The organism is Oscillatoria nigro-viridis PCC 7112 (genome assembly GCF_000317475.1).
Taxonomy (GTDB): Bacteria; Cyanobacteriota; Cyanobacteriia; order Cyanobacteriales; family Microcoleaceae; genus Microcoleus; species Microcoleus nigroviridis.
This window is the reverse complement of sequence record NC_019729.1, coordinates 7,376,984-7,434,654: the sequence shown is the minus strand read 5'-3', so window position 1 is coordinate 7,434,654 and position 57,671 is coordinate 7,376,984. Positions and strand designations below refer to the sequence as shown.

At 46.4% G+C, this 57,671-nt stretch carries 46 protein-coding genes, 2 tRNA genes and 1 pseudogene (1 of these 49 cut by a window edge); 15 read left to right on the top strand and 34 right to left on the bottom strand.

Annotation, left to right across the window (positions count from 1 at the left end; genetic code table 11):
• The 4 genes from OSC7112_RS30835 to OSC7112_RS30820 form a co-directional block, all read right to left on the bottom strand.
• Window positions 1-27, bottom strand: partial view of a hypothetical protein gene (locus tag OSC7112_RS30835; protein WP_015179594.1) — the start only. The gene continues 1,002 nt to the left of window position 1, outside the view; only the first 27 of its 1,029 coding nucleotides appear in the window; it begins with the start codon at window positions 25-27; its stop codon lies off the left edge, out of view.
• 241 nt (window positions 28-268) lie between these two features.
• Window positions 269-2,677 carry an EF-hand domain-containing protein gene (locus tag OSC7112_RS30830; RefSeq protein ID WP_015179593.1) on the bottom strand — a complete coding sequence of 803 codons (2,409 nt, stop codon included), beginning with the start codon at window positions 2,675-2,677 and terminating at the stop codon, window positions 269-271.
• Window positions 2,678-2,830: 153 nt separating this feature from the next.
• On the bottom strand, window positions 2,831-3,481 hold the full coding sequence (locus OSC7112_RS30825; protein ID WP_015179592.1) for an RNA ligase family protein: 651 nt from the start codon (window positions 3,479-3,481) through the stop codon (window positions 2,831-2,833).
• 233 nt (window positions 3,482-3,714) lie between these two features.
• Window positions 3,715-4,959: an HhoA/HhoB/HtrA family serine endopeptidase gene (locus OSC7112_RS30820; protein ID WP_015179591.1), complete on the bottom strand. Its 1,245-nt coding sequence runs from the start codon at window positions 4,957-4,959 to the stop codon at window positions 3,715-3,717.
• Between the two features lie 277 nt (window positions 4,960-5,236).
• Between OSC7112_RS30820 and OSC7112_RS30815 the strand changes: the two genes are divergently transcribed.
• On the top strand, window positions 5,237-5,590 hold the full coding sequence (locus OSC7112_RS30815; RefSeq protein WP_015179590.1) for a metal-sensing transcriptional repressor: 354 nt from the start codon (window positions 5,237-5,239) through the stop codon (window positions 5,588-5,590).
• Window positions 5,591-5,886: 296 nt separating this feature from the next.
• Here OSC7112_RS30815 and OSC7112_RS30810 read toward each other — a convergent pair whose 3' ends face one another.
• The gene (locus OSC7112_RS30810; protein WP_015179589.1) at window positions 5,887-6,324 is read right to left on the bottom strand and encodes a helix-turn-helix domain-containing protein; all 438 of its coding nucleotides are present in this window, start codon (window positions 6,322-6,324) and stop codon (window positions 5,887-5,889) included.
• A 914-nt stretch (window positions 6,325-7,238) separates the two neighbouring features.
• Between OSC7112_RS30810 and OSC7112_RS42000 the strand changes: the two genes are divergently transcribed.
• The 3 genes from OSC7112_RS42000 to OSC7112_RS30800 all read left to right on the top strand — a co-directional run bounded on the left by OSC7112_RS42000 (window position 7,239) and on the right by OSC7112_RS30800 (window position 9,091).
• A complete protein-coding gene (locus OSC7112_RS42000) occupies window positions 7,239-7,373 on the top strand; it encodes a hypothetical protein (RefSeq protein ID WP_015179588.1) in 135 nt (44 codons plus the stop codon).
• 36 nt (window positions 7,374-7,409) lie between these two features.
• Window positions 7,410-8,054 carry a pentapeptide repeat-containing protein gene (locus OSC7112_RS30805; protein ID WP_015179587.1) on the top strand — a complete coding sequence of 215 codons (645 nt, stop codon included), beginning with the start codon at window positions 7,410-7,412 and terminating at the stop codon, window positions 8,052-8,054.
• 260 nt (window positions 8,055-8,314) lie between these two features.
• Window positions 8,315-9,091, top strand: a complete 777-nt coding sequence (locus OSC7112_RS30800; RefSeq protein WP_015179586.1) for a pentapeptide repeat-containing protein — start codon at window positions 8,315-8,317, stop codon at window positions 9,089-9,091.
• Window positions 9,092-9,098: 7 nt separating this feature from the next.
• Here OSC7112_RS30800 and OSC7112_RS30795 read toward each other — a convergent pair whose 3' ends face one another.
• The 10 genes and pseudogenes from OSC7112_RS30795 to speB form a co-directional block, all read right to left on the bottom strand.
• On the bottom strand, window positions 9,099-12,104 hold the full coding sequence (locus OSC7112_RS30795) for a GAF domain-containing protein (RefSeq protein WP_015179585.1): 3,006 nt from the start codon (window positions 12,102-12,104) through the stop codon (window positions 9,099-9,101).
• Window positions 12,105-12,473: 369 nt separating this feature from the next.
• The gene (ybiA, locus tag OSC7112_RS30790; protein ID WP_015179584.1) at window positions 12,474-12,926 is read right to left on the bottom strand and encodes a riboflavin biosynthesis intermediates N-glycosidase; all 453 of its coding nucleotides are present in this window, start codon (window positions 12,924-12,926) and stop codon (window positions 12,474-12,476) included.
• A 998-nt stretch (window positions 12,927-13,924) separates the two neighbouring features.
• A pseudogene (locus tag OSC7112_RS42605) lies at window positions 13,925-14,005 on the bottom strand (NAD(P)-binding protein); the annotation flags it as partial.
• Window positions 14,006-14,191: 186 nt separating this feature from the next.
• Window positions 14,192-14,740, bottom strand: a complete 549-nt coding sequence (gene frr / locus OSC7112_RS30780) for a ribosome recycling factor (RefSeq protein ID WP_015179583.1) — start codon at window positions 14,738-14,740, stop codon at window positions 14,192-14,194.
• Window positions 14,727-15,455 (bottom strand): UMP kinase, encoded by a 729-nt coding sequence (gene pyrH / locus OSC7112_RS30775; RefSeq protein ID WP_071884014.1) that lies wholly within the window; start codon window positions 15,453-15,455, stop codon window positions 14,727-14,729. Before pyrH ends, frr begins: the two co-directional genes overlap by 14 nt.
• A gap of 275 nt (window positions 15,456-15,730) precedes the next feature.
• Complete coding sequence (gene msrB / locus OSC7112_RS30770) at window positions 15,731-16,129, bottom strand: peptide-methionine (R)-S-oxide reductase MsrB (RefSeq protein ID WP_015179581.1); 399 nt, start codon at window positions 16,127-16,129, stop codon at window positions 15,731-15,733.
• 90 nt (window positions 16,130-16,219) lie between these two features.
• Entirely contained in the window at window positions 16,220-18,037 is a 1,818-nt protein-coding gene (gene modB / locus OSC7112_RS30765) for a molybdate ABC transporter permease subunit (protein WP_015179580.1), read from the bottom strand.
• A gap of 308 nt (window positions 18,038-18,345) precedes the next feature.
• Window positions 18,346-19,146, bottom strand: a complete 801-nt coding sequence (gene modA / locus OSC7112_RS30760) for a molybdate ABC transporter substrate-binding protein (protein WP_015179579.1) — start codon at window positions 19,144-19,146, stop codon at window positions 18,346-18,348.
• Window positions 19,147-19,376: 230 nt separating this feature from the next.
• Complete coding sequence (locus OSC7112_RS30755; RefSeq protein WP_015179578.1) at window positions 19,377-19,934, bottom strand: thioredoxin family protein; 558 nt, start codon at window positions 19,932-19,934, stop codon at window positions 19,377-19,379.
• A gap of 133 nt (window positions 19,935-20,067) precedes the next feature.
• Window positions 20,068-20,997: an agmatinase gene (gene speB / locus OSC7112_RS30750; RefSeq protein ID WP_015179577.1), complete on the bottom strand. Its 930-nt coding sequence runs from the start codon at window positions 20,995-20,997 to the stop codon at window positions 20,068-20,070.
• Window positions 20,998-21,246: 249 nt separating this feature from the next.
• Here speB and OSC7112_RS30745 point away from each other — a divergent pair, with 249 nt between their 5' ends.
• Window positions 21,247-22,161: an alpha/beta fold hydrolase gene (locus tag OSC7112_RS30745; RefSeq protein ID WP_015179576.1), complete on the top strand. Its 915-nt coding sequence runs from the start codon at window positions 21,247-21,249 to the stop codon at window positions 22,159-22,161.
• Between the two features lie 173 nt (window positions 22,162-22,334).
• On the opposite strand, the gene OSC7112_RS30740 is transcribed toward OSC7112_RS30745, so the two are convergent.
• Window positions 22,335-23,318 (bottom strand): M10 family metallopeptidase C-terminal domain-containing protein, encoded by a 984-nt coding sequence (locus tag OSC7112_RS30740; RefSeq protein ID WP_015179575.1) that lies wholly within the window; start codon window positions 23,316-23,318, stop codon window positions 22,335-22,337.
• 158 nt (window positions 23,319-23,476) lie between these two features.
• On the bottom strand, window positions 23,477-23,875 hold the full coding sequence (locus OSC7112_RS40390; protein WP_071884047.1) for a hypothetical protein: 399 nt from the start codon (window positions 23,873-23,875) through the stop codon (window positions 23,477-23,479).
• Window position 23,876: 1 nt separating this feature from the next.
• Here OSC7112_RS40390 and OSC7112_RS40385 point away from each other — a divergent pair, with 1 nt between their 5' ends.
• The 3 genes from OSC7112_RS40385 (at window position 23,877) to OSC7112_RS30725 (ending at window position 26,500) form a co-directional block, all read left to right on the top strand.
• Complete coding sequence (locus OSC7112_RS40385) at window positions 23,877-24,197, top strand: hypothetical protein (RefSeq protein WP_190274300.1); 321 nt, start codon at window positions 23,877-23,879, stop codon at window positions 24,195-24,197.
• An 84-nt stretch (window positions 24,198-24,281) separates the two neighbouring features.
• Complete coding sequence (locus OSC7112_RS30730) at window positions 24,282-24,965, top strand: response regulator transcription factor (RefSeq protein WP_041622818.1); 684 nt, start codon at window positions 24,282-24,284, stop codon at window positions 24,963-24,965.
• The gene (locus OSC7112_RS30725) at window positions 24,962-26,500 is read left to right on the top strand and encodes an ATP-binding protein (protein WP_015179572.1); all 1,539 of its coding nucleotides are present in this window, start codon (window positions 24,962-24,964) and stop codon (window positions 26,498-26,500) included. The genes OSC7112_RS30730 and OSC7112_RS30725 overlap by 4 nt, the downstream gene beginning before the upstream one ends.
• 192 nt (window positions 26,501-26,692) lie before the next feature.
• Here the strand turns inward: OSC7112_RS30725 and OSC7112_RS30720 are convergent, their stop codons facing one another.
• From OSC7112_RS30720 to OSC7112_RS30710, 3 genes are all read right to left on the bottom strand, one after another.
• Window positions 26,693-27,121 carry a YidH family protein gene (locus OSC7112_RS30720; RefSeq protein WP_015179571.1) on the bottom strand — a complete coding sequence of 143 codons (429 nt, stop codon included), beginning with the start codon at window positions 27,119-27,121 and terminating at the stop codon, window positions 26,693-26,695.
• A 221-nt stretch (window positions 27,122-27,342) separates the two neighbouring features.
• Window positions 27,343-28,758 (bottom strand): LCP family protein, encoded by a 1,416-nt coding sequence (locus tag OSC7112_RS30715; RefSeq protein WP_015179570.1) that lies wholly within the window; start codon window positions 28,756-28,758, stop codon window positions 27,343-27,345.
• Window positions 28,759-28,862: 104 nt separating this feature from the next.
• Window positions 28,863-29,237 carry a hypothetical protein gene (locus tag OSC7112_RS30710; protein ID WP_015179569.1) on the bottom strand — a complete coding sequence of 125 codons (375 nt, stop codon included), beginning with the start codon at window positions 29,235-29,237 and terminating at the stop codon, window positions 28,863-28,865.
• 245 nt (window positions 29,238-29,482) lie between these two features.
• Here OSC7112_RS30710 and rpe point away from each other — a divergent pair, with 245 nt between their 5' ends.
• On the top strand, window positions 29,483-30,184 hold the full coding sequence (gene rpe, locus OSC7112_RS30705) for a ribulose-phosphate 3-epimerase (protein WP_015179568.1): 702 nt from the start codon (window positions 29,483-29,485) through the stop codon (window positions 30,182-30,184).
• A gap of 399 nt (window positions 30,185-30,583) precedes the next feature.
• On the opposite strand, the gene OSC7112_RS30700 is transcribed toward rpe, so the two are convergent.
• The 7 genes from OSC7112_RS30700 to OSC7112_RS30670 all read right to left on the bottom strand — a co-directional run bounded on the left by OSC7112_RS30700 (window position 30,584) and on the right by OSC7112_RS30670 (window position 41,911).
• A complete protein-coding gene (locus tag OSC7112_RS30700) occupies window positions 30,584-31,747 on the bottom strand; it encodes a leucine-rich repeat domain-containing protein (RefSeq protein ID WP_015179567.1) in 1,164 nt (387 codons plus the stop codon).
• Window positions 31,748-31,750: 3 nt separating this feature from the next.
• Complete coding sequence (locus tag OSC7112_RS30695; RefSeq protein WP_015179566.1) at window positions 31,751-33,163, bottom strand: SDR family NAD(P)-dependent oxidoreductase; 1,413 nt, start codon at window positions 33,161-33,163, stop codon at window positions 31,751-31,753.
• A 68-nt stretch (window positions 33,164-33,231) separates the two neighbouring features.
• A tRNA-Ala gene (locus tag OSC7112_RS30690) sits at window positions 33,232-33,303 on the bottom strand.
• A gap of 8 nt (window positions 33,304-33,311) precedes the next feature.
• Window positions 33,312-33,386: transfer RNA gene (locus OSC7112_RS30685), tRNA-Ala, on the bottom strand.
• Between the two features lie 107 nt (window positions 33,387-33,493).
• Window positions 33,494-35,854, bottom strand: coding sequence for a VIT domain-containing protein (locus OSC7112_RS30680; RefSeq protein ID WP_015179565.1), 2,361 nt, complete (start codon window positions 35,852-35,854; stop codon window positions 33,494-33,496).
• Between the two features lie 432 nt (window positions 35,855-36,286).
• Window positions 36,287-40,813 carry a DUF4347 domain-containing protein gene (locus OSC7112_RS30675; protein ID WP_015179564.1) on the bottom strand — a complete coding sequence of 1,509 codons (4,527 nt, stop codon included), beginning with the start codon at window positions 40,811-40,813 and terminating at the stop codon, window positions 36,287-36,289.
• A gap of 315 nt (window positions 40,814-41,128) precedes the next feature.
• Window positions 41,129-41,911, bottom strand: coding sequence for a DsbA family protein (locus OSC7112_RS30670; RefSeq protein WP_015179563.1), 783 nt, complete (start codon window positions 41,909-41,911; stop codon window positions 41,129-41,131).
• 292 nt (window positions 41,912-42,203) lie between these two features.
• Between OSC7112_RS30670 and OSC7112_RS40380 the strand changes: the two genes are divergently transcribed.
• Window positions 42,204-42,344, top strand: coding sequence for a hypothetical protein (locus OSC7112_RS40380; RefSeq protein WP_190274299.1), 141 nt, complete (start codon window positions 42,204-42,206; stop codon window positions 42,342-42,344).
• 1,117 nt (window positions 42,345-43,461) lie between these two features.
• Here OSC7112_RS40380 and OSC7112_RS30660 read toward each other — a convergent pair.
• A complete protein-coding gene (locus tag OSC7112_RS30660) occupies window positions 43,462-44,898 on the bottom strand; it encodes a helix-turn-helix domain-containing protein (RefSeq protein WP_015179562.1) in 1,437 nt (478 codons plus the stop codon).
• A gap of 219 nt (window positions 44,899-45,117) precedes the next feature.
• Here OSC7112_RS30660 and OSC7112_RS30655 point away from each other — a divergent pair, with 219 nt between their 5' ends.
• The 4 genes from OSC7112_RS30655 to OSC7112_RS30640 all read left to right on the top strand — a co-directional run bounded on the left by OSC7112_RS30655 (window position 45,118) and on the right by OSC7112_RS30640 (window position 47,468).
• Window positions 45,118-45,621: a DUF2273 domain-containing protein gene (locus OSC7112_RS30655; RefSeq protein ID WP_015179561.1), complete on the top strand. Its 504-nt coding sequence runs from the start codon at window positions 45,118-45,120 to the stop codon at window positions 45,619-45,621.
• 33 nt (window positions 45,622-45,654) lie between these two features.
• Window positions 45,655-46,227, top strand: a complete 573-nt coding sequence (locus OSC7112_RS30650) for a hypothetical protein (protein ID WP_015179560.1) — start codon at window positions 45,655-45,657, stop codon at window positions 46,225-46,227.
• Window positions 46,228-46,783: 556 nt separating this feature from the next.
• Window positions 46,784-47,125, top strand: a complete 342-nt coding sequence (locus OSC7112_RS30645) for a type II toxin-antitoxin system RelE/ParE family toxin (protein ID WP_015179559.1) — start codon at window positions 46,784-46,786, stop codon at window positions 47,123-47,125.
• 22 nt (window positions 47,126-47,147) lie between these two features.
• The gene (locus OSC7112_RS30640; RefSeq protein ID WP_015179558.1) at window positions 47,148-47,468 is read left to right on the top strand and encodes a helix-turn-helix transcriptional regulator; all 321 of its coding nucleotides are present in this window, start codon (window positions 47,148-47,150) and stop codon (window positions 47,466-47,468) included.
• Window positions 47,469-47,857: 389 nt separating this feature from the next.
• Here the strand turns inward: OSC7112_RS30640 and lpdA are convergent, their stop codons facing one another.
• Window positions 47,858-49,294: a dihydrolipoyl dehydrogenase gene (gene lpdA, locus OSC7112_RS30630; RefSeq protein WP_015179557.1), complete on the bottom strand. Its 1,437-nt coding sequence runs from the start codon at window positions 49,292-49,294 to the stop codon at window positions 47,858-47,860.
• A gap of 444 nt (window positions 49,295-49,738) precedes the next feature.
• Here lpdA and OSC7112_RS30625 point away from each other — a divergent pair, with 444 nt between their 5' ends.
• Complete coding sequence (locus OSC7112_RS30625) at window positions 49,739-50,017, top strand: hypothetical protein (RefSeq protein ID WP_015179556.1); 279 nt, start codon at window positions 49,739-49,741, stop codon at window positions 50,015-50,017.
• Between the two features lie 400 nt (window positions 50,018-50,417).
• Here the strand turns inward: OSC7112_RS30625 and OSC7112_RS30620 are convergent, their stop codons facing one another.
• The 5 genes from OSC7112_RS30620 to OSC7112_RS30600 all read right to left on the bottom strand — a co-directional run bounded on the left by OSC7112_RS30620 (window position 50,418) and on the right by OSC7112_RS30600 (window position 57,645).
• On the bottom strand, window positions 50,418-52,703 hold the full coding sequence (locus tag OSC7112_RS30620) for a GumC family protein (protein ID WP_015179555.1): 2,286 nt from the start codon (window positions 52,701-52,703) through the stop codon (window positions 50,418-50,420).
• 202 nt (window positions 52,704-52,905) lie between these two features.
• Window positions 52,906-54,471, bottom strand: a complete 1,566-nt coding sequence (locus tag OSC7112_RS30615; RefSeq protein WP_015179554.1) for a polysaccharide biosynthesis/export family protein — start codon at window positions 54,469-54,471, stop codon at window positions 52,906-52,908.
• A gap of 129 nt (window positions 54,472-54,600) precedes the next feature.
• A complete protein-coding gene (locus tag OSC7112_RS30610) occupies window positions 54,601-55,311 on the bottom strand; it encodes a cyanoexosortase B system-associated protein (protein WP_223300722.1) in 711 nt (236 codons plus the stop codon).
• A gap of 8 nt (window positions 55,312-55,319) precedes the next feature.
• Entirely contained in the window at window positions 55,320-56,195 is an 876-nt protein-coding gene (gene crtB / locus OSC7112_RS30605; RefSeq protein WP_015179552.1) for a cyanoexosortase B, read from the bottom strand.
• Between the two features lie 289 nt (window positions 56,196-56,484).
• Window positions 56,485-57,645, bottom strand: coding sequence for a DegT/DnrJ/EryC1/StrS family aminotransferase (locus tag OSC7112_RS30600; RefSeq protein ID WP_015179551.1), 1,161 nt, complete (start codon window positions 57,643-57,645; stop codon window positions 56,485-56,487).
• Window positions 57,646-57,671 lie beyond the last annotated feature (26 nt).

Below are 57,671 nucleotides of genomic sequence, written 5' to 3'. Positions count from 1 at the left end.
TTTCTTACGTCGTTTTGCCTCTCCCATAAATTTAACCCTGATCTAATTAAAGTTTGAACTTGTCTGACTACTTTAGCACACCACATATTTTATTTCCTGTCAACTCATCAAAAAACACCACTGCCCCAAATCCACAGAGGGCATCGCCCCGCACCCTCACGGAACTCCAAATCTACTGGGAAATCCTAGACAGGGAAAAATACCCCATCCTCATTTTCTACCAATCGGTAAAAAGTTAAGCTTAAAAACTTAACTTTTTACCTGATATTCAAGCAACCTCTACGAACACACCGCTGCGAGCAAACTCCTCTTCTTCAGGACTAAAGACTGGAGCTCGATCGACAAGATCGGGGTCAAAGTAGTAAGTCTCTTGTAGGAATTGTCCCGTGACGATCGCCTCCTCCAACTCCTTGATGTAATCTTGGGCAACTAAGCAAGCCTCCTTGATGCCTTCCTCATCGCGCTTATCCAACAGCTTTTGCAAAGTTGCTCTCACCCCTGTCAGTCGTGCCGCAGGCTTGAGCATACCGTAGAGGCGGTACATCCGATCGGTCGCAATGCTAATGTGTTTGAGGGCCTTGGCTCGTGCTAGCTCAGAGTCAATGCTGGGCCAATAACGGGTGGTATAAAATGCTTTCTCATCCTTGTGATACCACTCTTCCGATCGCGCAATTGATGAGGAGACAGTATTGTGCAGCTTCCAGAAGAATAAGCGCAGGGAATCGCCATCTACTACGGTGGACAGCTTTGCCTCCATTGATACCTCAAAGTTATTCAGACGCGGGTCGCGTCCAAGCACAAGGTACTCTACAGGGTACATTTCCACCTCTTTATTCTGCACGACGTAGGCGTTGAGGTGGTGGCGGCAGTAGGGGCAGGGATACATAGTGGCAAACAGCTTGAAGAAGTCCTTGAAAATTGCCACCAAAGTTTTTTGCTGTTGGGGGGTTTTGGTAGAGACGATTTCAGCCGTAGTGTGGAAGAAACGCCACACCGCAGGGCCAATATAGTAAGGGAAACTGACGCGCATTTGTGAATTCTTTATTTCACTGCGATCGATATACACGTCGATGAACGATACGTATTGCGAAAGTTCGCCAGACTCGCGCCCAAACTCCAAGCGTTCGCGGCGTTTCTGTACCCCATTCAGGTAGTTGTGCGTCAAGCGCCATGCCTGTTTGAGCATTAGCTTCTGTTTTGGAGCGCATTTGGGAAAGCTTTCTACAACATCCGCCCCATAGCGCCCAAATTCCCCTGACGTTTTAGTCGCTTCGTACCACTGGTTTAAAGCTGCTTCGTCAGGAACCGTGTTGAAGGGGATTTCTGCTGCTGTGCTGACGCTGAAGGCAGCCAACAGCTTCGGCATAAAGTCTTCATACCAATAGGCGACTGGCATCATCGCACCATCGATTTCCTCTGAGGCATCCGAGAGGATGACGCGGTTCCACTTCTTCAGGTACTCTTTTGGATCTCCCTCAGATTTGGCTGGTGGCGGTGCCATTTCCTCACTCAGTTCCATTTTTCTCAATCGGTTGAGTTCGTTGATGGCAAGCACACCCTCGGCGATGTCACGCAAGTTGAGACTTTTTTTCTTGATGGTGATGGCAAACTCGACTCCCGCCGCAAACTTTTCCTTGGCAGTTGCAGACTTACCTCGCGCTTCCAACATGGCTTTTTGTTCTGCCAACATTTCTGGAGTTTTTTCTATAGTCTTCCAGTTTTTGATGCGATCTTGTAGTCTGGCATATTCATCTTCGATCGATTTAACTACTGCATCAAGTACAGGGTTGCACGCCGACTCTACTACACCCAATCCTTTATAAAGCCCGATCGCACATCTGACAAATTGCACAAAATCAGCGATTCTGTAGGGCAAGTTTCTCACGCGCAGGTGAGTCTCGTGGTTTGCGGAAAAACTCTCGCGGAAGCTGCGGTAGGCTGCTCCCTGGATCAGACGAAACAAACCAATCTGCATCTGCAAGCGGGAGGTACCGCGCTTGCTCTCAGCTTGTGGGTGTTGCGCGAGTAGTTCTTTTAGGCGCGCTATTTCTGGATTGCTATCGGTGGGTGCTTCTTCTAGATTAGGTTCAATAGTGGCAGAATCTGCCTCATCGATCGCAGTTGCTGTAGTTGCGATCGCAGCCGCTGTACTATCTGAAATCTCGGTTGTCTGTGTACTGACAATCGGAACCGGCGAGTCTTGATATCCTGTTGCGATCTCTGACTCATCGGGTACCAGTTTGCAGAATTCCTCAAAGTCAATTGAGGCATCGCCGTCATGATCTACCTCTTTGATGATCTCATCGAGCTCTTGCTCTGTCAGCCCAAACTGGCTCATCACGCCGTGCAGCTCGTCTCTGGTGATTTGACCGCTACCGTTTTCATCAAATACACTAAATGCCATTTTGAGACGACTCTGGCGATCGCCCTGCTGGGACACCATCAGCATTTTGAATTCATCAAAATCGATACTGCCAGACAAGTCTACGTCCACTTCTTTGATCATGTCGCGCAGCTCGGTTTCGTTAGGACTCTGGCCGAGCGATCGCATCACTTGACCGAGTTCTTCTGATGAAATACCACCGCTCCCGTCCGCGTCAAATACTTGGAATGCTTCCCATAACTTTGCCACCTCTTCTTCAGTCATGGATTTTTTTTCAATCTGCACAGATGTCATAACTAAATCTTCCCTGATTTTTTTATTGGCTGTCTATTGATTATGACCAATATACTTGAATTCCTGATGACTTACGCAACGGTATTGTCAAATCCAACGGGGTTGCCGATATCTCCCACTTTGGCTTGTGACAGTCGATCTATCAGTTTGATATTACTCCCAGTAATTTTCCCAATCATCCTGAAAAGCTTGCTGCAATCTCTGCATATACGCATCAGTCTTAATCTTCACCATCCACAGATTATTAGCATTGCTGCCTCCCTTGCACACAACACCTTCATCCACACCGTATTTCCCCTTGCGAACATCGTCCATAAACTTGCCCGTCAGTTTGCCGCGATAAATCACTCGCGCAATATTTAATTTACCAAAATCCTGAATAAACCGATCGGGAACAACCATACCGCGATCGGTTTCCACATCAAAAAGCACCAATTGTTTGCGATCGTCCTTTTGGTGCATTCCCGCAAACGAGTTAGCACCAAAAAACTCTGCAAACACAGTAATTTCAGGGCATTGATACTGTTCGTTCTCTCGAAATATAGACTCTAACGGACTAGCAAAGTCTCTTTTAAATATTTCAGGTGCTGCTTCTAAACCTGGATGTGCACCATTAAATTCTGCAATTCCCATCTCATCCAAATCAAATCTACTGCGGCGCGTACCAAAAGCATACCAACCGAGTTCAACTTCCCAAACCCAATGCAAATTAGTGCCATCGTACTTCTCAAAAGCTATACATTGTTCGTCAGGGCAATTTTTACTATCTGGAATTTTGGGATAGGCAAGTTGAACTCGTGTCATATCGATCGCCAATAATAAAACTCGTTTGTAGTGAGGATTTCAGTCGCTATTAAGCTGTGCATTTAAATTTCATGGGAAAAGAATTTTTCACTCTTGTGAGGTGGGCAGGAGAACCTGCCCTCAACATACAGTTTAAATGCACAACAACTTGCCTAAAAATATTAAGATTTGACTAAAATCCTCACTACAAACTTGATGTGGTTTTTAACAGTTTCCCCCCTTCCCCTTCACTTCTAAAAATCTTCCAATTGAGCAGTTTGAACTGCTACTTCTTTGATCTGGGCACCGCGCCGCACTTTCAGTTTCAGAATTTGACCGATTTTGCTGTTGTCCACCAAACTTTGCAACTGTTCGGCCTGAGTCACTGCCTCACCGTCAATTTGAACGATGACATCTCCTTTGCGAATCCCTGCTTTCTCAGCAGGGGTATTTGGCACAACTCGCATCACTAACACTCCCTGAACTTCCGGCACAATCAAAGGAGCATTGGGGTCAGCATTATTCTCTCTGGCCATTTCAGGAGTCAAAGCAATCATCTGAATCCCTAAAAACGGATGGCTGACTTGTTCTCCCTTGGCTAACTGCGCGTAGATGGCCTTGGCTTTGTCGATCGGAATCGCAAACCCAATACCCATTGCATCAGCTCGAATCGCCGTGTTGATGCCAATCACTTCTCCTCTGCTGTTTAACAGGGGGCCGCCGGAATTGCCGGGATTGATGGCGGCGTCGGTTTGAATGAAATCGAGCCGCTTGTCGGGAATGCCGACGGCTGCTGAAGAGCGTTTGAGGGTGCTGATAATGCCCAAGGTGACGGTGTTGTCAAATCCGAGGGGGTTGCCCACGGCGATCGCCCAATCTCCTACTTTCACCGCGTCGGAATCTCCTAGGGTTGCCACGGGCAAGTTAACTTCCTTAGTATTAATTTTGACAACTGCCAAATCAGTTACTTCGTCAGTACCTTGCACTTTTCCTGGAAATGTCCTGCCGTCGTTTAAGGTGACAGTCACTCGATCGGCTTTGTCAACTACGTGAGCGTTGGTTAAAACAATCCCGCTTTTGTCAATGATGAAGCCGGAACCTTGACCGCGCAAGCGTTCTTGTCTGGGGGTCAGGCTGCGTAAATCTTCTCCCAAAAATCTGCGGAAGAAGGGGTCTTCCATTAAGGGGTCGAGGTTGCGACTGACAGTGCGCTCGGTATCAATGCGGACAACTGCCGGCCCGACTCGATCGACTGCCGCCGTCACAAAACTGCCCGTATCCCCCGGAAGTTCCGGACTCCGCAGCGCTAACAGTTGCGGATTCGGGGGAGTGGCTGGGGAACTCTGAAACTTTAAGTTGGGCGGATTGGTACCCTCAGCGGCGGCAGCGGGTGCAGCATTGATTGTTAAAGCACTCAGGGCGATCGTCATTGCTAAAATTAGGGCGAACCAACGAGCACCGATTCGAGGTGCGGGGCGAAAAAACTTAAATAGTCGCATAGCGTCAATCTTTGTTAGTCTGGGTTACTCTGGTAAAGGTGTGCGATCGTGCGGACTCAATAATCTGCCACTATGAAGATCCTAAATATATTTTGACAGTTACAATACATGAGTCACGAGCCCGCACCAACTCACCCTATTCTGAATTCTAACTTTAAAAAATTCCCTAGTAATACCAGTTTCAACAAAAGAATGCAACTCTAGGCCCGTGGGCCCAACCATTACGAAATCACTCATTGCCAATCTAAAATCTAAAATCTAAAATGGTATAACCCCAATGATTCTATCTGATACTTCTACTGACAAATCCTTGCCCTCAAATTCCCAGCACCCTCACGACGATCGATCTGCACACCCTCACCATCACGATGAAGAATCGATGCGGCGGCTGGTAAATCGCTTGTCTCGGATTGAGGGACACGTCCGCGGCATTAAAACAATGGTGCAAGAAAACCGTCCCTGTCCCGAAGTTCTGGTGCAAGTTGCTGCGGTTCGAGGCGCACTCGATCGCGTGGCGAGAATCATTCTTGACGAACACTTAACTGAGTGCATTGCCCGAGCAGCTAAAGAAGGTAATATCGATACGGAAATCGAAGAGTTGAAAGCGGCTTTGGATCGGTTTTTGCCTTAGCCGCTGCCAATTTTTACATCCCTATAACAAAACCTGCAAATTAGACAAAACTTGCAAGTTATGATTTCTGACCAATTTTTTAAGCATCTTTCAAAAACGCGGGAAAAGCATCTAATCTTCTCCCCTTAACCCTATTGCCACAACATATAATTTATATGCTCTGCTGTTTACGATAGCGCGTTTTGTTAAAAAAGAATTAGTCTGATTTGTCGTGACGATGCAAGTCTTCAAAATCTTCACAGATTGACTGCAAACAATTAGATGAGCGGTGATTCATCCGACGTAGTACGAACAGTCTAGACTTTCGTCAGCTTGGCTTTGAGGTGGTATCTGACTGTTGCGTAAACGGCTTTATAGGAAGCCTCAATGCTATATTCCTGCTGCAACCACTCTTGAATTTCTCCATAGCTTTTAAAGCCTTTCTGGGGGTCGCTAAGGCGCATTGCCAAACTAGCGCGGGCCAGAGGAGGAATGGCCGGCTTGCGGCCGCCGCTGTGCTTTGTTTCGAGGAGTCCTTCGAGTCCGTCAGATCGGTATTTTCTCAGCCACCGCTGCACTGTAATTCGATTGACCCCGATGGTCATTGCCAATTCTTTAACTGTCTTAACATGACAAATTTTGAACAGGTAAAGTGCTTGAATTTTTTGAAATCCGCTTGCTGTTTTTTGTTCATTTAACAGGTTTTTTAGTTCTTCACTTGTCTCTGTGATGCTAAGTTTGCATACTCCAGCCATATCAATTACCTCACAATTCGCGTTCTACAATACCTTTGTTTGACAATGGAGCAAAAGCTGCTCCTCTCCTAAATCCTGACCTTTTGTTTGCCCTGAAGCAATACAACAGCTTTCGTACTCATTAAACTTTTTCTTTCCTGGAGGCAGTCAGACGCTCAGAAACCGGATTATTTTAACTAGGAGCAAGGTTGCCACGATTTTTTTGTAAAAAACCCTGGTTCTGGGTCAGTTTTGTATTTGATGGAAAAACGTCATTGCTAATACTAATAGCCGTCAACCGATCGACTGTAACATTAGCGGTAATAGGTGACTCTTAATGAATACTATTTATTTTTTTATTGTTAAAATCTATCATGGTTTTCCTGGTATTTATTGGTATTTTTTGCGAACGTATGGGCGATTTTTAGTCATTAGGTACTAGCTAACAGGGGAATGTCTGCACACCAGCGATCGCATTTTTATACAGACATTCCCCTACTCCCAGAAGTGCATTTCTGGCTTTCGCTGTGTGAGAAATCTTGATACATCAACACTCTCATCAGCCGGAGTGGGTAGCGCCGAGTGACGTTGCAACCGACTTTCACAGCAAGCGGGCAAGTCTCTGTGAAACTACTGGCTTTATCGCCAATTGAGTAAAACACGACGAGGATGGCATTGTCAATTTCTCAGCATTACAGTATAAGTATCGGCTATTTTTGCCCGCCTGCTGTGATCGAAAGGGGGGCTTCTATGTGATCCTACTAACACAATTATGTGATTTGAATCACACAGTTGCTCAGTAAACTCAACTAGCACAAAAAGTTATGGGTTCGATCGGACTTTCCAGGTAGAATCTTTGGGATTTGGTTAGGAAGTGCGATCGAACTTGTTGTTAAAATTTTTAAAGATTAATTCTTAACCACAGGGAAAAGAGAATGCAGCTTTGTCCTTCACCCTCAGCAAACCATCTAATTTATACTCAAACCTTGCAGATTGAGGGAAGTTTCACCCTGGGTGTGAATATTTCAGAATCTAAAATTGCAGAACATCCGGTGCAACCAGCTTGCTGACAGTATTCTTCATTTAAAAGGTGTAGAGAAGCCACAATGAACGTTGACGAACTGCTCAAGCTATACGCAATAGGAGAAAGAAATTTTAGCGGGGTCTACCTGCACGAGGTCTACCTCTACGAAGCAGAATTGATTGGAGCCAATCTGTATGAAGCCGACCTGATTGGAGCTCATCTCAGCAAAGCCAAACTCAACAGAGTCAACTTTGGCAAAGCCAATTTGTGCAAGATTAATTTGAGCAAAGCAGACTTAGGTGGAGCCGACCTGACAGAAGCACTTTTAGTTGAAGCTAACCTGAATCGAGCTGAGTTGATGGGAGCAAATCTCAGCAAAGCAGACTTGAGCAAAGCTTCCCTGATCCAAGCAACTTTAATAGGAGCCAACCTATCTCGATCCACACTCAGCCGTGCAGACTTGCACGGAGTAAATCTTTACGGAGTAAACTTGCGTAGGGCGGTGCTCACAGAATGCGATTTAATTGGCGCAAACTTGAGCAAAGTAGACCTTAGCGGGGCCGACTTAATGGGGGCGAGTCTAATTAGGGCAGACTTGACTGAAGCGATTTTAAGTGCGTCAGACTTAAGCGGAGCAAACCTGTTGGGAGCAAACCTTACAAAAGTCAACCTGAGCGGAGTATATCTTAAGGGTACAACGATGCCCGACGGCACGATTCACGACTAATTTATTTGTTAATTTTTATGGTTGCCGAGAACAGCGGCTAAAGGGTAATGAGCTTTTCATTACCCTAATTTATTGGTAGCGAAATCTTTATTTGAAACTCAGGTAAGACCGAGAACTTCTATGTAGGGTGCTGGTGGCGCACAGAACTCCTACAGACGGCAAGTCAAAAGATTTGTTGGGTGAACTTGTGTTATGGTGATTTTCAATTGCTTCGATAAAAGCTATTTTAGATTTAATATTTTGGATTTGGGACAGTTAAAGTGAAACTCAGAATCCTCGCTGCTACAACGCTGCTGAGCGCGATCGCCCCGATCGCTCCTGCACCCGCCGAGAACATCCAACACACGCAACAATTACTAGCCACCCGACAGTGCCCCAACTGCGACCTCAGCAGTGCTGGCTTGGTTTTAGCAAACTTAACAGGAGCCAATCTCAAAGGTGCGGACTTGAGGTTGGCTAACCTCAGCCGAGCCAACCTCACGGGGGCTGACCTCAGCGGTGCGAACCTCAGCGGCACCAGCCTGTTTGGCGTCAACCTGACGGGGGCGAACCTCAGCGGCGCGAACCTCAGCGGTGCTGACTTAAGAAGCGCCTATCTCAGCGACGCCAATTTGCTCAACGCCAATTTAACTAACGCGCAACTGCTCGGAGTTAGAGGAATGCCAACCAATATCGGTACCGCTGAAGACTTCTACCGGTTGGGAGTGCTGGAAGCTCAAGCAGGAAACTACAGAAACGCCATTGATTATTACGATCGAGCCCTGAAGCTGAAATCGGATTTAGCCGCCGTTTATTTTGCCCGCAGTATGTCTCGCGCTGACTTAGGAGACTTCGGCGGCGCGGCTCAAGACGCTGCAATAGCAAACAAACTCTTTGCAGCTCAAGGAAATTCCCAAGGTCAGGAATTGTCAAAGCAGTTAGCCGAAGCCATTGTTGCACGCCAAAAGCCTACGGAACCCCGCACGGGCGGCGGTGGCAACTTTATGAGTCTTCTGGGTTCGATCGGTTCTGTGCTGGTGAAGCTAATCTTGCCTTGACGGTTGCCTAATTCAGCGGAATCTCGATCCAGAACTCTGTACCATGACCTGGTACAGAAACACACTTAAGTACGCCTTGGTGTTTCTCAACTACAATTTGGTAACTGATAGACAATCCTAAACCCGTCCCCCGACCTACGGGTTTAGTAGTAAAAAACGGATTAAATATGTGAGAGATTAACTCTTTGGGGATGCCGTGACCGTTGTCGGCAATGCAAATTCCTACCTTTTTTTCATCGATTAATTGGGTGCGAATCCGAATGCAAGGAGATGGGAAATCAGGAATCAAACACTCGGTGGTGGCATTTATATCTCCTGACTCGACAGCCAGCATTTGGGAGCTTAAATGCGTCGCCGCTGCACTTGCCGCTTTCAAGGGAAGATTCATAACTCGCTCTTTTTGTCCAATTTCTAGGGCGTCAAGGGCATTACCGATCAGATTCATAAATACCTGATTGAGCGAGCTGGCATAGCATTCTACTAAGGGCAAATTGCCGTATTCTTTAATGATTTCTACGGTCTTGCGATCGCAATTGGCTTTGATCCGGTGCTGCAAAATTAACAGGGTACTGTCTATGCCCTCGTGAATGTCAACGGCTTTTTTCTCGGCTCGATCGCTCCTGGAAAAATTACGCAAAGATACAACTAACTGGCGGATGCGCTCAACTCCGACTGTCATGGAACCCAAAATTTTTGGCAAATCTTCGGCAAGAAATTCGATGTCGATTGCTTCGGAGCACTCGCTAATTTCTGGGTTGGGATTGGGGTAGTGCTGGCGGTAGAGTTCCAGCAAGCAGAGTAAATCTTTGGTGTATTCGCTGGCGTGGGACAGATTGCCGTAGATAAAGTTAACGGGGTTATTAATTTCGTGGGCGACTCCCGCGAGAAGTTGTCCGAGACTGGACATTTTTTCGGTTTGAATCAGTTGGGCTTGGGTATTGTGCAGTTCTGTGAGGGTTTTAGCTAGCTGTTCGGCTTTTAATCGATCGGCAGTTGCTGCATTGAGACTTTCTTGATAAAGTTCTGCTTGGTGAATGGCGATCGCAGCTTGAGCAGCTAAATGTTGCAGCAATTCCTGTTCTGCCGTTTGCCAAACTCTCGGCCCGGAACACTCATGGGCAATCAGCAACCCCCACAATTGGGAATCTTTGCCTTTCATCGGCACAATTAAACTTCCTCTCACCTGCAACTCTTCCAAAAATTGGCGGTGACAGGGTGTTAAATCCTCAGTATTAATATCATTAATTGCTCGCACCCGTCCGGCTCGATAAAAGCAGTCTGAGACTTCGGGAAAGCATCCTTGCGGAGATGCGATACCTAAAATTGACCGCCACTGACCGCAAACAGCTTCGACAACTACCTCGCCCTGTTTGTCTGCTGTAAATTGGTAGATTACCGTGCGATCGGTATCCAACAAAACTCTGACTTCTCGCACAATAGTTTGCAGTATGATTTTTAAATCTAAGGTGCTGCGAATCTGGTCTCTAACTCGCGTCAATACTTTGGCAAAGTCCAAGGATTTTTGCAATTGGGCAGTGCGTTCTTGAACTTGGCGCTCCAAGTTGGCATTCAGGGTCTGCACTTCTTTATAAAGAACGTACTGCCCAATTGCCGAACAAAATTGACTGCCTATAGCTAAAGCTTGCTCAATTTCCTCGTACTTCCACTCGGGCGACTGACCTTTTTTTATTTCTCGCCAGAGTTCAAAGGATTGTCTGGGAAGGGTTTGTGCAGCGCTGCTGTCAAAGCGCCCCGCCCACATTTTTTCGGTATCAATTGCATTGCGAAAAATTGTCAAACAGCCGACAACTTGTTGTTTGTAGTGGAGGGGAATTACCAGCAAACCCCTAATTTTAGTTGATTGGAAAGCGGGAACTAAAACTCTAAATAGCGGTTCTTTGTATAAGTCTGTAATTATCAAAACTGGGAACTGAGAATTAGTAAAAATTGGGAATTTGGGAAGTTCTTCGGTATTTTTGAATCCTTTGGTTAGCCATTCCTGCCAGAGGGGATGAGCTTCGATCGCCTTAACTTTTTCCCAGTTGGGAAGTGTCGGTTGTTCTCCTGTGGTGAACAGTTCAAAGGTAGCATCACTGTGGGCCGGGGCAATTGGCAATCCTCCTTCAATCTTGGGAGTGGATAACTTTTCACCGTTGATTTTCGGCTGGTTGAGATAGAGTCTGCCGCCGCTGCCGCCCAAAGCGGTGACGGTGGCTTCTAAACCCTGTTGCAGTTGAATGTTTACGTGACCGTACAACAGGGCTGCTATGCGGCTCACGGTAGCTTCGCGGGCGGCTTGAGAGCGGGTTTGCTGGAGGAGGAGGGCGTGGGCGATAGCGCTAGACAATTGATCTGATACGAGCTGAACTACTTCTAAATCTGCTGGTGAAATATTGAGGGGCGCGGAGTGGTGAGACACTAAAAGTCCCCACAGTTCGATGTGAATTTTTCGATCGTTTCCGGGCTCGTATCGAGTCAGACACGTGGCCGCCTCGCAGATATCTGTTTTGCTGTTTGGCGACGCACTCCTGCGGTGCAAAATCGGCACGACTAAGGAAGATTGCACTCCCATTGCCATCAGGTAAGCGGTGTGGCAAGGATCGAGCGATCTGTAGTGCATCTCTTCATTGACTAACGGTTGACCGGTGTCTGCAGCATCGAGGGGACTCAGGACGATCGTCCCTGAGTTAACATCTATTATTGTCCGCTGGCGCAAACTGACATACATCTCCCTGGCGCTCGCGGGAATGTCGTCTGCTGGAAAGTGCAGTCCTTTTAAGGAAGGGAGACAGTTGTTATTAATTGACTCAGCAACAACTTCTCCACTTCCGTCGGTACTAAACCTGTAAATCATAATGCGATCTGTTTTCAAAAAAGACCGCACTTCTGCTACCGTACTGGTTAAAATATCTTCTAATTCTAGAGATTGGCGAATGCGTTCTGTTATCCGCCGTATCAAAACTTCTCTGTCTAGTTTATAATGTAATTCTTGCGTATTTTCTCTGAGTTGCATAAATCTCCTTTTGTACTCATAAATGATAATAAGAAGTGTCGATCTGCTGTTAGATCGTTCAAACTCAAATGCCTCACCCTGAGTTTTTGACCCAACCGATCTGTACAATTAATTCGTCGCGCATTTGTCAGAGACGACGGTGTATCGTCTCGGGTGGGCTGGGGCAGGTAAAATCTGCGATCGCGCCAGTTTCATCCTTGCCTTCAACAGGCAGAGCGACTTAAGCAAATAATAATTATTATTTTAATGCTCTTATAAATTTCTCGCAATCTTAAACTCTCACTATGAGAATTCTTGATTGTTAGGATAACTTGACATTTGTTGTAGAACTTCATAGAATCATAATTAACGCAAGAATTTGAGTTTCTATCAGCGCCCCGGGTGCTGACTAATTTCTTGGCGCACGCTCATCAGAATTTTACCCAAATGATTTTGACCGGTTCGGTCGCAGCCACACCCCCAGTAGTAATCCGTTGGCGAATCCTCCACAATCACTCGATCCCCTGTGGCGAGGAGAATCGCTTGAATGTCTGTATGAGTGAGAAACTTAGTTAAAACTGCTTCGCGCATAATCGGAATTTTCACGGCTTCCCAATCAGCGCGAATCCGGTGGTTGGGATCGCGACCTAATTTAGCGGCTTCTTGAGGAGTTGCTACGGCTTGAATCGCCGCCACTAATCTTTTATCAGTGCTGACAAATTTTTGGGCTTGATAGTAATGTTCCACAGTCAACCAATATTGACCGTGCAGACAAATGTCGTGTAGTGAAAAATTAGAAAAGCAGCCGTAAGGCTCCTCTACTTTATAAAAATAAATTATCATTAGATTTGAGATTATATATTTTACAGGATTTAGGTAGAATGTAATTATTCAGGGTGTCCCTGAAGCGCGTTACCGCGATCTTAGTAACGTTTCAAACCACTTTTTGCCTCCAGGAGTATTTGAGATTGATTCTACGAGCAGCGCGGGGCTTGTATTAAAAAATATTCGCATCGACTTTATTTAAAATAGCATTTACGCTTTTGAACCGAGTTTCTTGGAAAACATCGGGTTGGGAAACGAAAAATCTAGGAATCAACTGGCTTTCTGAGCAATAAGCTGTTGTGCATTTAAATTTTGTGTTGAGGGCGGGCTTGGGGGCCCACGCCACAAGAGTGAAAGTTTATTTGACCGTGCAATTTACAGCATATTCCATGTATGTGCGGTACACACAAGAAGAGCGACGCGAGTCAGGTGCGTCGCCACCGGTCTGGCGAGCAATCTTTATCAAATTAGCAGCAGCGACGCACCCTACCGATTAACACCACACAATATAGCTCAAGAGTGTACTTCATGAACCACCGAATATGCTGTAAATGCGGATTAGCTTAGTGCGTAATTCCTATTTTTAAATTAACGGGTAAGAATTGGAAATCAAGAATAAGCAAGGGGGATTTAAGAATATTTATTATTCCCTCTTCCTTCATTCCAAAACGGCATCAGAAGAATGAAAAGCGCGGTTAGCGATATCGGCATAACGCAGTTCGCCACACAAAATTTTGCTCATCAACTGAGTAGTCCTCGGAAATTTGAGGCCCGCTCTATAAGCAGCTCCTGTAAACTGATAGAAGGCCCTGGCCAAGCGACTGGCCCCAACCATATCAGTGTTGCATTCTTGGGCGATCGATTTAGTGTAACGATCCTTAGCGCCGCCGGCACCTGCAAGAGTTCGATATATCGCCTGAGCTGCCTTAAATCGGCTAAATAGGGCAGGTCGAATCGCCTCACCGGACAGGGGGTCGGCGAGACTGGCTGTGTCTCCTGCCAGCAGCGAATCTTGCGACAGAACGTCCCTGCTTTGCTAGGTGATAAGCTGCTGTGCTACCTGCAGGGCCTGCACCGACAATAATGCAATCAAACATTTTCGGTTATGGGTAATTGGTGATGGGTAATTGGTGATGGGGAACAGGGAATTGGTAACTTATGAGTGTTAAATCTTGAGTTTTTAACTCACAACTGAGAACTCATCTAGCGTCTGCGCGTTGTTCGCGGTCGCCTGTTGGCAATCTCAAAACTATTCCTATTCCCCATGCCCAATTTCCCATTCCCTAAACAGTCGTGATATCTTTCTCTTTCGCTGCCAGAACTTCTTCTATTTTGGCAACGTACTTGTCCGTCAGCTTTTGAATTTTATCTTGCAAGTCGCGGGATTCATCTTTAGAGATATCGCTGCTTTTTTCCTGCTTGCGAATCGAGTCAACGGCATCGCGGCGGATATTGCGAATTGCAACTTTACCTTCTTCAGCAAACTTCCCGGCCATTTTGACAAATTCTTGGCGTCTGTCGCTCGTCAGCGGCGGAATGTTCAAGCGAATAACTGAACCGTCGTTGTTGGGAACGAGTCCTACATCGGACAGGGAAATTGCTTTTTCGATCGAGTTGAGCGCTGTGCGATCGAACGGTTGAATGGTGATCGTAGTCGCATCCGGGGTGCCGATGTTGGCAAGGGATTTGATCGGAGTTGGAGAGCCGTAGTAGTCTACCATGACTCGATCGAGGAGGGAGGCGTTGGCCCGTCCCGTCCGAATAGTATTAAAAGACCGCTGAGTAGCCTCAACTGCCTTTTGCATATGATCTTCTGCGTCAGCTAACTTCACAAAAACCTCCGACAAGAGTTCCAATAGATTCTCCCATTACAGCCCGGTAGATGTTGCCCGACACCGAGAGGTCAAATACCATAATAGGAATATTATTTTCTTTGCAAAGGGCGATCGCCGTACTGTCCATCACCCGCAAATCTTGATTCAAGACGTGGGCATAGGTGAGGGTTTGATACCTGCGCGCGTTGGGGTTGAGGTGGGGGTCGGAATCGTAGACCCCATCTACCTTAGTAGCTTTAAAAATCACCTCTGCATCAATTTCAGCCGCCCGCAAAGCGGCTGTAGTATCAGTAGTAAAAAAAGGGTTGCCAGAACCGGCACCAAAAATCACTACTCGTTTTTTTTCTAGGTGGCGAATCGCCCGCCGCCGGATGTAGGGTTCAGCTACTTCTTGCATGGCGATCGCCGATTGCACCCTCGTTGGCACTCCTGCTTGTTCCAGGGCATCCTGCAAAGTGATAGCATTCATCACCGTAGCAATCATCCCCACATAATCAGCCGTTGCCCGATCCATCCCTGCCGAAGCAGCTTTCACCCCGCGAAAAATGTTGCCGCCACCGACAACAATCGCGATTTGAATGCCTTGGGACACGACTTTGGCCACTTCCTGGGCGATCGACTGAACGACTACGGGATCGATACCGTAGCCCAAGCTGCCCATAAGCGCTTCACCGCTGAGCTTCAGCAAAACTCGCTGATAAACCATCCCCATGCCGCCACTATTTTTTTACTCTTTTTGCCTCCACCATAAGATAGCAGTACGGGTGCATTTTGAACATCAATTGCCCCGAACAGGCATCCTGGTTGTGTTGCAAGAGAATTTGTTTGTGGCGCGGGCTGCTAGGTGAACAGGCAAGATGCCTGTTCCACAACCGGATTAATTTTTTCTCAGTGAATGCTAGGTGAACAGGCAAGATGCCTGTTCCACAACCCGATTGATTTTTTGTGGGGAGTAGGGGTTGGGCTTCTAGCTAGCCCCTAAAAGAATCAATCCTTGGGAACGAAATTAAGAGCAGCAGAATTCATGCAGTAACGCTGACCGGTAGGTTTCGGCCCGTCGTTAAATACGTGACCGAGATGAGCGTCGCAAACAGCGCACAGTACCTCTGTTCGGCGCATGAACAAGGTGTTATCCGACTCGCACTTGACATTTTCTTCGCTAACGGGAGCGTAGAAACTCGGCCAACCGGTACCGGAATCGTACTTGGTTTCTGATTTAAATAGCTCCGTGCCGCAGCAAATACACTTATAAATTCCGGGTTTTTTGTTATCGTGATATTCGCCGCTAAAAGCTCTTTCCGTTCCTTTTTTGCGGGTGACTTTAAACTGTTCTGGCGTGAGTTGTTGTTGCCATTCTGCGTCAGTTTTTTGAACTTTCTGAGTCATGATTTGATGTTTGGTTAAGAGGTATTTAGCTGTTGAGTGTTGACGGTTAACTGTTGAGTGTTGACGGTTAACGGTATATTGCTAGTTAACTCAGGCTTCCATTAATATTAACCTAATTGGCTCGATATGAACATACCAGGGAAAAGGATTGTCCTTCATAGCCCTCCACTTTTCCTTGAAAACTTCGGCTTGCAAGTGATAATCTTGGGAATCATTGGAAGGCGAGTGCAATTTGAGATATAATGTCACCCGGTGCGGAGTTTCCACAGTCGAGGCGATCCAACAAGCAAAAGTATTTTCACGATCGCACCCGCTAACAAAACTCAGTTGATGAGCCCGAATTCCCACAGAAACTAGAGATTTGGGAATTGGTTCGACTACAGTCAGAGTACAGCCCCAGTCGATCGCCTCCACGAGTGTTACGGAGATCGGTTTAGCGGCAGAGAAGTTCTTGCAGCCAGTCAACTGGGCGACGGTGAAGTTGCCAGGGCGATCGAAAATGTTCTCTTTGGTATCAAAGGCGATCGGCCTTCCCTCGGCCAATACCAACAGATTTTTGCACACCCGGTAAATTTCCTCTAAATTGTGGCTGACAAACAAAGTAATTCCCCGATAATTAGCCAGAGTCTGCATTAACTCCCGTTCCAGTTGACTCCGCAAATGAGTGTCCAAAGCAGAAAACGGTTCGTCTAACAGCAGCAATTCTGGAGAAGGGGCGATCGCCCTTGCCAAAGCCACCCGCTGCTGTTGGCCCCCTGAAAGTTCGTGCGGGTAGCGGTTTTCCAGTCCCGACATTTGCACCGAAATTAGCTGTTCTTTTACCCGAAGTTTTTGCTCGCTTTCAGATAAATGCTGCAAGCCAAACGCAATATTTTGAGCAACAGTCAGGTGAGGAAATAAAGCATAGTTTTGAAACAAAAAACCGATCCGGCGGTCTTTAGAAGCTACATTAATACCCTGTACTGAGTCAAATAAAACCCTGCCATTGACGGCAATTTTACCGCTCATTGGAGTTTCCAAACCGGCGATGCAGCGCAGAGTCATGCTTTTGCCGGAACCCGACGCGCCCAAAATTCCCAGCACTTCCGGGCCGATATCAAAGCCAACATCCAAGGAAAAACTGGAAAGAGGTTTGAAGATGTGCAAACAAAGTCCGCTTTTCGGTTGTTTTTGGGGTTTTGTGGTAAAACTAGAAGTTACTTGGGGAATATTTGATTGCAATCTGTAGCTCGAATTCGCTTTGGGCGATCTCCTTTGTAAATCAGTCCAAAAATTAACAGCAGTTAGCACGCTCAAAGAAATACTCAGAATAATCAAAACCCAAATAGCAGCTTGCCTCATCTCCCCAGCTTCCACAGCAAAATAAATTGCCATCGGAATAGTTTGAGTTTGTCCGGGAATATTCCCAGCTAACATTAACGTCGCGCCGAATTCACCCAAAGCGCGAGCAAATGCGAGAATAGTTCCTGCTAAAATTCCCGGCCATGCTAGCGGCAACATAATCCGCCAAAAAACTTGCCACTCCGATGCTCCCAAAGTGCGGGCTGCATTGAGAAGATTGGCATCAATTTGCTCAAAAGCTCCCAAAGCAGTTTTGTACATGAGGGGAAATGATACAACTGTGGCAGTAATGGCGGCGGCTTGCCAAGTGAAAATTATAGTTAAGTCGAATTGTAGCAAAAATTGACCGATCGCCCCATTTCTCCCAAACAGCAGCAGCAGCAAAAATCCCACTACTGTCGGCGGCAAAACTAAGGGAGAAATGAAAATCCCTTCAATTAAAGCTTTACCTCTGATGCGAGTAGAAAGCATCCAGCGGGCGGCGGCTATTCCCAAGAAAAAGGTAAAGAAAGTTGCGATAGTTGATGATTTTAGAGATATCCATAAGGGAGAAAAATCAAATTCCATAAATCGTAGGGACGGGTTTCACCAACAATAATTGCCTCAAACAAATAATTTTCTAAACCCGCCCCACCCAAAGATAAATCAAAATGTATAATTTTGGGATTCGCTCGTAGGGGCGGGTTTTACCAACAATCTCGGGCTAATACCAATAATCTCGCAAACCCGCCCCCACTTGGGCGGCAAATCGAAATGTACCTCTTTGAATACACAAGGTTATCTGTTGTGTGAGGGCGGGTTTATATAGATTGTTGGCGGGAATTAGATATTGTTGGTAAAACCCGCCCCTACAGAATTTGGTTGTATGAGACTAATTAACTAGCTATGCCAAATCCGTATTTCTGAAATACTATTTTAGCCCGATCGCCCCCCAAAAAGTCAACAAACCCTTTCGCAGCAGCCGGATTGCGGCTGTTTCCGATCACTGCCAGAGGATAAACAATGGGCGAATGCAAATTTTCCGCAGCCGTTAGCCGCAAAGTAACTTTGTCCGAGGCTTTGGCGTCAGTTGTGTAAACTATGCCAGCATCCGCATTGCCGCTTTCGACAAATGTCAGCACTTGGCGGACGTTATTTCCTAGCACTAATTTTGGCTGTATTTGCCGCCACAATCCAAGTTTATTTAGCATTTCCTGAGCGTATTGTCCCACAGGTACGCTTTTCGGTTCGCCGATCGCAATTTTCTTGATTCTGGCATCTGTCAACTGTTTGAAATCGCTCAAAGCCAAGCCGTTTTTGGGAGTAATCAAAACCAGGCGATTTGTTAGCAAATTGCGCCGCGTGTCGTTAATTAACAGGTTAGATTGCTGCAAATCGTTCATTTGTTTGGTAGCGGCGCTGAAAAATATATCTACCGGTGCTCCTTGCTGAATTTGCTGTGCGAGAGCGCCGGAAGCACCGAAATTATAAGTAATAGTAACGTTGGGATTTATTTGCTGATAAACTGTTTTGATTTCTTGTAAAGCTTGTGAGAGGCTGATAGCGGCGGATACTGTTAAGGATGTTTGCTGCTGTGCTGTGACTGGAGGAACGCTTTGAAACAAGTTCCAAGTAATTAGTAGTGTCATTGCCGCGACGGCTACTACAATTAAGTTAAGGATGCGTTTTGTTTTCATAGGGCTATGTTATAATTTTTTATAGGGCGATCCAGAAATCTAGCTGACAGCAGCTTCCGATCGTTATGGTGCATTATAACTCGACTTTTCGTGCAAATTGAGAATGTAAAACCTGACGCACCCTACCATAATGAAGTAGGGTGCGTCAGCTACTATTATTTTCGATACAAACCAACAATCTCGCAACAGATGCACCTTTCAACTAATGACTAATGACTAATGACTAATGACTACGATCGCCATTTGATAGAACAGCCTACAGCCTCTGTAGTTGAAGGCTCAACGGGTTGACTGTTGAGCAATTGGTCGATCGCACCTCGGAGATAAGAAACCTGCACTGCTGCGGGATCTTCAGCGTTGTCGTCAATCAAACCTTTGTAGCGCAATCTGCCGTCTCGATCTAACAAAAAAACCTCCGGGGTTTTAGAAGCCCCAAAACTTTCAGCCACATCTTGAGCAACATCTCGGATGTAGGGGAAATTGAGTTGATTGTTAGCCGCAAAAGTTTTCATATTCTCAAAACTATCTTCAGGATATTGATTTGCGTCATTAGCATTCATCCCGATTAAAGTAACGCCTCGATCTTGAAACTCTGCTTGAATTTCTTTCAGGCGATTTAGATAAAACTGCACGTAAGGGCAATGATTGCACATAAATATCACCGCAATCGCCCGAAATTTTTCTAAATATCGAGCTAAATGGTGAACTTCTTCGTCAACTCCCGGCAGTTCAAAATCGGGAGCGTAGCCGTTAATGGGAGTACCCGTTGTATCGATTAGTAAACTCATGTTTTCACGAGGTGAAGAGCAGTATTTGCCAGCATGAAAGATGAAACTGTCAGCACGAATAAAATTGGCTGTTGTTTGGCTTTAGCTTAATTCTAGCCTTGCCAACAGCCTATTGTGATTCGTACTTCGCCATTTATTCCTCGTCTGGCTTTAGCCAACCTTGAGCCAGAGCTTGATACCCGATCATTTTGTATGCTAATTTGGCGGCGGTAAATTCTGAGACTACAGAATCTACAACCGGTGCTAATTCCATAATGTCACACCCGATTACTTCGTAGGACTCGAAGATGCGGCGCAAAAATCCGGTGAGAGAATACCAATTTAAGCCGCCCGGTTCGGGTGTTCCCACTCCTGGAATTAAAGTCGGATCGATGCCGTCTAAGTCGATCGTCAAAAATACTCGCTTAGTTGTTATGCTGGCAATTGCCCGATCGGCCCAATCCGGTTGAGTAGCGATTTCGCGAGCTCGAATCACGTTTAGCTGTTTTGCTTTAATCAAGTCGGCTTCTTCCTTGCAGATAGCGCGAATCCCGATTTGCAGAGTCGGTAAGCCCATATCTACAATACGTCGCATCACGCAGGCGTGGTTGTGAATCGAACCTTCGTACTCGTGCCGCAAGTCGCCGTGGGCGTCGATTTGCACGACTGTGAAAGGTTCGTTTGGGTATGCTTGGCGATAACCTTCCACAACGCCTGCAGTGATGCTGTGTTCGCCTCCGAGGGAGATGACAAATTTATTTTCGGTAACTAGCTGGTGGACTGCGGCTTGGGTGACTTGCAGCATTTCTGAGGATGAAACCGGTTGTCTGTTGCGCGTATCGGCGATCGGCTCTTTTGTATAAATTCCGACATCGTAGCAAACTTCGGAATCCAATTCTTCGTCATAGCACTCGAGTTGATGAGAAGCTTCTAGAAGTTTCGCCGGCCCGTTTTCGCACCCCCGGCGGTAAGTGGTGGTAGCTTCGTAGGGAATTGGCAAGATTACTACTTTGGCGGTGTCGTAGTCTGGTACAATTTCCGACCCCAGAAACGGTACGACTGCAGTGGAAACGATCGTTGGCATAAGGGAAATTTCAATAAGGCAAAGAAGTCAGCACTTCTAATCGTGACATAATATCGCCTCTAACTGCAAAGGAAGAAGGAAGAGGAATTAACCGCAGAGGGCGCAGAGGGCGCAGAGGGAGGAGGGAAGGGAGGTTTGGGATTTATGTCCTAGCGGTTGCCTCGAATTGCGATACGGTTTGTAGTATTGACTTGAGTTCTTTGCAGCCTTGCATTCATCTAAAATCTAAAATCTAAAATCTAAAATCCCATGACATCTTCTACTCCCACTTCGTCAACTGCTGTTGCACCTCAAACTTGGCTGTGGAAAGGCTTTCCCATTTGCTACCAGGCTGCTGGTTCGCGCGGGCCTGCGGTGGTGTTTGTCCACGGTTTTGGTGCGTCTTGGGGCCATTGGCGCAAGAATTTGCCGGCGCTGGCTGCTGATTGCCGCTGTTACGCGATCGACCTCATCGGTTTTGGCGGTTCTGCTAAACCCGCGCCCAAACTTGAGATTGACTATACTTTTGAAACTTGGGGACAGCTAATTGCTGATTTTTGTCGGGAAGTTGCGGGCGGGCCGGCTTTTTTGGTGGGAAATTCGATCGGCTGCGTGGCAATTATGCAAGCCGCTGTGGATTTTCCCGATATTGCTTCCGGTGTAATTTTACTTAATTGTTCTTTGCGCTTGCTGCACGATCGCAAACGCGCCGAAATGCCGTGGTATCGCAGTTTTGGAGCGCCAATCGCACAAAAACTTTTAAATGTCAAGTGGATAAGTCAATTATTTTTTAAACAATTAGCAACGCCAAAAACAGTAAAAAAAGTGCTTTTGCAAGCTTATCACCGTCCCGAAGCTGTCACCGACGAACTGGTAAATATGCTGCTGAAACCTGCCCAAGACAGCGGCGCAGTGGAAGTATTTGTAGCATTTATCAGTTATTCTCAAGGGCCGCTACCGGAGGATTTGTTGCCGCGTTTGAGCTGTCCTGCTTTGATTTTGTGGGGTACGGATGACCCTTGGGAGCCGATCGCATTGGGGCGAGAATTGGCCAAGTTTCCGGCTGTTGAAAAGTTTATTCCTTTGGAGGGCGTAGGTCATTGTCCCCAAGATGAAGCGCCGGAATTGGTCAATCCTATTTTACTCGATTGGATTAAAGGGCGATCGGCGTTTGCAGAAAATTAGTGCTTTTGCTCCTTTCATCTGCGTGAATCTGCGTCAATCCATTGTCATCTGCGGTTACCAAATTCTCTTTTTTTTACCGCAGATGATGGCAGATTAACACAGATTAACGCAGATGAATTAGATTGTTGGCTGTTGACTGGATTTTACGCCCGACGATGCTACCGGAATTGATTTTACACAAACAGGAAACTATCAGGAGTAAACCCGCCTTGAATTACAGCTATTTGGTCAGATGTACCAGCCAAATTGATGGAGTTTCCAACAATATTGTAGTCAGAGAGACTCCCACGTAGCTGAATGCGATCTATTCCTTGTTGGAAATCCTGAATCAGTGCAACTCCTGTTCCCTGATAGTATGTCTTGGTGGCATCACCGAGAACAAAAATATCTCTACCTCGACCGCCAATCAGCACATCGGTTTCATTGCTTCCCGGTGTAGCACTTGATGGATTGACTCCAATCAGGGTATCATTGCCGCGCAAACCTGAGAGTGTATCGTTACCATCTCCTCCTACTAAAGAATTGTTTTGGATGTTTCCGGTAAGGACATCTACATTGGGAGTACCTGTGACATTAACGAAATTCTCTACCGTAAAATTCAGAGTGCCGATACCGGGTAGATTGTTAACCGCCAAACGATTTTGCGACAAATCCACATTAATAGAAGCAGTGCCGCTACCTGTAGAAGCATCGATGGTATTAATCTGTCCTAAAGGAGCAATTATTTGTTCTATATTTTGCAGGCTATCTGTACCGGCTGCGCCTTTATCTACAATACCTTTAGCCTCAATGGTAATGCCGCTGGTAAGGGAAAGATAGCTAATTGTATCCGTGCCTAATCCTCCCGTTATGGTATCTGTGCCGCTACTGCCTAGGATAAAGTTATCTAAACTATCTCCGGTAATATTGTCGTTTCCTGCTGTGGTGCTAATACTGTTAGCTGGCGGAGGGGGTGGAGTTGGGTTTTGGGGAGGTAAAGCAGAATTCGTAAGTTGTGCGCCTTGATTTTGGGGAGGTGGATTGCCCGGTGCGCCTTGATTTTGGGGAGGTGGATTGCCCGGTGCGCCTTGATTTTGGGGAGGTGGATTGCCCGGTGCGCCTTGATTTTGGGGAGGATTGCCTGGTGCATTGATTGAATTAGGAAATAGTGCTGGCATGATGTAATTACCCGGATTAGTTTTCTAAGTTTGAATTTGTTGTCAGGCTCAAGAAATGAATTCTCAATCGGCCTTTGATTTAGCCTCTACAATCATTAAGTTGGTTGAATATGACATTTATCCATGTCCTAGGATTACAGTTTTGTAATGTGGAGAAATTAGCGTTTTTCCGAATTTTGAGGTAAATTACGATCGCCCGGTGGACGCGGTGGAATGCCCAAAATCTTAATCAAGTCTGCTTCGGTGACTCCCAACTTTTTCGCTGCACCGGGAATATCTAAACGAGGAGGGGGCGGCGGTTGGGGCGGGCGATTATTTTCAGTTGGCGGTTCTGGCGGTTTGGCGGGTAAGCCCAATGCTTCTATTAACTCGGCTTCGGTGACTCCTAATTGTTTGGCAGCAGCGGCAAAATCTATACGGGGCGGATGTCTGCGCTCTTGACTGGGTTCGGGTTGGCTCTGGGCGAGTACAGTATTAGAACTGAGATATTGCACCTCTGTCAGCAACAGGCAAGATGCCTGTTCCACGAGTAAAGTTTCTTCTTGTGGAACGGGCATCTTGCCCGTTCTGGAAGGCAACAGGCAAGATGCCTGTGAAGCGAAGAGTAAATTTTCTTGTGGAACGGGCATCTTGCCCGTTCTTGAGAATGGTGCAACATATGAGTTAGAACTAGCTGTAGTCCGATCGGGAAAAGTCAAGGTGCTAAATCCCAGCAGCAAGGCTGTAGCAGGTAATGCCAGCAGTGAAGCAATTTTCATGATAGTTACGATCGCCAATCCAAAAATGTTGACAGCTAAATTAAACTCCCAAAACATTACCTGCCACACTGCGGATGGATTACAGTTTTGTAATTTAGTTCAATCAATGATGACGGTATAATCACCACTGAAAAATAAACTATGCCCAATGCCCAATGCCCAATGCCTAATGCCCAATGCCCAATGCCCAACTCGATCTAAATTTATGAATGTTCTATACGTTGAAGATGAAGAAAAAATCGCCAATTTTGTTTGTATGGGCTTGAAAGAACAAGGTTTTGTGGTGGATTATTGCGATAATGGCAATGATGGCTACGGGCGGGCGATGGATAATGAGTACGATGCGATCGTCCTGGATATTGTTTTGCCGGGAAAAGACGGATTATCTATTCTCAAACATCTGCGAAAGGCGGGGCGCAACGTACCCGTGATTTTATTAACTGCTCGCAATGAACTCGACGATCGCATTGAAGGGTTACATCTCGGTGCTGATGACTATTTGGCTAAACCGTTTTTTGTTGAGGAGTTAGTTGCTCGGATTTATGCTGTAGTGCGGCGGGCTTCGGGCGGCGGGCAAAATATTCTGAGCGTTGGCCCAGTTAAGCTCGATCGCATTTTGCGAGAAGTCACTTGCGATCGCCATGCGGTAGAACTTACAACTCGCGAGTTTAATCTTTTGGAATATCTAATGCGATCGCCCGGTAGGGTACTCACCCGCACGCAAATCCTCGAACATATCTGGGGTTATGATTTTAATCCGAATACGAATGTAGTAGATGTATGTATTCAACGCATTCGCAAGAAAATCGAACCGATCGGCGGTACAGGATGGGTTGAGAGCGTGCGCGGCGTTGGCTATCGGTTTCGCAAACCAGATTCTCCCTCGTGAAATTGCAATCTTTTCGCTTTCGCATTGCCCTATCATCTGCTGTTCTGGCAAGTATTGCTCTAATTGGCTTTAGTATTGTTTCGTGGTGGTTGATTTACGATGCTAAAGTCAAGCGTCTTGATGCTGAAATCAAGAATCAGTTAATCCAATCTACCCGCCCGCAATCGACGCAATGGGATGTTTATAATGATTCTTTGCCATCAGTTTTGGGCATGAATGATGGGGAAACAACCGTGGCTTTGCGGGTGAATGACAGAGATGGTAATTTGCTCTACCGATCGAGCCAGTGGGAAGATGGAATTGATGCCAATTCACTGTGGCGATCGTTGCCTCAACCGCCTCCAGATCGACGTAGAATACCTTTTGAATTAGAACCTCCCCCTCCACCACCTCCACCCTATCCACCACCTCCCGATCGACCGGATTCATTCTCACCGAGAGAAAGAAGACCTCCGCGCGATCGGCCTCCTCAATTCGATCGACCGAATTTTCCTCAAGTTTTCAAAGCTAAACTAGCAACCCAGCGTACTAGCAGGGCAGTGTGGCGTGTGGGCGCGATTCATTCTCCTCAGACTCAAATAGCAATCGCTGTTAACTTACAAGCGATCGATCGGGAAATGGCATCGATTCGCAATATCTTTCTATTTTCTATTCCCGTAGTGCTTTTACTCGTGGCGGGTGGAGCGTGGGTGATATCGCGGAGCATTCTCTATCCAATTGGGCGGCTCACTATGGCAATTCGCAATGTTACCGTACAGGGGCTCGATCGGCGCGTTCCTGTCGGCTCAACGGATATAGAGTTTGTAGAATTAATTTTTGTGTTCAATCAGATGTTAGAACGTCTGGAGCGAAGTTTTAAACAAGCTTCTCGTTTTAGTGGAGATGCTGCCCACGAGTTAAAGACTCCGCTGGCCATTTTGCAAGGGGAACTAGAACGGGCTTTGCATCAAGTTGAATCGGGTTCTGAGGTTCAGCAAACCCTGAGTAAATTATTGGATGAAGTGTGCCGTTTGAGTGAAATTACCCGCAAACTTCTCTTACTTTCTCTAGCCGATGCCGGACGTATGGGTTTAAATTTGGTTGAGGTGAATATGTCGGCTTTGCTATCGGAAATTGCCGAAGATATGGAACTGCTAGCACCGCATTTAGATGTGCAAATGGCAATTGCTCCTAATTTATCTATCAAGGGCGATCGCGATTTGCTCGTGCAGGTTTTGCAAAATATGGTGGGTAATGCGATTAAATATAATTTACCGAAGGGTTGGCTCAGGTTACAGGCTAACTGTCAGGGAAAAAGAGTAATTGTGAAAATTGTCAATAGTTCTCACGATATTTCTTTGAGGGAGCGCGATCGTATTTTTGAGCGCTTCCATCGCGGTGACTCGACTCAGATCCAAAAAATCGAAGGATCGGGATTGGGGCTAAGTTTAGCAAGGGAAATCGCACGGGCTCACGGCGGCGATATCAAACTAGATGCTGCAATACTCGGTCAAACAGGGTTTATACTGAGTTTACCTGTGGGCGATCGCGATTAATGGAATCTTGAAAAGTTTTAAGCCGCAACAAAGCTAAAACGTGCGATTTTAGCCAGTTTACTGGCTCGGTAGACCACCTCAATTCGATCGCCCGATCGATTTGTAACGTTTGGAACAAATCAAGACAATTTGGGACGGCTATATGGTAGCTGAATGAAGGAAGAGGCACTTTAGCTAAGCGATCGGGTTAACTTAGAATTGAGATTTTTTAGGAGTTGCAGTGGGAGCTATATTTCCGCGATCGCGCCACAGCAACAAGGGAATGCTTAACGTTCCTAAAATCATTACAACTCCAGTCAGAATCCAAACTAGCACGCGATTTGGGCGATAATCACCTCGCTCAATTTGCCAGAAAACTCGATTATAACGCCATGCTGCTAAGGCAATGACCGCAATGCCAAAAACGACCAGACTCAGCCCTAAAGTTTCCGAGTTGAAGAAGGGAGGGGAGGAAACTTCTTGCTGAGTCACTGTAGCTTGAAATTGACGCAGAAATAAACTGAACCGAGCGATCGCAAACCCAAAACCAATTAAAGCGAGTGAAGTTCGTAACCATGCCAGAAAGGTGCGTTCATTTGCCTGATGTTCCCGCTGTCGGTCTATTTTAGCACCCTTGTTCATCAACCCTACCTTTCTAAAATATCTTAAGCTTTCCCTCGTTGGTTATTGTTTCAGTTCAGATTGCCGAGGGAAGTATCGGTATTGCGATCGCGATTCATCATCACCAAAAAATATAGTATCAGTAAATCGACAAAAAAGCGATCGCCTACATCTCATACCAACAGAAAAGAAGAGGACACAGCAATGCTGCGTCCCTACAAATACCCCAGTTAAAATCCAGTTTAAAAAGACTTAGCCGCACCGCCGGACTGAGCCTTTTTCTCCAACCAATCCTTACCCAATCTAATTGTCACGTCGGACTGCAAAGAACCGGTACTCTCCACCAGCACATCTCCAAAACCCAAAAACTGGCGAATCGCTTGAGCACCTTTAATATCGCCCTGTTGAGCTACTAGAGTAGTTACCTCCAGCGGTTCGGGCCAAGCTTTATACACCTGAACATTCCGATAACCGGCTTGAGTCAAATTATTGACAAAAGCTTCAACAGCAGATGGATCTCCGGTACTATCTTGAATCGCCACATTCAGAAAAGTCGAATCAGCATTCTCAATTTTCCAAGTATTTTGGCCGAAGTCAAAATGTTCCGCTACCATAGTTTCGATGGCATATTGGTCGGGCAACCAAAAACTTGCCTTGTAGTCCTTAGCATCGCTAAATTTGCCGGGAACCATCAACATCTGCACGCCAGCGCGATCGGTTTGAGTAGCAAAACCAGCCAAAGCTACCAATTCTTCTATACTCAAATTGGTGTCAAGGTGAGACTGAATCACCGACAAAATCTTCGGTAGTCGAGACAGCAAACCTACATTTACTTCCTGTTCCACAAAAGCCCGCATCAACAATTGTTGGCGCTGCACCCGCCCGATGTCGCCCAAATCGTCGTGCCGGTAAAGCAAATATTGCACGATTTGTTCGCCGTTGAGTTTCTGCTTGCCAGCCTTTAAATCTATATATAAATGCTGGCTTTCATCGGTATACTTCATGTCTTTAGGGACATTAATAGTAATGCCACCCAGGGCATCGACCAAACTTTTGATTCCTTGAATATTGACTGTGACATAGCGGTCAATTCCCACGCCGCCTAAGAGTCCGCTGACTGACTTGGCTGAGGAAGCCGGGCCGCCGTAGTAATTGGCTTCGTTGATTTTCACTACACCCCTGCCTTCAACATAGGTGCGGGTGTCTCGCGGAATGGAAAGCACGGTTAACTTTTTATTTTGAGGGTCAAACCTAACCAACAGCATGGTATCGGTTAACCCCTTAAAAGAGTTTTGCCAGACATCGTATCCCAGCTCCTTATCGGGATGGCCGTCGAGGTCTGAGCTGAGAACTTTAAGTCCTAAAACTAAGATATTAACTGGCCGAGTCAGCTCCGGCATTTTCATGCTGAGCTTTGCCATGTCGCCTTGAGAAAACACCGCCGCTTCTTCAGGGCTCAACTTTTGTTGCTGAAGCGGCGTTGTAGAAAGGGAGACGGCTAGCAACGCTCCGGCTGTGGCTGAGAGCATGGCTACTCCAGCCAAACCAAAACCAAAACCCAGCCAGCGGCCTCGATGGGGCTGGGAAGCTTTTTTGGTTGCAGGTTGAGCAGTTGATTGTTGGATAGGGTCTTGATTAGGAATTTTTTGAGCTGGCACTGGCTTCCTCACACACAACAAAAATAAAAAAGATAATGGCAATATGTAGTATCAAGCTGAAGACGCAATCAATCAATAGGGTAGGGGCTTAAAAGAACCCTAAATTATGATAAATGTTTGCCTACTACTTGCTCGGCTACGCGACTAATGCCGGGCAACCATAGTGGTTGACGCTTCCAGAGGCGAACCATCAGTCCCAGAGCAACGATGAAATAGCTGGTTGTTAGCAGGCTACTCATTAATAACATGGGAAGTGTCGGAGATTCCGCAGAAATCGCTCCAGCTTCTAAAAGAATATGTCCTAAGAGCCAACTAAAAGCAAGGGCAATTGCCAAACGGCTGACGGCTTTGCGTTCGGGGCTGCCCTGACGGCGGTAAAGAGTCCACAGGGCGGGGAAAAAGCCGATGACTGGGATCATTAATACAAACAGACTGGCACGATCGAGTTCAGGATTTTCTAAGGGATCTGTTTTTTTCATAATTCGGTACTCAAAATTTGCAGAAGGTCAGATTTTGCACACAAGTTATTTGTTAGAGGGAAAATTTATATCCTAAACCAAAATTCCGAGAGCTGGGCTGGGGCGCAATCGCCAAACTTGTCTGTCAGAGGCAAAATTTTTTGACCCTCCCAATCTCGCGAGCGATCGTTGGCAACTTTTCGACCCGGAGACCCGTATTTTGATAAACTGGATACAGCACAGCAGACAGGAGAACAGACTTAGCCATGACCCAATCCCAAAAATCAATCGTTATTGCTCCATCCATATTATCAGCCGATTTTAGCCGTCTCGGAGAAGAGATTCAGGCTGTCGATCGAGCTGGGGCTGACTGGATTCACGTAGATGTGATGGACGGTCGCTTTGTTCCTAATATTACTATCGGGCCGCTGATTGTTGAGGCAATTCGCCCCGTTACTACCAAGGTGATCGATGTCCACTTGATGATTGTGGAGCCCGAGAAGTACGTCGAGGACTTCGCTAAGGCTGGTGCTGACATTATTTCGGTTCACGCCGAACACAATGCTTCGCCTCACTTGCACCGCACCCTCGGCCAAATTCGGGAATTGGGCAAAATGGCTGGTGTGGTTCTGAATCCTTCGACGCCTTTGGAGTTGATCGAGTACGTGCTGGAACTTTGCGATTTGGTGCTGATTATGAGCGTCAATCCGGGCTTTGGCGGTCAAAGTTTTATCCCGGCCGTTTTGCCGAAAATTCGCCAGTTGCGTAAAATGTGCGACGACAAGGGCCTCGATCCTTGGATTGAGGTGGATGGCGGTTTGAAAGGGAACAATACTTGGCAAGTTCTGGAAGCGGGCGCAAATGCGATCGTCGCTGGTTCTGCTGTGTTTAAGGCGAACGATTACGCAGCGGCGATCGAGGGTATCCGCCACAGCAAGCGCCCGACTCCCGAGTTGGCTGCTGTTTAATTGAAAATGCGATCGTGTCCGGTGAATTACCCAGAATAAAACTGGTTCGCAGTCAGGACTTTAGTCCTTAGTGGCTAAAAGATTTAAGAAAGGACTGAAGTCCTCACTACAAACTGTTGCATGACTTTTTAGCTAAACAGACGGGAATCCCCACACTATACCGATCGAGGTTAGTGTGGGATGAAAAGGGATAGAAAAAATGAACGAAAGTGAATCGTCTCGACTATTGCAGGTTGCGAACCTTGGAGGGCAGATAAATTCACGATCGCCCCGGCAATAAACTACTCGCCCAGATTAATCCCGGTTGTTTGCGGCGGTATCGATCGGCCTGTCCTAGTTCTAAAATTTGCTGAATTTATTTTACATTAAATACTGACGAGTCGCAAAACAGGGTTAAACTCAACGATATACACTCTGAATTAAAGAAACACTACGAGGCTGATGTAATTCTTCACCCAAATTCAGCATTCGGTTGCGATCTAACAAAACTTCAATTCGCCGATCGGGTTGCCCATCTAAAATCAGATAACGTAATTTTTGATTGATTTCTAATGCAGCAATGAGCGCTTTTTTTCCCAAATTGCCAATTCCATTCCGACAAAGATTGAGTTTCAATAAGGTTTGGTTCCGTGCGATCGAATGGGCGATCGCACTTGCACCGATATCTCCAATCTGATTGGGCTGTGCTCCCAACACTCCTGTAGAAGGACTATAACCTAAATCCAGATTACTAAGTTTGGGATGGGTTGCCACTGCTGCTAATAATGGATTGCACCCTGCTACCCCAATTCCATTGCTAGCTAGTCCTAAATCAACCAGTGTTTTATTTTCTGCCAATCCATCCACTAAAACTGTAACACCTCGATCGCCAAGATGATTGACATTAAGAAATAAGCCAGTAATCACAGGATTATCAGCTAAAAGATTAGCCAGTAAAGCAGCATGGTTTTCCTGAATTTGATTGCCGCCCAAGTACAGCCGTTCAACAGTACGATTGGTGTAAGTCAAAACCTCTAAAATGGCTGCTAATCCCTCATCTCCTATTTGAGTATTGACCAAATCTAGCGTGCGGATACTTGTATTGTGACGCAACATTTCCGCTAGACGATCTGCACCTTCAGGACCAATCGGATTGCGTTTTAACCACAAACCAGTTATAGATTGATTCTGCGTCAGCGCTGCTGCAAGTGCAGCAATACCTGTCGATGAAATCGCATTGCAACCTAAATAGACAATCTCTAAACGGTTGTTACGTTGAATCAATCGCGCCACATCCTGAGCACCCCGATCGCCAATACCATTGGTTCCCAATAATAAGCTAGCGATCGCATCATTGTTTGCCAATGCTTGAGTCACTAAATGACATCCCATTACACCTAAATCTTGCTTGCACAAATCAAGTCGTCCATCGGGCATGACTGTGCCGCGCGGGAAGACTATTTTTTGAGCTATCGGTCGATCGGTTTGGAGATAATCGATTAACGATTTGAGTTCGATTACAACTTCGGAGGAAGACTCTATAGGATTGGGTAACGGACAGTGAAGAGCGGTATTTATCATCATTTGCTACCAGGGATAGGGGGCGTAGTCTTTAAGAAAATGACCGTAAATCGGAGGAGCGGGGTTTTCAATACCTTGAACGATCGGATCGTAAATTCTTGCCATCCCATCAATCGCATCTAAGGGCGTGTAAAAGCCTTGTTCTCCTTGAACTCGTATTTTCTTAGGATCGGGATTTTCATTGGTAATCCAACCCGTATCGACGCTGTTCATGAAAATATTAGATCGAGCATAATCAACCGCCGAGGTTCGCGTCATCATATTCAAAGCTGCTTTTGCCATATTGGTATGGGGATGATAGGGTGTTTTACTGGATCGGTTGAATTGTCCTTCCATTGCTGAAACGTTGATGATAAATCGTCTTTCAAAGGATGAACGAAGTAGTAATGGTTTGAGTTGACTGTTAAGAATGAAGGGTGCGATCGCGTTCACCACCTGTACTTCAAGTAACTCAATCGTATTTACCTCATCCAGTTTTAGCAACCAGCTATTCTCGGGGCGAAGATCCAGTTGTTGTCGGTCAGCATCGAAGCAATCGCGCGGGAAGTAATCAGCGATCGCACTCGGTAGGCGAGCTTTGTAATTCGGTTGACTTTCGAGTAAAATAGATTGATGTCGAGGTAATTGCTCCTTTAATAGATTGCTATCGAGCGGGATTAATGCTTGGGCGTTGTTGCTGAGTATTTGTGATGCTTCTTCTTCTCGCTCTAAGAGATGCTGATAAAATGCCAATGGACGCTTGATAGTTTGAGCTGCATTGTTGATAATCAGATCGAGAGCTGATTCAGTATGGAATAAATCCCGTACAAATGTTTCTAATGCTGGAATATTTCGCAGATCGAGTCCGTGAATTTGCAGGCGATCGCGCCACTGCTCGAAATCGGGTTCTAGACTATAGCGATTAGCACAGTCATAGGGGAATCTTGTGGTGAGAATCACCCTAGCACCATCTTGCAACAGTCGCAATCCCATCTGATAGCCAATCTTGATGCGTCCGCCTGTCACTAATGCAGTTCGCCCAACTAAATGGGTTCGCTGTTGTCGTTTTTGGTAATTAAATTGAGCACATTTTGGGCAGAGTGAATGATAAAAAAAATGAATTTCTGTATAGGGTGTTTTGCAAATGTAACAAAGGATGGGCTTGTGCAAATGCTGCGACGATCGGGTTGTTGATTCTGGTAACGCAGCGCATGGCTGTTGTTGGTGCTGATGCTGCACCATGACGGTTGATGCTTTGAGTTGCCTATCTTCAATTCGCCGTTGTTGTTGTTGAGATTGACGCAAACCTTTGCGTCCCTGTTTGTAGATTTTGGCAATCAAACTTTTGAAGCGATCGTGGTCGCCAATGACCGCTGGATCTTCTGAAATTTTTTGCAGAACATTGAGGCAAATTTCTAATTGGTCTGGTGGGAGATTCATCTTGACCAACCCCTTGAGAAATTGAGCGCGAAAACCCCTTCATATATCCAGATTTGATATCGATGGGTGGGGGCTAAGAGGATTTGAACCTCCAACTTCTTCCCTGCAGAGAAAGCGCTCTTCCATTGAGCTATAGCCCCCAAAAAGGTGGAACTGAGGGAGGCTCGAACTCCCAACCTCCGCGATGCTGTCGCAGTGCTCTTCCTCTTGAGCTACCAGTCCCAAATCTTAGAAATCGCTGATACTACATTATAGTTATATCCATTGCGGTAGCATCGGCATAATTATTGGCCGGAATCAGGAGACTATTGTGGTGCAACTCAAGCTGTTTTACGATCGCACCCGCAACGTCAGGCGCACTGTATCCCCAATAAAGTGAGGAATGCGCCAGCTAAAGAGCCATTTTTTGATAGTTTTCAGCAACTCCACATCCGCCAAAGTCGAAGCCTCAGCATCCACAACTATGCGGCTGGGGCGCACCTTACTGAAGACAATTTCTAACACCAATTCGCCGTTTGTACCGGGCGGCACAGTCAGAGTTGCCAAGTGTTGGTTTAAACTATCGATCGTCACTTCATCCAACCCCGCAGCGCTAACAACTTCTACAGGTGATGTGCGGCGCGCCTTTGACGGTGCGGGGGCGCTAGCCCTGGCTGGTGCGCGCAATGGATACATCCGTTTTTCTAGGCGCTTAAATGAGATGCCGCGTTCTAATTCTCCTTCTGGTTCCATCCAGTCTGTGCAGCCATTATCTTCTACATAGCCTGTGCCACCAAATACGCCCTCATATTCCACAGCTTCCGGCATTTCTACAGGAACGTTCATCGAGATGGATTCCGTAGGTTCGACGCGCACATCATCGCTGACAGCCACAAAAGCCGTGTACTGCGACAGAAGCTGATAGGTTAGCGCCGTTTCTGTCACTGTTTCCACTCCCACCTTAGTGTCGTACTGCACCATCTGATTCATCAAATCTTTGATGCGGTGCCGCCCCCAAAGCTGGGCAACTGCCGGATTTCCAGGATCTGTAAAGTCGAGTTGGTAGGTTTGGACGTACTGGTGTCCGCCTGCGCTAACCCCTTTAATATGAAGGGTTCCAGCTTGGCGATCGCCCTTTTTTCCAAAGAGAACCAGCGGTTGTTCGGCAAACAAATCCGGCGCAACTGACGGATAAATTACCGGATTTTCGCCCTCTCCCTGCCAAGTAATTTCCAGATTTACCAACACCGGATTGTTGATTTGCCGGAAAAACTTTTCGACAAATTCGTTAACTGGTTCGTCGTGCCGGATAATCCGGGAGATTCCCCGCCCGATTTCCGCAATGCGATCGAGCAAAAAGCGATTGACGGAACTCCCCGCACCGAAGCTGTACAGGCGGTTCCCCGATTTGAGATGCTGCTGCACTTCCGCGAGAACTTGGTTTTCGTTGCCGATGTAACCGTCGCTGAGGAATACCACAGTTCGCAAGCGCCCGGATGGTGCGGGAAAATCGATCGCCGCCCGAATCCCCCCCAACATTTCCGTACCGCCAGAAGCGCGCAGTTTGTTGATATATTCGATCGCCTGTTGTCGATTTTCTGCTGTATTCGGTAGCGGTTGTTGGGAAAGTCGCCGCACTTTGTCAGAAAAATCCAGAATCGAGAAAGTATCCGCTGGATTCAGCCCGTTAATAAATTGCCGCAACAATGCCTGACATTGCTGCAAAGGCGCACCGGATTGCGAACCGGAAGTATCGACTAAAAAAACGACATCTTTCGGCACAATTTCATCAGTTTTGTACTCGATCGCCGGAATCAAGTAAACTGCAAAATGCCCGCCGCGATCGTCCGCTTGAGTTAATACCGTCGATTGAGTTTCTCGACCAGCAATTTGATAGCGAACAATCAAATCTTTGTTGGGAATTGTATCTTGATTCCCCAATTGAACGCGCACCCTCAGCCCATTTTTGTGCTCGCTTGCTAAGGAAGTTTGGGGAGAGTCGAAATATTCAATTTGCAGTTGGTGGGATGGGGAATTGACATTACGAATCGGTACGCCAGCTTCAATTTCCAGCGTCACGCCGATATCGTGTCCCGATCGCATTCCCGGTGGCAAAATCGGGGCATTGAGGCGCGACGCATCGGGGACAATATCGGTAGACGAATTGACTGTCATTGGGGCTGGGGCGCTACCGCTAGCAGCCGTTTCATCCAGCGGCGTACCGGGAATATATCGCGGCCCGACAACCATCGGAAAAATGAATTCGTAATCGCCAGCTAAAAATTTCAAACTGTCAGTGTAGCGAATCGTGACATCGATTGATTCACCCGGTTTGATGTTGGCGAGGGACTGGGTGAAAATATTATCTCGCTCCTGTTCCAGCAAACCCGCAGTCCGCCCTTCTTGTTTGGCTTTTTCGTAAATTTTTTGGGCTTCTTCGCGTTTTTTGATGCTGCCTTTAATGGTGCGATCGCCAATTTTAATTTCCATCTCATCTACCGCTGCTTCCTCCGGTAGCGGGAAAATATAGACGGCTTCTAACGGCTTGGTGAAAGGATTTTCAAATTGCTGTGAGACTTCAACTCGCGATAAATTTCCGGCAATTTTTGCTCGGACTTCTGTATGTTTCAGGGGAAAAATAAGTTGTTCTCCCTCTGGGGAACGTACGTATAATCCACTGGTTCGATCGGTTGGAGATTTCAAGGATGGCATAAAAGTAGTCCTCCATAAATGATACATCAAAAGGAACTGCAACACGCATCGTCTCGACTGCCTTAATTCTAGCAATTTCAATCGGGAAATTCCGGTAGCATTGGAATTATTAGTAGCAGAAATTAGGAGAGGGCACGTGCCGTCTCCCTACAATATTATTTTGGGTAGGGACACTCCAAGAGCCTTCTCCTCTATATCATTCCGGTGCAACCGGATTTGATATGATTTAACCGCAGAGTACGCAGAGGAAGCAGAGGAAGGGGAGAGAGATAAATGATATCAATTTCGGTTGCACCGGAATGATGTTGACGGTTAACGGTTAACTGTTCACTCGAATTTACTATTCCGATGCTAACGGATTTGATATGACTGGGTTTGAAGTTAAGTTGACACCAATGGACACGGCAAAGTCGTGTCCCTAGGGGTATCGATTTAGACCGCTACAAAATCGGTAGCATTAATCAGCCCTGTTGACACATTGCTGAGAGTTGCTAACAGTTGACCGGAACTGGTAACTCGGAGCAAAGTAGAATTATTTTCTACAGTAATGCTCAGTTGCGAGAAACTTAAACCGCCCCTCAAGCCGATCGCATCGCGACCATCTTGAAAGTCTAAAATAGTCTCGCTGCCGCTGTCGATACCTAAGATAAATCGATCGTCCCCAGTACCTCCAATTAAAGTATCATTCCCCTCATCTCCAAATAACCAATCGTCCCCAGCACTACCCAGTAAACTGTCTTCATCCTTGCCTCCATAAAGAGTATCGTTTCCAGCATCACCGTTAACGGTATCCTGACCTTCATTGCCAAACAACAAATCGTTGCCCAAATCACCGCACATCTGGTCTTGAGCGCCAGCGGAGGCGATCGCCAGAGGGCTGCCAATATCCCCGTACATAGTATCTTCTCCCTCGCCACCACAGAGAGTATCGCTGCCCTCATCCCCAAACAGCACGTCGTTGCCCAAGTCTCCTAGGGCCAAATCATCGCCCTTGCCACCATGCACTGTATCGTTTCCATTACCGCCAGAAAGGGAATCTTCGGCTTCTTGCCCGTTCAGGTAATCGTCGCCACTGAGGCCAAATAGCAAATCGCGACCTGTAGAATCGATGTCTGAAGGGTTAACAGTACCACCGTATAATGTGTCGTTACCCTCATCGCCAATTAAAGTATCGCTCTGTTTGTCTCCAAAAATTATGTCGTCATCTTTGCCACCGTAAGCAACATCTTCGTTCTCGCCCCCAAAGATTAAATCATCTTTAGCACCCCCGTTGAGGTAATCATCGCCCTCATTGCCAAACAGTACGTCGCTATCTTTGGCAGAGGGAAGAATGGTTGTATTTCCTCGATCGATACTGAGGTAAGATCCGCCATAAATATTGTCATTGCCAGTGAAGCCAACCTCTAAGTCGTTACCATTTAAGCCGTCGATATTGTCATTGGTAATCGAACCTTCCAGAATGTCGTCGCTTTCTGTACCGTTGGTGGTGCTATTTGTTTGGTTGGGGCCGCGAATAGCAGTCTGGCTGGGAAAGGTTATCTGCTTGCAAATGCAATCTTCGTCTTGAGTTTCTGGCGTTGGCGTCGGAGTTTCCGTTGGAGTCGGAGTTGTTGTCGGAGTCGGAGTCGGAGTCGGAGTTTCCGTTGGAGTCGGAGTCGGAGTCGGAGTTTCCGTTGGAGTTGGCGTCGGAGTTGGAGTCGGAGTCGGAGTTGGAGTCGGAGTCGGAGTTGGCGTCGGAGTCGGAGTCGGAGTCGGAGTCGGAGTCGGAGTCGGAGTTGGAGTCGGAGTTGGAGTTGGCGTCGGAGTCGGAGTCGGAGTTGTTGTCGGCGTTGGAGTTGGAGTCGGAGTCGGAGTCGGAGTTTCCGTTGGAGTTGGCGTTGGAGTCGGAGTTTCCGTTGGAGTTGGCGTTGGAGTCGGAGTTGGAGTCGGAGTCGGAGTTTCCGTTGGAGTCGGAGTTGGAGTCGGAGTTGTTGTCGGAGTCGGACTTTCCGTTGGAGTCGGAGTTGTTGTCGGCGTTGGAGTCGGCGTTGGAGTCGGAGTCGGCGTTGGAGTCGGAGTCGGAGTTGGAGTCGGAGTTGTTGTCGGCGTTGGAGTCGGAGTTGTTGTCGGCGTTGGAGTCGGAGTTGGAGTCGGCGTCGGAGTCGGCGTCGGAGTCGGCGTCGGAGTCGGCGTCGGTGACTCCAAGTCGTCATTTACGATCGTACCTATGCCCGTCGCTTTAGTAATAGTCGCATTGACAGCGGTGCTGAGGTTGACGTTAAATGTTTCGTCAGTTTCAAACTTAGAATCGCCGTTGACAGCAACAGTAATGGTTTTTGTCGTTTCCCCGGCATTGAAGGTGAGGCTGCCTGCGGCCGCCGCGTAATCGCTATCAGCAGTGTTAGCAGTACCGTCTGACGTGGCGTAATTGACGGTGACGGGCAAGCTAGAAGCTGCTGAGAGAGTGGCAGTAAAGGTGGCGCTAGCAGTACCCGTATTGCCCTCGGTAACAACTACATCACCGATCGAGATACTAGGAGTATCATCATTGACGATCGTAGCAGTGGCGGTGCTGGCGGTGACAGTCGAACTTTCCGGCGCTGCGGTCAAATTTGGGTTGCTGAGGGTGACGGTAATTGTCTCGTCAGGTTCAACTGCGGTTTCGCCCAAGACATCCACAGCAATAGTTTTAGTTGTTTCGTTGGCGGCAAAGGCGATCGTCCCTGTGGCGCTAGTAGCCCCCGCAGCATTGATATTATTGTAGTCGGCGCCGTTGCTAGCGGTACCGGCGATCGCATAATCTACTGTACTCGCTACCCCCGTGCCGCCGCTGCGAGTGACGGTGAAAGTGACGGGTTGAGTGCCGGAATTGCCTTCTATTAAGGAACCTGTCGCTGGATTTGTGAGTGCGATCGCATAAGAAATCGGGTCGTTGGCGGGTATAGTTAGGGTAGTTTGGTTAGTAGTTCCAGCAACGGCATTAATAATAGTACCGAAGTTGAAAACGGCTGTTTCATCATTTTCGGGGATGTCATCAGGATTGATAGTAACAGTGAGATTTTGGGTAAGGGCTGCACCACTGGCACCAGCATTAAAAGTGATAGAGCCAGGGGTAAAAGTGTAGTCAGAACCTGCGCCTTGGGTAGCCGTACCTGTGTTAACTAATGGTACGGTGACATTGGCGAGGGGAGTAGCGCTGAGAGTGACTGGGATAGTAACAGTAGTAGCAGCAATTCCTTCTGTACCTGAGAAAGTGGGAGCACCAAAGTTAACTAGAATGTCGGGATATTCATAAGCACCAATGTCAACGATGCCGTTGCCGATGCGAGCAAAACCAGCACCTCGTTGATCGTTAGTTGAAACGCCTGTGTTGTTGCCTGCGTTGAATGCGGGACTACCTGCATTCAGCGCGTGGGTTTGCGTAAGGCCGCCGTTATTTGCCAGCGCTGCTAGCCCAGGAGTTGGGTTAACGATGTCGCTGCCCGTGCCAAGCGTACCCGTATTGCCCGTGAGATTCCCGATCAGGTTATTGTTATTCCCAGTGATGTTGCCAGAAACGTCGGGATTGATAGTTCCTACTGCGGGAGAGGCATCAAAGTTACCGGCGATGATAGTATTTCTGAGAGCGATCGTCGCCAGACTGCTGAATATGCCACCCCCGTTGTCATTAGCGCCGTTGTTGGCATCTGAGTCAGCCGTGTTATTGGTGATGGTGCTGTTAGTGATAGTCCCCGCAGTACCGCTCCACCAAATAGCACCGCCTTTTTGTACGGCCGTGTTGCCGGAAAGCGTACTGTTAGTGATGTTGAGAGTGCCGTTGCTGTAGATTGCGCCACCTCCGGAAAAAAAAGGATCTGTTGCATCACTTGCTTTGTTGCCGGAGAAAGTGGTGCCGGCGATCGCAAGCGTACCTTCGTTATAAATGCCGCCGCCGGGTTGGGTTATCACTTCGTTGTTGGTGATGCTGCTATCAGTGACTGTCATCGTGCCTTGGTTTCTGATCGCACCGCCACCGAATGCAGTTGCTTTATTATTAGTAAAGGTAGTATTAGTGAGTGTCGCCGTGCCACTATTGAAAAGAGCACCACCTCCTCCAGCAGTGTTATTAGAAAAGGTAACGTTGGTGAGGTTTAGCGTTACGCCATTGCCGTTACTAATGCCACCGCCACCAGCACCAGTATTAGCGTTAGCAAAGGTGAGGTTAGAAATGCTAACAGTGCCGGTATTAGTGGTAAGTATCTGCACTGCGTTGCTGCCGCTGACTGTCAAGGTAGCTGCACCTGGGCCGTTTAGAGTGACGCTTTCATTAATAGTTGGCAGTGTCGTAGCGAGGGTAATTGTGCCAGTAATGCCAGTCAGGTCAATAATATCTGCGCCTGCGGTAGCATTGGCTTGGGTAATGGCATCTCGCAGCGAGTTTGCACCGGAGTCGTTGGTGTTGGTAACTGAGAAAGTAGCTAAAACGTGGCTGTAAGCTGCGATCGCCTCTTGGGTGAATGCCAAAGGTGTCTCAATCGAACCAATTGTTACTTCTAAATCCCAGTCGCCGCCTAATGCAGCACTTCCTGTCAGGTTTTTGGAGGCGGCGATGTCTGCACCTGTGAGTTGATTGAGGCGTTCCAAGAACGATCGCCCCACCGATAGCGGGGCGATGTCTGCCGCCACGCTGCAACCGTACAGGAGGATATCGGCGCCAGGGGCTAAGGCCTTTTTCCACTGCCCAAGTCGATCGCCGTATTCGTCTAGGTTGTCGGAATTTAGCTGAATTGACCCCAGTTGCAAATTTCCAGCCCCGCCGTGAGAAACAATATGAACGGCGGAAATATCGGTGTAGCTAGCTAATAACTCTGTAATTTGCTCGACTCCATCCCCCGCCCGATCGAGGATAAATATCTCTTTCCTTGGTTCAGCGCTTGGTGCAAGGCTTTGATAATCTTCAACGGTTGGGTCAATGACAACTATTTGCCTAATTTTTTCCATGATAAATTTTCCTCGTAGATGCAAGGGAAATGGAGCTTAAAAGCGGCAATCTTCTTGCCAAAAGAATTCAAATTAGTATTGACAAATAATCATTTGAATCCACTAGCTAGGTTGGGGAAAGCTTGTAAAAGGCAAGATATAATGCTTAAGTCATAAGCAGCTTAGAGTCTTACTAAGACAACACAAGGAGCAACTTTGTTCCCAATCGTAAAAATTAGTCAGTAAATATAGCGATCGACCCGATCGCCCATTCGAGCCCCGACTTCTTTAAGAAATCGGGGCTCTGGGGGTTCGGTTTTTTTTAGGTGGGCTTACTTATTTGGAGATACTAGCGAGAATGCTTTCCATCTCAGAAAGCTCGATCGCCCCGGAGAAAGTTTTGCCGTTCATAATAAAAAACGGAGTGCCTTCAATGCCCAGTTTTTGAGCCAGTTGCACGTCTTTGGCAATGGCTGCTTCGGCAGCGGGGCTGTTGCGATCGGTGTTGAATTTATCTAATTTTAGATTGAGCTTTTGGGCGATCGATCCGTACAATGGTTCGCCTAACTCTTTCTGCCCTTCAAACAAAGCGCTGTAGTATTCCCAGAATTTGCCCTGCTGCCCTGCCGCCCAAGCTGCTTTAGCTGCTGGCAGCGCTTGAGGGTGAATTGAAGTCAAAGGAAAATGCTTGTAAGCTAAAGTAACTTTGTCCTGGTGTTTTGCCATAAACTGCTTGACAGTATCGTAAGCGCGCGCGCAAAACGGACATTGAAAGTCAGAGAATTCTAAAAGTACAATCTGCTGCGAAGCTGAACCCGTGGTGGGAGAATCCCCGATTGCAGATTTGGGATTACTTTTCATCTGCTGCAAAAATGATTCCTGCGCTGCTTTGAGAGACTGCTGCTGCTGTTGCTGGTACGCTTGTACCGACTCTAAAATTGCTTGCGGGTTTTCGCGGATAATCTGCAAGACTTGCTCTTTCAACTTGGGATCGACTGAATTGCCAGCCCCTGACTGTGCGGGGGAACAACCGATAAATACCAGGCAACCTGCCAGGAGTGCAGCCAAGCAGAAGGCTTGCTGGCTGCGGAGTTTTCGCCAAATAGTGGATACGTTCATCTTTTATTTCTCATTCACGGCAACACTTAATCCTACATTTAATTTGGCGGAGTGTCAGGTATACCGCTGTTGACTGCTGTGCAGCTATTTTTAGCTTTGACCAATAATTAGTAATTCGTAATTTGTAATTGGCAAGGTTTTTTACTTACCATATCGGCTACGAACCCAATAATTAAGATTTAACCAATCCGGATTTAGTATTATAATCTTACAGCAGATTCCATGTATAGCAATCCTAAATTATTATCATGATTGTGATACAATTATATGCAATACTCGACCGTGAAAAAAAATGAATAAATTACAACGGCTACAAAAAGATAGTGAAAAAGAAATAGCCCAATTAGAATCTTTCATTAAAAGCGATTTCGATGCCAGAGAACTAAAACGAGCAATAGCTGTAAGGATGGCGCTCTCAGGTGATCTACCATGAAATCAGCAAGATATGGCGTGTAAGTATTTTTTTATTGGTTGTCAGAAAAAACAATTTAAAACCCAAGGTATCGCCGCACTCAAACTATGACATAGGGTACTTAACAGCTCAACAAAATACTGAAGTAATTGAGAGGTTAAAAAATAAAGAATATGGGAATTTAGATGAGCTGGTTACTGATTTAGAGCAAGGATTTGGCGTGATATACAGCGGTTCTCAAAAAAGTGAGGTATGCCCTATGCCCTATGCCCTATTCCCTAGAGTACCTCATATGAGAGCTCGAAAGGCTATATAAATCAAAACAGAGTTAATATGAACTTTTTATCGAAAAAAATAGTTAAAAAAACTCAAACAACTCATCCTAAATTTTATAAAAAACTGGTAAAAAAACACGGAATAAATTAACATTTTTTTTATTGAAAAACAAGGCAGGTATAGAATCCGGGGAAAGAATAGTATTGTTTTTAGATGAATGTCATCTACTTAATGGCGATCTAACTGGTTATATTTGGGGTCAATCATTGCATCAGAATTGAATTTCCAATTACCAATCAAAAAGATAGACAAACTTATTTGGGCGCACTCAATTATCCAAGCAAAGAATTCCATGTTCAGAGCCATCCATCTGGCGATGGAAAATCAACAGTTAAATTCATAAAATATTTACAAAATAAATATAAAAATCGCAAGATTATCTTGATAATGTAGGGAGATATTTATCATAAATATGGAGAATTTAGAGACTTTTTATTAGAACTAAATGGTGACAAAAAACCTGATAATTGGTCAATTATTTGTATTTTATTTGCTCCCAATGCTCCCGGACAGAATCCGGTTGAAGATATTTGGTTACAAGCTAAAAACTTTTTAATAAAGTATTGGTATTTATGTAGGTCTTTTAAGATTGTCAAATTTTTGGAGAGAGTTTTTTACTAACGAACATAAATTTGATTTCCCCAAAATACGTCAATATACTTACACAGAGAAAATCATTTAGGATTGCTCTAGATATAGAAAATCATTTAGGATTGCTATAGGTGACTTGGGTTTGTGTGAGTGACATGGTTTTTGGCTTGCCAATACTAAGAAGATTATAAGGGCGATCGGGCTTCATGTTCTATGTTGAGGGGCAATAGTTAGTTTTGACATACTCTTTTAGTACGGGTGCAAGGGTAAAAAATGTACGATCGCCCTCCGGGATTTTTTCAATTAATGAACGCCGTCCCAAGGATTGCATCACTTTCAAAAAGTGCGATCGAGATAATTGCAGATTCTCTGGCACTTTTGAGAGGGAAACTGGCGCGGTTTCACTCGCTAGCCATGACATTACCTGTTTTTCTGACTCGGATAAACGATTAAATGGCCTATCCAGTAAAGATTCTAAATCACCTAAAAATAATGGTTCGTCAGACAAAAAATCCGATAGGCTGCCGTTAAATAAATCTTGAATCATTGTAGCAACTATTTTTAACCACAAGGGATTGCCTCTATATTGTTCAATTAGTTCTGACAATTTTGCATCTTCAGTTAAACCTTTTTCTCGGAGAATTCCCCCCGCTGCTGCACCTAAACCATTCAGTTGTAATGAGCGAATTGGCTGGTTTTTGCCTTCTAATGCGGCGATTTCTCTAGGCTTTTCCGAACCAATCAGGATTAAACAACTGTTGTGAGATAATTCTCCTACCTGTCTGAATAGTGTGCCGTAATCTTCGTATCCAGGTTGGTAAATACCAGCGAGTTGTCCGCTGCTATTTACCATTTGTACGTCATCGAGTATCAGCAGACAGCGGTATTTTTGCAAGTAGTTCAGTAGGGGCAAACCCCCCGTGGTTGCCCCATTCTCTGGGACAACCACGCCGTCGGCATTTGGGGCTGGCACGGGGACATCGCCCCTACTGAAGAATTGAATTATATTTGTTTGAAGTATTGACAGGGGTGGAGATGTGGCGAGACTTCGCCAGATGATGAAATCAAATTCATGTTTGATTTGTTCTACTAGGTGTACGGCGAGAGCTGTTTTGCCAATGCCGACTATGCCTAGTATGGCGAGTAGGCGGGTGTTTTCGTGGAGAATCCACTGTTTGAGGGTGGTGAGTTCGGATGCGCGATCGTAGAAAATGCCAGACTTAGGCATTTCAGCTAAGAATTGACGCAATTTTGGTTCAGTGTTGCCTTTGTTTAGAGGTTCTTCATCGGTTGGTGAGTTGGGGAATTTTGGAGACTGTGAACTATTTTCACAGACGTTGACGTTACCAATGTGTACACAATCTTTATTATTGAAGTTCCAGAGATTTGATAATTTTAATCGCTCGAAGGTGACTCTAAAATTTGATTTATTGACTTCTTCGCCTAATACTTCTGATAGTAGCTGCCATAATTCAGAGGCAATATCTTTAATGTGACCTTCACTACAGTGAGATTCATCTGCTATTTTTGAGTATTTCTGACCTTGTAAAGTTCCCCGCAGTATCACCTCTTGCAGATTGTCTAAGTGTTTTCCCGTATTGATAAAAACTAGGTCGTCGGCAAGTTTTAAGACTTCTTGAACGTCCATAGGTCGGGTTAATGCTGGGGTTTTGCCTATTATATCCTACTCGATCCGACTTTTTCCGACCCGCCCGATCGAGTTTCTCCAGCGTTTTCTAGCGTGGGTAAATCGCAAATGATATAAAAGTGCCTACTTTATCCGACTTTTTCCGACTCGACAAGACTGAGATTTTATAGTCACAATCATATTTAAGAGGCACTATTATAGCTTTCCCATAGGAAAAAAATGACTGCACAAGCATTATCCCTCCCCCAAGCAAACTTAAAAATGGCTCTCTGGCAAGTAGATGCCGATTCAATGAGTAGTAGCGAGTTGTATGTCTGGTTAAACGATATCGGCTTGCCCCACGAAGTCACCATCAGATTGCACGAGTTGGCTAGCTACACGAAAAAATCTGGTAACAAAGTTTTGGCTGTAGGGAAAATTGTTCTGATCAAAATTATCGAGTTTGTCAAGGCACATCCTAATTTAGCTACGGGCATTGCTCTAGGAGCTGCTGTGGGGCTATTGGCAAGTTCAGTACCAATTATAGGCCCATTGTTAGCGCCATTGGCAGCAGCGCTAGGTATAACTGTTGGTGCGATCGCTGGACATAGACTAGATGAAGGCTACCGTCAAGTAGATGGCATAGTTGGAGTAACACAAGACATTATTCAAATCGCCCGATTGTTTTTTCAACTACTGATTGATGTTTTTAATGCAGTTTTTCGCAACGTTATCACTGCTTAAAAAACAAAATTTGAAAAAATCAAGAGGTTTAATATGTCAGAAAATAAAAAGGTAACTAAGGAGCAAATCCTTAAAGCGATCGAGCAACTGGAAAAAAATCCTAATGATAAAATGGGAATTTTAGGTGATATTGGGATTGTAGGAGTTGGTGCAGTATTAGGTGCTGGTGCTGCTGGCACTGTAGCTGCGGCCGCAGGTGCAACAGCTATCCCAATAGTTACAACTGTTGGGTCATGGTTGGGGCTAAGCTTATTAGGGGCAACTCCGGTAGGATGGGTAGTTGGAACTGCAGCAGCAGGTGGAGCCATTGCCTATGGAGTATCGAGGCTAACTAGAGGTGGCGGTTATAATGAAGCGAAACAAGCAGAAATCCTCAAACAGTTAAAAGAACAGCTAAGAGAGGTTGAAACAAAAGAAAGAGCATCTAAGCTTGGAGAGAGTGACAAGACAAAATTTATCGTTTCCTTGAAAGAACCAATTGAGCTTAATCTAATTAGCCCTCAAGATGCTCAGGATTTAATTAGGAATGTCGAAAGTGGTCACATACCTATCAAGGAAGCTATTAATATGGTCAAGGCTATAGTTGAAGCCGCTCAACCCCAATAGTCTTTTAAATCCATCACCTGAAAATCCTCGGCATCGGCTATGTTGCTCTGGTATTTCTGAGAATTGACTTAGCTGCTAAAAGAACGATCGCCCTTCTATTATTGAAGTGCGATCGCTCTTTTTTTGAGTATAACTAATTCTGTTTCTCCAACACCATAGGGAAATTTACCGCTTTAACAACCATTCATAAGACAAACTATAGTCAGGCTGAGTTAATCGGTTGATCGATCGGCACGAATATCATCAACAACCATTCCACTTCTCACTGGATTAAACTTAAATTTTTACTCAAAGCCGATTTATCTGCTGGCGAAAACAACCTGGTTAGCGATGATGGCGATGATGAAATTGGCGAACTGACTCTGATTTTAGATGCCAATCTCAAAGTAATTGATGAAAACTGGTCGATCGACCTCGAATCTCCTTTTGTTGTTGCTAAAATTCAGCCAGATTTACAACATTCTGATTGAAATACGATCGACCTTCTCTTTATAAGGCAAGCTGTATTGCCAATATGTCTGATTTGACATACGATCTAAAAAAACCCAAAATATAGATGGTAGATTCGGAAAGCAAACCCCTTGTCTGGCTTAGTGGGGAAGTAAAAACACCGCCATTTTCTACTGATGCGCGTATTCAAGCCGGATTTCTGCTGCGAAAGCTACAGGATGGCGAAAGCCTATCCATGCCATTCTCTCGCCCTATGCCAAGCATCGGAGCTCATTGTCACGAAATCCGTCTAGCCGATTCACAGGCAAGCAAGGATTGGCGCATCATTTATCGAATTGATGTAGATGCTATTATTATAGTGGATGTATTTAACAAAACCACGAACAAAACACCGGATTCTATAATTGAAAAATGTAAAAAGCGCTTGAAGCAATACGACGAAATTTAAAGTTAAATCTAGAAGGTATTTTATGGACATAGCTAAACGCCAACGCTTAGAAGCAGCAGGATGGACTATCGGGACAGTAGAGGAATTTCTCGGACTTTCATCAGAAGAAATTGCTTTCATAGAAATGAAACTTGCACTGAGTAAAGCCATCAAACAAAACCGGATTAGCCAACAGATGACTCAGCACGAGCTTGCCCAGAAAATTAACTCTAGCCAGTCAAGAGTTGCTAAAATGGAAGCTGGCGATCCTTCCGCTTCCCTGGATCTCCTGATTCGCACCTTGCTGATATTCGGTGCTACACGCCAAGACATTGCTGAGGTAATTCTTAACAGTGGTTCCTGACAAATATCTCATCTTAAGTGAATTAATCAAAGTCCGATCGCCCTCCAATCATTTTTAACAGATATGAGCATTAACGATAAACTTAAGAACATACTGATGCAACTTCGATCGCACTTCGAGCAACTTTAGGGCGATCGCCTCACCCAAATGGTACTCTACGGTTCCCATCTCAATAAGCCTTTGACGGGCGACCATCCTGCCCACCCCACAAAAAAAACTTACTCTTTGTGGAACAGGCATCTTGCCTGTTCTGGAGAATGCTAAAAGATGCAATTGCGAGCACTTTCATCTCCTTTAACTTGCTCTACCGCCGCCCTAAAACAGAATACTGAAATCCCCGACTTCTTCAATAAGTCGGGGATATAAAAGAATAAAACAGCCCCTACAAATTAATGGCTACCAGCTCCAGCCGCCCGTTTAAACGCCTCATCCAACACTTCCGAAAGAGTCGGGTGAGTGTGCACTCGGAATGCTAAAGTGTTCACAGAATCGCGCTGGGCGATCGCATTTGCCGCCTCCTGAATCAAATCCGAAGCGTGCAAACCGAAAATGTGAACTCCCAACAACTCCCCAGTATCTTTCCGGAAAATCACCTTAGCCGTACCGTCGGTTTCCCCTTCAGCAATAGCCTTAGAATTTCCCTTAAAATAAGTCTTGACAGAAGCTACCTCAAACCCTTCAGCTTTTCCTAACTCCTTCGCCGCAGGTTCCGTCATCCCCACATAGCTAATTTCCGGGTGAGTAAACGCCGCCGCCGGGATGCTCAAATAGTCAACTTCGCGCGCACGGCCGCAAATATTTTCTACTGCGGCAATTCCCTGAGCAGACGCAGAATGCGCTAACATCATTTTGCCGTTAACATCGCCGATCGCCCACAAATTTTGCACCGGTTCTCCCGCCGCCAAAACCTGCATCTTATCGTTAACTGGGATATAACCGCGCATCGTTTCCACGCCAACAGTTTCTAACCCCAAATTCTTGCTCACCGGCACCCGACCAGTTGCTACCAAACAAGCATCAACTTCCAAAACTTCGACAACTTCCTTAGTTTTGAAATCAGCTAATTCAATAATGACCGGCGAACCAGGAGTAATCTTCTTCGCCAAAACACCTACTTTTGTTTCAATATCGCGGGGTGCAATTAACACTCGTTCTGCCAACTTAGCAATATCCGGGTCAAAAGTCGGCATCAACTGATCTAGAGCTTCAATCATCGTAATTTCGCAGCCTAGGGCCGTGTAAATATCCGAAAACTCCAAACCGATATAACCGCTGCCAATAATTGCGATCCACTTCGGCAGCGATTCCAACCTGACAGCATCATCGCTGGTAAATACAGTTTTGCCGTCAATTTCTATCCCGGGGGGGACGAAGGGAACCGAACCGGGAGCGAGAATAACATCCTTGGCGGTAATAGTTTTCTCGCCTTTATCGGTTTCGACGGTAATTTTTTGAGAACCGGCAATTTTTCCCCAACCTGGGATGACATCCACGTTCAAACGTTTGAGGCTGTTGGTCAAGTCGCCGCGGAGTTTGCTGACAATAGTATTAGCATGATTGGCGATCGCCCCGCGATCGAAATCCACACTGCCCAATTGAATTCCCAAAGTCTTCAGGTGGTGGGCATTCCGCAAATCTCGCACCCGCCCGGAAGCCGCCAACAGCGCCTTCGAGGGAATGCAGCCGCGGTTGACGCAAGTCCCGCCCATGTCGCCCGCTTCGATAATTGCCACTTTCAGCCCGCAGCTAACCGCGTGTATGGCCGCGCCGTGCCCGCCCACGCCAGCGCCGATAATTGCTAAATCGTAATCAAATCCCTGAGTCACCTTAAAATCTCCTAATGCCTTTGAAATCTTAGGACTCAAGCAAAAAACACCGTTTCTCCGTCCTTTCGAGTTGGCGCGTTGCCATCGCAACCCTTGAACAGCGGTAATAGTTGCATAAGTCCTGTCTCCTTATTCTCGACTAGACTAGAGTTAATTAGACAACGAAAGAGCCGTAACTGAGATTTTTTCAGGGTCAATAATTTTGAGCTGAGTCTGCACAAGTCTCAAATCACTCAGTAGGCGGGTGTAGAGTTAAATATAGTTTGAAGGCTGACAATGCCCGCAGCAGGTTTTATATGGGGCAGCAAGTTCAGCCACAGGCATTCCCATCGCCCGGTTAAATTCTGTCCTCCTGCTTGTTTTAGTCGGTTTTCATGTCTAATATCTGCACGCGCCGGGGCGGACAGACTTTGTTGGCAAATTTTAGACCCTATGGAGTGGCTTATGACGGATGACGACGACCAGAAAGATTTACGCCGGGCCTCGGCTCAATCATTTTTTGAATCCCTGGATGAATTGTTCGATTCTATAGAATCGAACAGCACTCAAGCTGCACAACCTAAATCTCCACCGCCTCCGGCTAAGTCTTCGAGTCAGTCTTCGAGTTTGCCGAAGAAGACTAGACCTGCGAAAATTAATTTGTCGGATTTTGAAGATGCGATCGCCGATTTGGAACAGTTTCTCCAGAGCAAACACCAGAAACGCCCGGAATCCAATCAATAGCGGGATGACACATTTTCAAGTGTTGACTGTTGACTGTTGACTGTTGACTGTTGACAAGCGAAATATTTTACACATCATTTCCAGATCCCAGATTCATCTGTGGAGTCGAATCTAAAATCTAAAATCTAAAATTTAAAATCAACTGGCTGTTGACTGTTGAACTCGCGCAAAAACCGATACTTGCTTGAAGACCGGAGTTGCCCAGAGCGCAAAATTTTAGACCTAAGTTGAAGCTCCCAGATTCATCTGTGGAGTAGATTGTTCAATCTAAAATCTCAAATCTAAAATCGACTGAATGTTAGCGGTGGTTTCGGCTGAAGCTGCTGATGGCGCACCCTAAAATATATTCAAATATTCACATTTCCTTGAGGATTGCTTTACCGGAATCGAGCCAGATAAATTAGCTCAATTTACTATTAATAGCTTTGTTTTTGGGCTTTGACTGCTGCGGTAATTGCCTCGATCGCACTTCGATCGCGCGATCGCCGATCGCACTCAAAGGCAACTCCCATTCATCAATATCAATATCATTGCGGAACTTCACCGGAATATCAGCACCGTTAATAATCGCTCCCAACAGCCGCGGGCCGGATTTATGCGACTCGTCCTCCTCGGATTCCAGCAACTGATCCGCAGCCTCAGACAACATACTAGACAAAGTGTAGCCAGGCCGCGCCACCAAAATCATACCGTCCGTGTACGGTTCCAGCGTCAGCGCGTCGTTGCACTCGCTCAATGCCGGAGAATCCACAACCACAAAATCAAAGCGGTTGCGAACATCCTCAAACAATCTCCGCATTTCGCTCGATTCGAGTACGGCGGAGGCTTGCCGCAAAAAGCCGGGACTCGGCACAACGTATAGATTCTCTACCTCTGGAACCAAAAGGACGCACTCGCTAATATTGCCGTAATAGTGCAAAGGTTCCACAGTCGCCAAAGGATCGGCAGCAATTTTCAAAGATTCAACGTTAGAAGGCGATCGCAAATCTGCTTCAATTAACAAAGTCCGTTTACCCGATCGAGCCGATGCAATTGCCAAATTGTAAGCGCTAAAACTTTTCCCCTCCAAAGGCGCCGCCGAAGTCAGCAACACCACCTTGACCGGTTTGTTCCCGATCCGGCGCAAATTAGTACGCAACCGCTCGTAAAATTCCAAATAGGGAGAATTTGCCTCCAGGGCGAGCGGCATTATTTCATCGCCGTAGGAATCAAACACCGTCACTTCAGGCAAAACTGCCAGTATCGGCACCTCTTTTTCCACCAAAGCCGCCCGCACTTCTTCCCAACTGTAAAACTTGCCGTTGAGCATCCCCAACAAAAATATCAACCCCCCGCCCAGCAGCAATCCCACAAATCCGCCCACAGCCAGCATCACGGGCAAACCTCTCTGGTTTGACTCCACGTCATCAGTTTGCGGAAATTGGGCGATTCTCAAACTCCCCGTTGTCTCAGCTACCGCCGCCTCAGCATCTACCAAAGCCGACTGCATCTTGTCGTAGAGAGCTTTTTTGAACGCCACTTGCTGGGCTAACCGCGCTTGTTCTAACTGCTTGTTAGGGATTGTCGCGTGTTCCCGACGCAATAGCTGTTCAGTTTTCTCGATTCCTTGGAGTTGCTGTTGCAGCGCATCCCGCTGCGTTTGCAAACCAATCAAAGTTTGAGCTAACTGCTGTCTGGCCGGATCTAAAGAAGAGTCTACCCGAATTCGAGCGGCACTTCTGAGCGGAGCCGCCACCCCGTTACCGCCGAGTACCTCTGATTGCCGCTGCTGCAACTGCTGCTCAAAAGCTTGTTTTTGTTTGAGCAATTCTACAATTTTCGGGTGTTCCTCCTGCAAGTCGCTGCGGAGAATTTTGAGCTGAGATTCGATCGAAAACAATTGCACTCGCAGTTGGGCAATAATGGGATCGGCAGAGAGTGCTTGAGCGACGTAAGCTTGCTCCACATTCAATCCCAAGCGCTCCTGCAAACTGTTAATTTGAGCTTCAATTCCTCCCAACTGCACGCGGAGTTGCCGCTGCTGCTGTTGGCTGCTGGTAATCGCTTGCGGCAAAGCACCGCTCTGAGCTGCTAAAATTGAAGTTCCTTCTCGTTTTTCGTAAGCTTCAAGTTTTGCTTCCGTCTCTCTGAGTTCCTGAGTTACTTTCGGCAAACGCTGGTTAATTTGGGCGATCGTTGCTCGCAGTCTAGAAGTATTAAATTTTTTGCTGTACTCTACCATTTCCTGCATCAGCGTCTCTACTACCTCTACGGCTTTTTTACGATCGGCATTTTTGTACAATACTTGAATCAAAGCGCTGGGGTCATTATTCTTGCTGGGCATCTTTACTTGCACATCTTTTTCCAGCTTTTTAGCCAAAGCTTTTACTTTGTTTTCCGCTTCTTCTTGGTTTAATTTTTTTTCGGCTTTGATGAGTTTTTCTGCTGCTGGTTTAACCACCATTTTATCCAGCAGCATATCTTTAGTTATTTCTTGTCCTTCCTGTTGAATTTTAGTAGTAGTCGATGAAAAAATCACGCTCGGTCTGTCGTATGCCAGCGTACCTATTGCAACGTAAACTGGGGCCGCCTTTGGCTGCAGGGCCACTACTCCCGACACGCCCACAGTCACCGCGAGAGTAGCCAGCCCCACCCACTTGTATTGGTCGAAAGCAATTAAATAACGTTTGACAACGGATAAAGTCATGACGATTTTAGATTTTAGATTTTAGATTTTAGATTGCTAATTCTTAACGATAACTAATGACTGCTGACTAATTCTACAAATCCCCCAAAAACCTTAGAACTTTCGGTCTGTGATTAAAACCCATATCGCCTAAGTCATTCCCCATCTTAAATCTTAAATCTAAAATCTAAAATCTAAAATGGTATGACTACCTATCATTACGTCATGGGCCGAACAGATTTTTCACCCCATTTCTCAACTGCTCAAAGAACAGAATAAATCCCAAAGTATCCCGGAATGGTCGAGTAAAAGTATTGATTACATAACCAATGCGCTCTACCAAATTCCTACCAATCACAATCACATCATTATCTTCGAGCATCGGGTTCTGAGAAACATTGCCCTCCAAAGCAGCTTTAGCATCTATCGAACGGTTGATTGCTCTACCTTGCTTTTCGTCGAACCGAATCAGGGCTATTTTCCGCAAGTCAGCAAGATTAACAGGCAAGTTGTTGAGAGCATCCAAAAACCTGCTGCCATTTTCTACGTAGAACGAGGTCAAACCACCACTAGCGTAACTCAAAACTCGAACGTAGATCCTCGGCTTAATCAGAGTAGACCGCGAAACCAGAGCTTTGTCGTAGTCTAGGTTTTTGGTACTGGCGTCCAATTCCGGGATGACAATCACATCTCCCGATGCCAAAGGAACATCGAACAAATCGTTAGCGTTTGCTAAGGGAGTGTAGAGGTCGATTGGTTGTTCCACCGAGGAGCCGTCCATCAGCGTCCGCCGCACTCGCACCTCCCGCAAATCGGCTTTTCCCGTGACTCCCCCCGCAATCGCCAAAGCAGCCGAAATTCGACCAGAACCCGCCGGAAGCGTGTAAAAACCGGGTTTGCTGACTTCTCCGGTGACAGTGATTTGGACGGGGACAGCAGCAGCAGCGAGGCTGTACCTGGATGCTAAATCTCGATCGGATTTGCTCGCGGGCGTAACCTGTTTATACGGTACGACGATCGCATCTCCATCTTCCAAACGCAAATCCGGCGGAGCAATACCAGTTTGCAACGGTGTCAAAATATCAACAACTTGCTCCGCGACAGCACCGGAAGGCAGAGTCCGCCGCACCCGCACCCCTCGCAGTTCCGCCGTAGGATTAGTCCCAGCAGCAGCCGCCAAAGCAGCAGGAAGCTGGGGGGTTTGCAGCGGATAAAAACCCGGTCTGGCAACTTCCCCCGTCACCGTCACCACTACTGGGCGCTGAACCAGCAAAGCAGCCGAGACTTGAGGATTTTTGATAAATTGGCCAAAGCGCTCCCGGAGGCGCTGCTGTGATTCTTCGACAGTAAGACCGCGCACATTTACTGTTCCGATTAGCGGCAGTACAATGACCCCTTCAGGGCTAATTGCACCCGTAAAACCTAGCTCTGGGAAGCGCTGAACTTGAACAGAAATCTGGTCTCCCGGGCCCAGGCGGTAGGGCCGATTCCGAAAAGCTGGGTTAATATCCCGGTTGAAATTGGCAGGCGGCGGTGGCGGTACACGCAATGGCGGTGGCGCCGCGAGTCCCTCGGAACCAGGAACAACAGATTGAGCTAAAGCCGTTTCCGAAAAATTTTTGCTATTATTAAAACCCCAGAATACAGCAGCAAAAGATAGAGTCCAAGCAGTTGAATGCAGACCTGCCAAGGAGAAAGCAAGGCGATTTTTAATAGTGAATTTTTCCCGCATTTTCCGACGATTTAAAAAAGTATTATTTTGAATAATAGCCTGACTTGTAAGTTTCATCTAAATATAGCGACGAGAAAAAACAATAAGATGTTTTAGGGGCGATTTGAATCAGGATATTTACTAGGAAGCAGTTGATTTTGGCAAAATCCGCGCACCCCCTAGACCGATTTATTTGCACCTACCTGCTTACTCAAACCGAAAAGTTTCTGTAATTAATTTAGCCTGGACACTTTCGGCAAGAGATTCCAGCAATGGTTGAGCTATCTTAATGTCGCCCTGCGGTTGAATGGGAAGGATGATACTGACAGCAACCCAAGAAGCGCGGCGGTTCGACAGTCTAGCAATGCTGTCTTCCCAAAACCAGCGACTGGTTGCTGGAGAACCCCCGTTAGGCCAAGCGTACCACTGCACGACAGCAAAAGTTTGTTGGGGAGTCCAGCTTCGGAAAAACCTCGCCTCGACATTAGGCGGTGGCTGGCCGGGTATTGGTGCTAATTTAACTGTAAACCTCAAAGTGCGATGAGAATCGGTTTGCCACCGATGAAATCCATCGATATCTAGCCATTCTACCTGCGGCTGGTTTTTGGGGTAATTTTGAGGCAACAGCAATAAAATGGCAATTGTTCGATCATTTTTAATTTCTTCAACTAACCATCTGTGAGCACCAATTTGGACGTTATTCTGAACGGCTATAACCTGCCACCCAGGAATTTTTATCCCGTTTTGGTGCAAACTTTTTAATTGCTTGATGTTGGCAAGAGTTGGTTGGTTTGTCCAAGGCCACCTTCCAGTCGCGTAGCCGGGAATTGCTACTGCCCCAACTAATACCAGCAAAAACACCAGTACCATAATTTTAGATAATTGATACCGCCGCAGTAGTTTGTGTGCTGAAATCATCTGTTTCATTAATTGCCAGACTGACTTGGAAAATACTTTTCCATCCCGTTGAGGAGAAGTACCAATAACCCTAGTATACAAGCAGAATACAAATCTCCGCCCCATTCGGCGTGTAGCCAAGTAAAAAGCGCCTCTCTGTCGGTTCCGTGAAAGTAAGTTAGTACAGTGTTGCGGAAAATGTTGGAAGTGATGCTAATAATGGATGTCATCACTAAAAACAAAAGGCTTTTTTTGCGGGAAATCCAAACTCCCGTCCAATCCAGCAGAATTAAGCTGACGTAAAGACTGGTAAACAGCATTTTCAAGCCTGCACAGTGCGGAGCAACTTCTACGATGCGCTCGTTCACGTACAGATAAATTTCTTCCACTCTCACGTTGATACCAACCTTAATTAATATCCAGCCTGATGTTTCGGCAATGAATTGCTGCAAGGGCAAGGCGTAGGGTTCTATAAGGTAAGGAATGTGGTTGGGCGAGGCCAGAAATACGAATAAAAGCGGCATCGCCTGCAATTGCAAGCCGGGAATTCCTTTTAAACATAAGCAAATGCTGGCCAGCATTACGGGGAGGGATAAATTTACTAAATCGCTCAAGCGACTCAGATAAAAAAGCGTGGCTAGTACCAGCAAAAAGCCTCCCAAAGGATGCGGTGAGTTGGGCAAGCTGCGCCAGCACTTTCGGTTCATCAAAGCAATATAAGCTGCGTAGGGCAAACCAATTAGTCCGTGGCTGAAATATTCGTGTTCGATGCTGATGCTTTTGTTCAACCAGCCGTCGTACCAGTGTACTAGCAGGGGGGCGTACAGCAGCACTAGGAGCACCGTGATACCTTCCCCCAGGAGGTATCGCTTGAAAACAATGCGAATTTTGCGCTGGATGTGCATGGTTTGAGAAGTTTTAAGATTGCCGCGCTGGATTCGCAACGCTTTGGGGTTTTAAACTGTCAATTAAAGATTTGTTAATTCCTGACATCAGGCATCAATATCAATAAAGGACTCTCGCGCAGGGTGGGGGCGGGTTTATTTAACCTGTCTGCACCCTTTAAAGCTATTGGTGAACCCACCCCTACGGGTTTTTGATATGGGTGCCTGATGTGAGTTAATTCCGAACTTAAATGCTTTTATAACTGCACTCTACTGCTGGAAACAGGTTCAGCATAACTTTTACGAACAATTAGCAATTCAATGATAGTTCGATCGCCCGAACAACTTGCTCGATCTGAGTATTGCTCAATCCGGGATACATTGGCAATGATAAAATCTGCTCGCACAGGGTTTCGGCGCGGGGGAAGTCGCCCCGATTGCCTAAGTTTTGGTAGGCGGGTTGCAGGTGACAAGGTACGGGATAGTGTATACCTGTTTGAATGCCGTGTTGGGCGAGTTTTTCCTGAAGGGTGTTGCGGTCGATCCTCTTCGAGGGCTTCGCTAACGAGCTTTCCTCAGTAATTTTGATAACATACAGGTGATAAATGTGACCGCTGCTGCTGTGGTTGGCGATGGGTACAATGCCTTTGTGTTTCAGGGGTTCTAATAGAGTATTGTAGTGTTGGGCGGCGGCGGCGCGATCGCGATTCCATTGTTCTAAGTAAGGCAATTTAACATTGAGCACGGCAGCTTGCAAATTGTCGAGACGGCTGTTGGTGCCGATTTCTGTGTGCAAATATTTGCTGGGTGCTCCGTAATTGCGGAGAGTTCGCATTTTTTCTGCGAGCTCTGCATCGTTAGTAATTAACATCCCGCCGTCGCCAAAAGCACCGAGGTTTTTGCTGGGATAAAAGCTGAATGCTGCTGCTTTACCAATGGAACCCGCGCGGTATCCTTCTCTTTCGGCTAAGTGCGCTTGGGCGGCATCTTCAAATACGATCAAATCGTGGCGGTTCGCAAAATCTAAAAGCTGCCGGGGCGACACCATTTGACCGTAGAGGTGTACGGGGATAATTGCTTTAGTTTTCGAGGTAACTGCTGTGGAGGCTGCTGTGAGGTCAATCAGGGCGGTTTCCGGGTCGCAATCTACAAGAATAGGTATAGCTTTGGCTTGGAGGACGGCGATCGCGGTGGCGATAAAAGTGTTAGCGGGTATGATAATTTCGTCGCCCGGATTAATGCCGCAAGCTTGAAGTCCCAGAGCGATCGCATCTGTTCCGCAAGCCACTCCTACGCCGTATTTTACTCCAGAAGCTGCTGCAAATGCTGTTTCAAATTCGGTCAGTGCTTGACCTAAAATAAAATCTCCTTGCTCGATAATTTTTCTAATTGCTTCTGTTATTTGGGATTGGATTGGTTGGTGTTGCAGGGAGAGGTTGACAAACGGAACTTTTAGCGGGCGGTTACTCATACATCAGAGGAATACGAATTATTTAT

Excerpts from the sequence above, each read along its gene's own strand:
- OSC7112_RS30830 (WP_015179593.1), bottom strand. The coding sequence starts at position 2,677 with ATGACATCTGTGCAGATTGAAAAAAAATCCATGACTGAAGAAGAGGTG.
- OSC7112_RS30825 (WP_015179592.1), bottom strand. The coding sequence starts at position 3,481 with ATGACACGAGTTCAACTTGCCTATCCCAAAATTCCAGATAGTAAAAAT.
- OSC7112_RS30820 (WP_015179591.1), bottom strand. The coding sequence starts at position 4,959 with ATGCGACTATTTAAGTTTTTTCGCCCCGCACCTCGAATCGGTGCTCGT.
- OSC7112_RS30815 (WP_015179590.1), top strand. The coding sequence starts at position 5,237 with ATGATTCTATCTGATACTTCTACTGACAAATCCTTGCCCTCAAATTCC.
- OSC7112_RS30810 (WP_015179589.1), bottom strand. The coding sequence starts at position 6,324 with ATGGCTGGAGTATGCAAACTTAGCATCACAGAGACAAGTGAAGAACTA.
- OSC7112_RS42000 (WP_015179588.1), top strand. The coding sequence starts at position 7,239 with ATGCAGCTTTGTCCTTCACCCTCAGCAAACCATCTAATTTATACTCAA.
- OSC7112_RS30805 (WP_015179587.1), top strand. The coding sequence starts at position 7,410 with ATGAACGTTGACGAACTGCTCAAGCTATACGCAATAGGAGAAAGAAAT.
- OSC7112_RS30795 (WP_015179585.1), bottom strand. The coding sequence starts at position 12,104 with ATGCAACTCAGAGAAAATACGCAAGAATTACATTATAAACTAGACAGA.
- ybiA (WP_015179584.1), bottom strand. The coding sequence starts at position 12,926 with ATGATAATTTATTTTTATAAAGTAGAGGAGCCTTACGGCTGCTTTTCT.
- pyrH (WP_071884014.1), bottom strand. The coding sequence starts at position 15,455 with ATGGGGATGGTTTATCAGCGAGTTTTGCTGAAGCTCAGCGGTGAAGCG.
- msrB (WP_015179581.1), bottom strand. The coding sequence starts at position 16,129 with ATGACTCAGAAAGTTCAAAAAACTGACGCAGAATGGCAACAACAACTC.
- modB (WP_015179580.1), bottom strand. The coding sequence starts at position 18,037 with ATGGAATTTGATTTTTCTCCCTTATGGATATCTCTAAAATCATCAACT.
- modA (WP_015179579.1), bottom strand. The coding sequence starts at position 19,146 with ATGAAAACAAAACGCATCCTTAACTTAATTGTAGTAGCCGTCGCGGCA.
- OSC7112_RS30755 (WP_015179578.1), bottom strand. The coding sequence starts at position 19,934 with ATGAGTTTACTAATCGATACAACGGGTACTCCCATTAACGGCTACGCT.
- speB (WP_015179577.1), bottom strand. The coding sequence starts at position 20,997 with ATGCCAACGATCGTTTCCACTGCAGTCGTACCGTTTCTGGGGTCGGAA.
- OSC7112_RS30745 (WP_015179576.1), top strand. The coding sequence starts at position 21,247 with ATGACATCTTCTACTCCCACTTCGTCAACTGCTGTTGCACCTCAAACT.
- OSC7112_RS30740 (WP_015179575.1), bottom strand. The coding sequence starts at position 23,318 with ATGCCAGCACTATTTCCTAATTCAATCAATGCACCAGGCAATCCTCCC.
- OSC7112_RS40390 (WP_071884047.1), bottom strand. The coding sequence starts at position 23,875 with ATGCCCGTTCCACAAGAAGAAACTTTACTCGTGGAACAGGCATCTTGC.
- OSC7112_RS30730 (WP_041622818.1), top strand. The coding sequence starts at position 24,282 with ATGAATGTTCTATACGTTGAAGATGAAGAAAAAATCGCCAATTTTGTT.
- OSC7112_RS30720 (WP_015179571.1), bottom strand. The coding sequence starts at position 27,121 with ATGAACAAGGGTGCTAAAATAGACCGACAGCGGGAACATCAGGCAAAT.
- OSC7112_RS30710 (WP_015179569.1), bottom strand. The coding sequence starts at position 29,237 with ATGAAAAAAACAGATCCCTTAGAAAATCCTGAACTCGATCGTGCCAGT.
- rpe (WP_015179568.1), top strand. The coding sequence starts at position 29,483 with ATGACCCAATCCCAAAAATCAATCGTTATTGCTCCATCCATATTATCA.
- OSC7112_RS30700 (WP_015179567.1), bottom strand. The coding sequence starts at position 31,747 with ATGATGATAAATACCGCTCTTCACTGTCCGTTACCCAATCCTATAGAG.
- OSC7112_RS30695 (WP_015179566.1), bottom strand. The coding sequence starts at position 33,163 with ATGAATCTCCCACCAGACCAATTAGAAATTTGCCTCAATGTTCTGCAA.
- OSC7112_RS30680 (WP_015179565.1), bottom strand. The coding sequence starts at position 35,854 with ATGCCATCCTTGAAATCTCCAACCGATCGAACCAGTGGATTATACGTA.
- OSC7112_RS30675 (WP_015179564.1), bottom strand. The coding sequence starts at position 40,813 with ATGGAAAAAATTAGGCAAATAGTTGTCATTGACCCAACCGTTGAAGAT.
- OSC7112_RS30670 (WP_015179563.1), bottom strand. The coding sequence starts at position 41,911 with ATGAACGTATCCACTATTTGGCGAAAACTCCGCAGCCAGCAAGCCTTC.
- OSC7112_RS40380 (WP_190274299.1), top strand. The coding sequence starts at position 42,204 with ATGAATAAATTACAACGGCTACAAAAAGATAGTGAAAAAGAAATAGCC.
- OSC7112_RS30660 (WP_015179562.1), bottom strand. The coding sequence starts at position 44,898 with ATGGACGTTCAAGAAGTCTTAAAACTTGCCGACGACCTAGTTTTTATC.
- OSC7112_RS30655 (WP_015179561.1), top strand. The coding sequence starts at position 45,118 with ATGACTGCACAAGCATTATCCCTCCCCCAAGCAAACTTAAAAATGGCT.
- OSC7112_RS30650 (WP_015179560.1), top strand. The coding sequence starts at position 45,655 with ATGTCAGAAAATAAAAAGGTAACTAAGGAGCAAATCCTTAAAGCGATC.
- OSC7112_RS30645 (WP_015179559.1), top strand. The coding sequence starts at position 46,784 with ATGGTAGATTCGGAAAGCAAACCCCTTGTCTGGCTTAGTGGGGAAGTA.
- OSC7112_RS30640 (WP_015179558.1), top strand. The coding sequence starts at position 47,148 with ATGGACATAGCTAAACGCCAACGCTTAGAAGCAGCAGGATGGACTATC.
- OSC7112_RS30625 (WP_015179556.1), top strand. The coding sequence starts at position 49,739 with ATGACGGATGACGACGACCAGAAAGATTTACGCCGGGCCTCGGCTCAA.
- OSC7112_RS30620 (WP_015179555.1), bottom strand. The coding sequence starts at position 52,703 with ATGACTTTATCCGTTGTCAAACGTTATTTAATTGCTTTCGACCAATAC.
- OSC7112_RS30615 (WP_015179554.1), bottom strand. The coding sequence starts at position 54,471 with ATGAAACTTACAAGTCAGGCTATTATTCAAAATAATACTTTTTTAAAT.
- OSC7112_RS30610 (WP_223300722.1), bottom strand. The coding sequence starts at position 55,311 with ATGATTTCAGCACACAAACTACTGCGGCGGTATCAATTATCTAAAATT.
- crtB (WP_015179552.1), bottom strand. The coding sequence starts at position 56,195 with ATGCACATCCAGCGCAAAATTCGCATTGTTTTCAAGCGATACCTCCTG.
- OSC7112_RS30600 (WP_015179551.1), bottom strand. The coding sequence starts at position 57,645 with ATGAGTAACCGCCCGCTAAAAGTTCCGTTTGTCAACCTCTCCCTGCAA.